This is a genomic window from Streptomyces sp. NPDC041784, assembly GCF_055591025.1.
This window is the reverse complement of sequence record NZ_JBVJAB010000003.1, coordinates 358,303-413,870: the sequence shown is the minus strand read 5'-3', so window position 1 is coordinate 413,870 and position 55,568 is coordinate 358,303. Positions and strand designations below refer to the sequence as shown.

At 72.6% G+C, this 55,568-nt stretch carries 49 protein-coding genes, 3 tRNA genes and 1 pseudogene; 28 read left to right on the top strand and 25 right to left on the bottom strand.

All coding sequences use genetic code 11. The features are described from left to right. Positions 1 to 42: 42 nt before the first annotated feature. Positions 43 to 207 (top strand): hypothetical protein, encoded by a 165-nt coding sequence (locus ACZ6D7_RS08560; RefSeq protein ID WP_469485535.1) that lies wholly within the window; start codon positions 43 to 45, stop codon positions 205 to 207. Between the two features lie 13 nt (positions 208 to 220). Here the strand turns inward: ACZ6D7_RS08560 and ACZ6D7_RS08555 are convergent, their stop codons facing one another. From ACZ6D7_RS08555 to ACZ6D7_RS08545, 3 genes are read right to left on the bottom strand one after another with little or no spacing between them, the layout of a single operon-like run. Beyond that, positions 221 to 1,135: a PfkB family carbohydrate kinase gene (locus tag ACZ6D7_RS08555; protein ID WP_469485532.1), complete on the bottom strand. Its 915-nt coding sequence runs from the start codon at positions 1,133 to 1,135 to the stop codon at positions 221 to 223. A 3-nt stretch (positions 1,136 to 1,138) separates the two neighbouring features. Further along, the gene (locus tag ACZ6D7_RS08550) at positions 1,139 to 1,621 is read right to left on the bottom strand and encodes a macro domain-containing protein (protein ID WP_469485529.1); all 483 of its coding nucleotides are present in this window, start codon (positions 1,619 to 1,621) and stop codon (positions 1,139 to 1,141) included. Between the two features lie 41 nt (positions 1,622 to 1,662). Next, positions 1,663 to 3,129 carry an amino acid permease gene (locus ACZ6D7_RS08545; protein ID WP_469485526.1) on the bottom strand — a complete coding sequence of 489 codons (1,467 nt, stop codon included), beginning with the start codon at positions 3,127 to 3,129 and terminating at the stop codon, positions 1,663 to 1,665. A 219-nt stretch (positions 3,130 to 3,348) separates the two neighbouring features. On the opposite strand from ACZ6D7_RS08545, the gene ACZ6D7_RS08540 reads away from it, so the two are divergent. After that, positions 3,349 to 4,059: a MerR family transcriptional regulator gene (locus tag ACZ6D7_RS08540; protein WP_469485521.1), complete on the top strand. Its 711-nt coding sequence runs from the start codon at positions 3,349 to 3,351 to the stop codon at positions 4,057 to 4,059. Positions 4,060 to 4,111: 52 nt separating this feature from the next. On the opposite strand, the gene ACZ6D7_RS08535 is transcribed toward ACZ6D7_RS08540, so the two are convergent. The 4 genes from ACZ6D7_RS08535 to ACZ6D7_RS08520 all read right to left on the bottom strand — a co-directional run bounded on the left by ACZ6D7_RS08535 (position 4,112) and on the right by ACZ6D7_RS08520 (position 9,273). Further along, positions 4,112 to 6,289: a 3-hydroxyacyl-CoA dehydrogenase NAD-binding domain-containing protein gene (locus ACZ6D7_RS08535; protein WP_469485514.1), complete on the bottom strand. Its 2,178-nt coding sequence runs from the start codon at positions 6,287 to 6,289 to the stop codon at positions 4,112 to 4,114. Positions 6,290 to 6,329: 40 nt separating this feature from the next. Further along, positions 6,330 to 7,544 (bottom strand): acetyl-CoA C-acetyltransferase, encoded by a 1,215-nt coding sequence (locus ACZ6D7_RS08530; RefSeq protein WP_469485509.1) that lies wholly within the window; start codon positions 7,542 to 7,544, stop codon positions 6,330 to 6,332. 10 nt (positions 7,545 to 7,554) lie between these two features. Further along, positions 7,555 to 8,724, bottom strand: coding sequence for a CaiB/BaiF CoA transferase family protein (locus ACZ6D7_RS08525; protein WP_469485507.1), 1,170 nt, complete (start codon positions 8,722 to 8,724; stop codon positions 7,555 to 7,557). 168 nt (positions 8,725 to 8,892) lie between these two features. Beyond that, positions 8,893 to 9,273 carry an MmcQ/YjbR family DNA-binding protein gene (locus ACZ6D7_RS08520; RefSeq protein WP_469485504.1) on the bottom strand — a complete coding sequence of 127 codons (381 nt, stop codon included), beginning with the start codon at positions 9,271 to 9,273 and terminating at the stop codon, positions 8,893 to 8,895. Positions 9,274 to 9,385: 112 nt separating this feature from the next. On the opposite strand from ACZ6D7_RS08520, the gene ACZ6D7_RS08515 reads away from it, so the two are divergent. Next, positions 9,386 to 10,558, top strand: a complete 1,173-nt coding sequence (locus ACZ6D7_RS08515) for a saccharopine dehydrogenase family protein (protein WP_469485501.1) — start codon at positions 9,386 to 9,388, stop codon at positions 10,556 to 10,558. Between the two features lie 24 nt (positions 10,559 to 10,582). Here the strand turns inward: ACZ6D7_RS08515 and mmpA are convergent, their stop codons facing one another. Beyond that, positions 10,583 to 10,729, bottom strand: a complete 147-nt coding sequence (gene mmpA / locus ACZ6D7_RS08510) for a morphogenic membrane protein MmpA (RefSeq protein WP_469485499.1) — start codon at positions 10,727 to 10,729, stop codon at positions 10,583 to 10,585. Between the two features lie 268 nt (positions 10,730 to 10,997). Between mmpA and ACZ6D7_RS08505 the strand changes: the two genes are divergently transcribed. Continuing rightward, entirely contained in the window at positions 10,998 to 11,186 is a 189-nt protein-coding gene (locus ACZ6D7_RS08505; protein WP_469485496.1) for a hypothetical protein, read from the top strand. Here the strand turns inward: ACZ6D7_RS08505 and ACZ6D7_RS08500 are convergent. From ACZ6D7_RS08500 to ACZ6D7_RS08490, 3 genes are read right to left on the bottom strand one after another with little or no spacing between them, the layout of a single operon-like run. Then, positions 11,162 to 11,860: an endonuclease V gene (locus ACZ6D7_RS08500; protein WP_469485493.1), complete on the bottom strand. Its 699-nt coding sequence runs from the start codon at positions 11,858 to 11,860 to the stop codon at positions 11,162 to 11,164. The genes ACZ6D7_RS08505 and ACZ6D7_RS08500 overlap by 25 nt on opposite strands. A 59-nt stretch (positions 11,861 to 11,919) precedes the next feature. Beyond that, positions 11,920 to 12,252, bottom strand: coding sequence for a plasmid stabilization protein (locus ACZ6D7_RS08495; RefSeq protein ID WP_469485490.1), 333 nt, complete (start codon positions 12,250 to 12,252; stop codon positions 11,920 to 11,922). Between the two features lie 47 nt (positions 12,253 to 12,299). Next, the gene (locus ACZ6D7_RS08490; RefSeq protein ID WP_469485486.1) at positions 12,300 to 13,406 is read right to left on the bottom strand and encodes a WD40/YVTN/BNR-like repeat-containing protein; all 1,107 of its coding nucleotides are present in this window, start codon (positions 13,404 to 13,406) and stop codon (positions 12,300 to 12,302) included. A 227-nt stretch (positions 13,407 to 13,633) separates the two neighbouring features. On the opposite strand from ACZ6D7_RS08490, the gene ssgD reads away from it, so the two are divergent. The 5 genes from ssgD (at position 13,634) to ACZ6D7_RS08465 (ending at position 19,028) form a co-directional block, all read left to right on the top strand. Further along, positions 13,634 to 14,050, top strand: coding sequence for a spore wall synthesis regulator SsgD (gene ssgD, locus ACZ6D7_RS08485; RefSeq protein ID WP_469485481.1), 417 nt, complete (start codon positions 13,634 to 13,636; stop codon positions 14,048 to 14,050). A 288-nt stretch (positions 14,051 to 14,338) separates the two neighbouring features. Beyond that, positions 14,339 to 15,961 (top strand): ABC-F family ATP-binding cassette domain-containing protein, encoded by a 1,623-nt coding sequence (locus ACZ6D7_RS08480; protein ID WP_469485478.1) that lies wholly within the window; start codon positions 14,339 to 14,341, stop codon positions 15,959 to 15,961. Positions 15,962 to 16,123: 162 nt separating this feature from the next. After that, positions 16,124 to 16,900, top strand: a complete 777-nt coding sequence (gene ddaH / locus ACZ6D7_RS08475) for a dimethylargininase (protein WP_469485476.1) — start codon at positions 16,124 to 16,126, stop codon at positions 16,898 to 16,900. 229 nt (positions 16,901 to 17,129) lie between these two features. Then, the gene (locus ACZ6D7_RS08470) at positions 17,130 to 18,104 is read left to right on the top strand and encodes an acyl-ACP desaturase (RefSeq protein WP_469485473.1); all 975 of its coding nucleotides are present in this window, start codon (positions 17,130 to 17,132) and stop codon (positions 18,102 to 18,104) included. An 84-nt stretch (positions 18,105 to 18,188) separates the two neighbouring features. Continuing rightward, a complete protein-coding gene (locus ACZ6D7_RS08465; protein ID WP_469485471.1) occupies positions 18,189 to 19,028 on the top strand; it encodes a hypothetical protein in 840 nt (279 codons plus the stop codon). A 552-nt stretch (positions 19,029 to 19,580) separates the two neighbouring features. Here ACZ6D7_RS08465 and ACZ6D7_RS08460 read toward each other — a convergent pair. Continuing rightward, positions 19,581 to 19,656: transfer RNA gene (locus tag ACZ6D7_RS08460), tRNA-Trp, on the bottom strand. Between the two features lie 99 nt (positions 19,657 to 19,755). Between ACZ6D7_RS08460 and ACZ6D7_RS08455 the strand changes: the two genes are divergently transcribed. From ACZ6D7_RS08455 to ACZ6D7_RS08440, 4 genes are all read left to right on the top strand, one after another. Beyond that, the gene (locus ACZ6D7_RS08455; protein ID WP_469485468.1) at positions 19,756 to 21,162 is read left to right on the top strand and encodes a vWA domain-containing protein; all 1,407 of its coding nucleotides are present in this window, start codon (positions 19,756 to 19,758) and stop codon (positions 21,160 to 21,162) included. Positions 21,163 to 21,183: 21 nt separating this feature from the next. After that, a complete protein-coding gene (locus ACZ6D7_RS08450; protein ID WP_469485460.1) occupies positions 21,184 to 22,986 on the top strand; it encodes an AAA family ATPase in 1,803 nt (600 codons plus the stop codon). A 117-nt stretch (positions 22,987 to 23,103) separates the two neighbouring features. Continuing rightward, positions 23,104 to 23,511 (top strand): YciI family protein, encoded by a 408-nt coding sequence (locus ACZ6D7_RS08445; protein ID WP_469485456.1) that lies wholly within the window; start codon positions 23,104 to 23,106, stop codon positions 23,509 to 23,511. A gap of 8 nt (positions 23,512 to 23,519) precedes the next feature. Further along, entirely contained in the window at positions 23,520 to 24,665 is a 1,146-nt protein-coding gene (locus ACZ6D7_RS08440; RefSeq protein WP_469486031.1) for an RNA polymerase sigma factor, read from the top strand. A gap of 156 nt (positions 24,666 to 24,821) precedes the next feature. On the opposite strand, the gene ACZ6D7_RS08435 is transcribed toward ACZ6D7_RS08440, so the two are convergent. From ACZ6D7_RS08435 to ACZ6D7_RS08415, 5 genes are all read right to left on the bottom strand, one after another. After that, complete coding sequence (locus ACZ6D7_RS08435; RefSeq protein ID WP_469485453.1) at positions 24,822 to 25,961, bottom strand: leucine-rich repeat domain-containing protein; 1,140 nt, start codon at positions 25,959 to 25,961, stop codon at positions 24,822 to 24,824. Positions 25,962 to 26,062: 101 nt separating this feature from the next. Next, positions 26,063 to 27,457 (bottom strand): SDR family oxidoreductase, encoded by a 1,395-nt coding sequence (locus ACZ6D7_RS08430; RefSeq protein ID WP_469485451.1) that lies wholly within the window; start codon positions 27,455 to 27,457, stop codon positions 26,063 to 26,065. Positions 27,458 to 27,486: 29 nt separating this feature from the next. Continuing rightward, positions 27,487 to 27,558, bottom strand: a tRNA-Asp gene (locus ACZ6D7_RS08425). 8 nt (positions 27,559 to 27,566) lie between these two features. Further along, positions 27,567 to 27,638, bottom strand: a tRNA-Gly gene (locus tag ACZ6D7_RS08420). A gap of 74 nt (positions 27,639 to 27,712) precedes the next feature. Continuing rightward, positions 27,713 to 27,955, bottom strand: coding sequence for a WhiB family transcriptional regulator (locus ACZ6D7_RS08415; protein WP_469485448.1), 243 nt, complete (start codon positions 27,953 to 27,955; stop codon positions 27,713 to 27,715). Positions 27,956 to 28,225: 270 nt separating this feature from the next. On the opposite strand from ACZ6D7_RS08415, the gene ACZ6D7_RS08410 reads away from it, so the two are divergent. Continuing rightward, entirely contained in the window at positions 28,226 to 29,020 is a 795-nt protein-coding gene (locus tag ACZ6D7_RS08410) for a VOC family protein (protein ID WP_469485445.1), read from the top strand. A 26-nt stretch (positions 29,021 to 29,046) separates the two neighbouring features. Here the strand turns inward: ACZ6D7_RS08410 and ACZ6D7_RS08405 are convergent, their stop codons facing one another. Next, positions 29,047 to 30,072 (bottom strand): LacI family DNA-binding transcriptional regulator, encoded by a 1,026-nt coding sequence (locus ACZ6D7_RS08405; RefSeq protein WP_469485442.1) that lies wholly within the window; start codon positions 30,070 to 30,072, stop codon positions 29,047 to 29,049. A 252-nt stretch (positions 30,073 to 30,324) separates the two neighbouring features. Here ACZ6D7_RS08405 and ACZ6D7_RS08400 point away from each other — a divergent pair, with 252 nt between their 5' ends. Continuing rightward, a complete protein-coding gene (locus ACZ6D7_RS08400; RefSeq protein WP_469485440.1) occupies positions 30,325 to 30,654 on the top strand; it encodes a hypothetical protein in 330 nt (109 codons plus the stop codon). A gap of 45 nt (positions 30,655 to 30,699) precedes the next feature. On the opposite strand, the gene ligD is transcribed toward ACZ6D7_RS08400, so the two are convergent. Further along, positions 30,700 to 31,719, bottom strand: coding sequence for a non-homologous end-joining DNA ligase (ligD, locus tag ACZ6D7_RS08395; RefSeq protein WP_469485437.1), 1,020 nt, complete (start codon positions 31,717 to 31,719; stop codon positions 30,700 to 30,702). A gap of 74 nt (positions 31,720 to 31,793) precedes the next feature. Between ligD and ACZ6D7_RS08390 the strand changes: the two genes are divergently transcribed. After that, positions 31,794 to 32,870 carry an ATP-dependent DNA ligase gene (locus ACZ6D7_RS08390; protein ID WP_469485434.1) on the top strand — a complete coding sequence of 359 codons (1,077 nt, stop codon included), beginning with the start codon at positions 31,794 to 31,796 and terminating at the stop codon, positions 32,868 to 32,870. A gap of 42 nt (positions 32,871 to 32,912) precedes the next feature. Here the strand turns inward: ACZ6D7_RS08390 and ACZ6D7_RS08385 are convergent, their stop codons facing one another. Further along, positions 32,913 to 34,103 carry an alcohol dehydrogenase catalytic domain-containing protein gene (locus ACZ6D7_RS08385; RefSeq protein ID WP_469485428.1) on the bottom strand — a complete coding sequence of 397 codons (1,191 nt, stop codon included), beginning with the start codon at positions 34,101 to 34,103 and terminating at the stop codon, positions 32,913 to 32,915. A gap of 165 nt (positions 34,104 to 34,268) precedes the next feature. Then, complete coding sequence (locus tag ACZ6D7_RS08380) at positions 34,269 to 35,186, bottom strand: recombinase family protein (RefSeq protein WP_469485424.1); 918 nt, start codon at positions 35,184 to 35,186, stop codon at positions 34,269 to 34,271. A gap of 295 nt (positions 35,187 to 35,481) precedes the next feature. Between ACZ6D7_RS08380 and ACZ6D7_RS08375 the strand changes: the two genes are divergently transcribed. Then, a complete protein-coding gene (locus ACZ6D7_RS08375) occupies positions 35,482 to 36,552 on the top strand; it encodes an NAD(P)/FAD-dependent oxidoreductase (protein WP_469485418.1) in 1,071 nt (356 codons plus the stop codon). Positions 36,553 to 36,581: 29 nt separating this feature from the next. Here ACZ6D7_RS08375 and ACZ6D7_RS08370 read toward each other — a convergent pair whose 3' ends face one another. After that, complete coding sequence (locus ACZ6D7_RS08370; RefSeq protein WP_469485415.1) at positions 36,582 to 37,166, bottom strand: helix-turn-helix domain-containing protein; 585 nt, start codon at positions 37,164 to 37,166, stop codon at positions 36,582 to 36,584. A 142-nt stretch (positions 37,167 to 37,308) separates the two neighbouring features. Here ACZ6D7_RS08370 and ACZ6D7_RS08365 point away from each other — a divergent pair, with 142 nt between their 5' ends. After that, positions 37,309 to 38,772, top strand: coding sequence for an MFS transporter (locus ACZ6D7_RS08365; RefSeq protein ID WP_469485413.1), 1,464 nt, complete (start codon positions 37,309 to 37,311; stop codon positions 38,770 to 38,772). A 25-nt stretch (positions 38,773 to 38,797) separates the two neighbouring features. Beyond that, a complete protein-coding gene (locus ACZ6D7_RS08360; RefSeq protein WP_469485410.1) occupies positions 38,798 to 39,430 on the top strand; it encodes a class I SAM-dependent methyltransferase in 633 nt (210 codons plus the stop codon). A gap of 84 nt (positions 39,431 to 39,514) precedes the next feature. Here the strand turns inward: ACZ6D7_RS08360 and ACZ6D7_RS08355 are convergent. After that, a pseudogene (locus ACZ6D7_RS08355) lies at positions 39,515 to 42,645 on the bottom strand (Tn3 family transposase). Between the two features lie 312 nt (positions 42,646 to 42,957). Here ACZ6D7_RS08355 and ACZ6D7_RS08350 point away from each other — a divergent pair. Next, positions 42,958 to 43,953 (top strand): DUF3048 domain-containing protein, encoded by a 996-nt coding sequence (locus ACZ6D7_RS08350; RefSeq protein ID WP_469485405.1) that lies wholly within the window; start codon positions 42,958 to 42,960, stop codon positions 43,951 to 43,953. Between the two features lie 122 nt (positions 43,954 to 44,075). Here the strand turns inward: ACZ6D7_RS08350 and ACZ6D7_RS08345 are convergent, their stop codons facing one another. Beyond that, entirely contained in the window at positions 44,076 to 44,540 is a 465-nt protein-coding gene (locus ACZ6D7_RS08345; protein WP_469485402.1) for a MarR family winged helix-turn-helix transcriptional regulator, read from the bottom strand. 250 nt (positions 44,541 to 44,790) lie between these two features. Between ACZ6D7_RS08345 and ACZ6D7_RS08340 the strand changes: the two genes are divergently transcribed. From ACZ6D7_RS08340 to pcaDC, 7 genes are read left to right on the top strand one after another with little or no spacing between them, the layout of a single operon-like run. Further along, positions 44,791 to 45,573 (top strand): CoA transferase subunit A, encoded by a 783-nt coding sequence (locus ACZ6D7_RS08340; protein ID WP_469485397.1) that lies wholly within the window; start codon positions 44,791 to 44,793, stop codon positions 45,571 to 45,573. Then, on the top strand, positions 45,573 to 46,217 hold the full coding sequence (locus ACZ6D7_RS08335) for a CoA transferase subunit B (RefSeq protein ID WP_469485390.1): 645 nt from the start codon (positions 45,573 to 45,575) through the stop codon (positions 46,215 to 46,217). Before ACZ6D7_RS08340 ends, ACZ6D7_RS08335 begins: the two co-directional genes overlap by 1 nt. Before the next feature lie 14 nt (positions 46,218 to 46,231). Next, positions 46,232 to 47,434 carry a thiolase family protein gene (locus ACZ6D7_RS08330; RefSeq protein ID WP_469486028.1) on the top strand — a complete coding sequence of 401 codons (1,203 nt, stop codon included), beginning with the start codon at positions 46,232 to 46,234 and terminating at the stop codon, positions 47,432 to 47,434. Between the two features lie 15 nt (positions 47,435 to 47,449). After that, on the top strand, positions 47,450 to 48,223 hold the full coding sequence (gene pcaH, locus ACZ6D7_RS08325) for a protocatechuate 3,4-dioxygenase subunit beta (RefSeq protein WP_469485387.1): 774 nt from the start codon (positions 47,450 to 47,452) through the stop codon (positions 48,221 to 48,223). A gap of 6 nt (positions 48,224 to 48,229) precedes the next feature. After that, on the top strand, positions 48,230 to 48,835 hold the full coding sequence (pcaG, locus tag ACZ6D7_RS08320) for a protocatechuate 3,4-dioxygenase subunit alpha (RefSeq protein ID WP_469485384.1): 606 nt from the start codon (positions 48,230 to 48,232) through the stop codon (positions 48,833 to 48,835). Continuing rightward, a complete protein-coding gene (gene pcaB, locus ACZ6D7_RS08315) occupies positions 48,832 to 50,220 on the top strand; it encodes a 3-carboxy-cis,cis-muconate cycloisomerase (protein ID WP_469485381.1) in 1,389 nt (462 codons plus the stop codon). Before pcaG ends, pcaB begins: the two co-directional genes overlap by 4 nt. Continuing rightward, entirely contained in the window at positions 50,217 to 51,329 is a 1,113-nt protein-coding gene (gene pcaDC / locus ACZ6D7_RS08310; protein ID WP_469485378.1) for a bifunctional 3-oxoadipate enol-lactonase/4-carboxymuconolactone decarboxylase PcaDC, read from the top strand. The genes pcaB and pcaDC overlap by 4 nt, the downstream gene beginning before the upstream one ends. Positions 51,330 to 51,409: 80 nt before the next feature. Here pcaDC and ACZ6D7_RS08305 read toward each other — a convergent pair whose 3' ends face one another. Continuing rightward, on the bottom strand, positions 51,410 to 54,100 hold the full coding sequence (locus ACZ6D7_RS08305; RefSeq protein ID WP_469485375.1) for an ATP-binding protein: 2,691 nt from the start codon (positions 54,098 to 54,100) through the stop codon (positions 51,410 to 51,412). A 309-nt stretch (positions 54,101 to 54,409) separates the two neighbouring features. Here ACZ6D7_RS08305 and ACZ6D7_RS08300 point away from each other — a divergent pair, with 309 nt between their 5' ends. Beyond that, the gene (locus ACZ6D7_RS08300; RefSeq protein WP_469485372.1) at positions 54,410 to 55,429 is read left to right on the top strand and encodes a DUF2510 domain-containing protein; all 1,020 of its coding nucleotides are present in this window, start codon (positions 54,410 to 54,412) and stop codon (positions 55,427 to 55,429) included. Positions 55,430 to 55,568 lie beyond the last annotated feature (139 nt).

Sequence of the window (55,568 nt, the reverse complement as noted above, 5' to 3'; positions counted from 1 at the left end):
TAACACGGGGTGAAGGAATCGCGGAGAGAAGGGGGAGAGGTCATGGCGGGCGCACAGAGCAACGAGGGGCTGTGGCGGGTGCTGACCGGCGTCGGGGCACTGGGGGTCGGCATCGGCCTGATCGCCGGCGTGCCGATCCTGAGCCTGCTGGGCGCGCCATTGGCCATCGTCGGCGCGATCGGACTGACCGCCGCCCGGCGGAAGTAGCGCGGCCGGTCCGCTACCGGCGAGACGACCGGTCGGGCACCGCCGCGAGGAGGGCGTCGTGGGACAGGGCGGCGCTTTCCGTGGCCGGCACCGTGCACGCGTAGGCCCCAGCCGCCGCGCCGAACTCGGCACATCTGCGCGGTGGCTCGCCGCGGAGGAGGCCGTAGAGGAAGGCGGCGGCGAAGGCGTCGCCCGCGCCGTTGGAGTCCACCACCGGTGCGGGCGGTACGGCGGCCGGTACGTGGGTCAGTTCACCGTCGGCCAGGAGGTGGGCGCCCGCCGCCCCGGCCGTGGCGACGACGATCCCGGCGCGGCCGCGTGCGGCGACGCGGCGCATGGTCGCCGCGGGGTCGGGGAGGGCGGCGGCGGAGACGAAGACGACGTCCGCGGCGTACGCGAAGGGCTCGTGGTAGGGGTTCTCGCCGTCCCAGTCGTGCAGGTCGGTGGAGAGCGTGATGCCCGTGCCGCGCAGCACGGGCAGGGCGTCGGCGCAGGGCTGGGTCAGGGACACGTGCGCGTGGCGGCTCGCGCCGGCCAGCAGGCGCAGGGTGTCCTCGGGGAAGCGGTCACCGGGGTGGGCGCGGCTGGTGTCGTACAGGGACAGCCGGCGGCCGTCCGGGCCGACCAGGTTGACCGCGCGTTTGGTGCCGAGGGGCTGCGGTACGGCGGTGAGGGCGATGCCGTGCTTCTCGTGCAGGGCGCGGACCAGGTCGCCCTCCGGGTCGTCGCCCAGGAAGTCCAGGTGGTGGGTGCGCAGGCCGAGGGCGGCGAGGCCCAGGGCGACGAAGTCGCCGGTCTGCCCGGCGCGGCTGCGGATGCCGCTGTCGATCATGTAGCTGTCGGCGTACGGGAGCGGCAACTCCGGTACGTACACGATGGTGTCCACGCCGGCCCCGCCCAGGACCAGGACGTCGATGTCCTCCCGCATGCGCTACCCCTCCCCGTGGTCGTACACCGTCACCGCGACGCCCCGGCGCACCAGCCGCTCGGTGACGAGCGGTTCGACGCGGGACCACTTGCCGCCGGCCAGACCGCAGCCTATCCGTGGCATGTGCACGGAGGCGCCGAGTTCGAGCGCCCGGTCGGCGAGGCGGGCCAGGGCGGTGTCGATCGCGTCGTAGCGTACGGGGACGCCCTTGCTGCCCGTCCGGATGCCGCGCTGGCCGACCATGTTGGCGACCCAGACGTCGGGCTTCACCTGGACGAGCTGGAGCGCGCCCAGGCCGAAGTCGTTGGAGGCACGCTCGCGGTGCCAGGCGCGGTAGGCCTGCTCCGGCTGCGGCCAGCGCCGGGAGAGGGCCAGGACGAAGCCCTTCCCCCAGCCCCCGATGTCGTTGCAGACATGGGCGATCACCTTGACGCCCTTCACCGACGGAACGGTGGCGTCACCCCGGACGTACGTGATCTCCGACATGACGCCACCGTAGGCGATGCCACTGACAGTGGCTCCGGCTGCTACTTCACGAGCTGGGACAGCTCGCGGTCCGCGGTCCGGGAGACCCGGCGGCGGACCGCGAACCAGCCGCCGACCAGGGCGAGTCCGATGACCGGGATGAGCAGGAGGGTCTTGCGGCCGACCTCGGGGTCGTTCCACATCAGGCCGAGGACGGCGAGCAGGAAGGCGATCGTGACGATCTCCGTGACCGGGCTGCCGGGCAGCCGGAACGAGGGCCGCTCGACCAGGCCCGCCCTGGCGCGGCGGACGAAGACGAGGTGGCAGATCATGATGATCACCCAGGTGCTGATGATGCCGAGGGAGGCGATGTTCAGCACGATCTCGAACGCCTGGCCCGGCATGAGGAAGTTCAGTCCGACGCCCAGCACGCAGACGGCGCAGGTCAGCAGGATGCCGCCGTAGGGGACCTGGCTGCGGTTCATGCGCGCGGTGAACTTCGGGGCCGAGCCCGACATGGCCATGGAGCGCAGGATGCGGCCGGTGGAGTACAGGCCGGAGTTCAGCGAGGACATGGCGGCGGTGAGGACCACGAGGTTCATCACGTCACCGGCGCCCGAGACGCCGATCTTCGACAGGACGGTGACGAAGGGGCTCTCGTCGGCCGAGTAGACCGAGCCCGGCAGCAGCAGCGCGAGCAGCACGACGGAGCCGACGTAGAAGAGGCCCACGCGCCACATGATGGAGTTCACCGCGCGCGGAACGACCTTCTCCGGCTCGGCGGTCTCGCCGGCCGCGACGCCGACCAGCTCCAGCGCGGCGTACGCGAAGATCACGCCCTGCATGACGAGGACGACCGGCATCAGACCGTGCGGCAGGACGCCGCCGTTGTCGGTGACCACGTGCAGGCCGGGGGTCTGGCCGCCGACCTCGTGCTGGGTGGCCAGCAGGAAGATGCCGACGCACATGAAGGCGACGAGGGTGGCGACCTTGACGATCGCGAACCAGAACTCCAGCTCGCCGAAGATCTTCACCGAGATCAGGTTCACCGCCAGGACCACGGCGAGCGCGATGAGGGCCAGCACCCACTGGGGGATGCTCGTGAACATGCTCCAGTAGTGCGTGTAGAGCGCGATCGCGGTGATGTCGGCGATCCCGGTGGTCGACCAGTTCAGGAAGTACATCCAGCCGGCGACGTAGGCGCCCTTCTCGCCGAGGAACTCGCGCGCGTACGACACGAACGAGCCGGATGAGGGCCGGTAGAGGACCAGCTCGCCGAGGGCGCGCACCACGAAGAAGGCGAAGACGCCGCAGATCAGGTAGGCGATGGCCAGCGCGGGGCCGGCGTTGTGGAGGCGTCCTCCGGCGCCCAGGAAGAGGCCGGTGCCGATGGCGCCACCGATGGCGATCATGTTGACGTGGCGGTGCTTGAGGTCCTTGCTGTAGCCGGCGTCGCCCGCGTCCGCGGGCGTCGCGGTCGCCTGGGGGTGGGCGGCGACTTCGGCCGTGCGCACGGTGTCCTTGCTCACGGGTGGTTCCACTCTCTGGTGCGCCCGGCCGTCGTGCGGCCGGGTGTCCGTACTCTCAGGGCCCGCGGCTCCCTGTAGGGGCGCGGACCAAGGGGGCAGCTTTCCAGGACATTCCGCGATCATGCGGTGGCCCATGTCACAGAGCGTTGCTTCTCACACGGCTCGCGTCCTGATCGTCGCGGGTGTCACAGCACCGGTGGGACAGCGATACTGCTGCACATGACGATCGAGACCGAGGAGCCGGACCTCACGGTCGACGAGCTGGCCGCGCGGGCCGGGGTCACGGTGCGGACGGTCCGCTTCTACAGCACCAGGGGTCTGCTGCCGCCGCCGGTGATCGGTCCGCGCCGGGTGGGGCACTACGGTCCGCAGCACCTCGCGCGGCTCGCGCTGATCGAGGAGCTCCAGCAACAGGGGATGACGCTGGCGGCGATCGAGCGCTACCTGGGCGGGCTGCCGCCGGACGTGGACGCGCACGGTCTCGCCCTGCACCGCGCGGTCGTGGCGTCCTGGGCGCCGGACACCGTGGAGACGGTCACCCCGCAGGAGCTGCGGCGCCGGGCGGGCCGGCCGCTGTCCGAGCGGGACCTCGACCAGCTCGCGGCGATGGACGTCGTCGAGGCGACCCCCGACGGTTCCTACCGTGTCGACTCCGGGCTGCTCCCGCTCGGGGTGCGGCTGCTCGACGTACCGCTGTCGCCGGAGGTGATCCTGGCGGCCCGTGCGACGCTGATCGAGCACTCGCGGGCGGCGGCGCACGAGTTGTCGCGGCTGCTGCGGGAGGCGGTGGCCGAGCGGGACGCCCGGGACGTGAAGTCGCTGACCGCCCATGTGCATCCACTCGTGGTGCAGGCCCTGCTGACGACCTTCCAGCGGTCCCTGCGCGACGAGCTGCGGCAGTGGCTCACGGAGCCCCCGGCGGAGGGCTGACCGAACCCCGTGGGCCCTCGACGGGTCACGGGGTCCGGTGCGGTGCGGTGGGTCAGCGGGCGTCCGTGAAGGTCTCCCCCCGCTCCGCCTTCTCGACCAGCAGCGCGGGCGGGGTGAAGCGGTCGCCGTAGCGCTCGGCGAGGTCACGCGCGCGTGCCACGAACCCGGCGAGGCCGCCCTCGTAGCCGTTGATGTACTGGAGCACGCCGCCGGTCCAGCCGGGGAAGCCGATGCCGAAGAGGGAGCCGATGTTGGCGTCGGCGACGGACGTCAGGACGCCCTCCTCGACGAGCCGGACGGTGTCGAGGGCCTCCGCGAAGAGCATGCGTTCCTGCATGTCCCGGAAGGGGATCTCGGCGCCCGCGCGCGTGAATTGCTCGCGCAGCCCCGGCCAGAGGGCGCCGCGCCCGCCGTCCTCGCCGTACTCGTAGAAGCCCGCTCCCCCGCTGCGGCCGGGGCGGTCGAACTCGTCGACCATGCGGTCGATGACGGCCTCGGCGGGGTGCGGCGTCCAGGTGCCGCCGGCCTCCTCGACGGCCTGCTTCGACTCGCGGCGGATCTTCCGCGGGAGGGTGAGGGTCAGCTCGTCCATCAGGGACAGCACCTTGGCGGGGTAGCCCGCCTGGGCCGCCGCCTGTTCGATCGATGCGGGCTCGATGCCCTCGCCGACCATGGCGACGCCCTCGTTGATGAACTGGCCGATCACCCGGGAGGTGAAGAAGCCGCGCGAGTCGTTGACGACGATCGGGGTCTTCTTGATCTGCCGGACCAGGTCGAAGGCGCGCGCGAGCGCCTCGTCGCCGGTGCGCTCGCCCTTGATGATCTCGACGAGCGGCATCTTGTCGACCGGTGAGAAGAAGTGCAGGCCGATGAAGTCCTCCTGGCGCTCCACGCCCTCGGCGAGGGCGGTGATGGGGAGCGTGGAGGTGTTGGAGCAGAGCAGGGCGTCGGGGTCGACGATGTGCTCGATCTCCTGGAAGACCTTGTGCTTGAGGGAGGTGTCCTCGAACACGGCCTCGATGACGGCGTCGCAGCCGGCCAGGTCGGCGGGGTCGGCGGTGGGCGTGATGCGGGCGAGCAGCGCGTCCGCCTTCTCCTGGGTCGTACGGCCCCGGGCGACGGCCTTGGCGCAGAGCTTCTCGGAGTAGCCCTTGCCCTTGGCGGCGGCCTCGGCCGAGACGTCCTTGAGGACGACGTCGATGCCCGCGCGGGCGCACGAGTAGGCGATGCCGGCGCCCATCATCCCGGCGCCCAGGACGGCTACCTTGCGCACCTGCCGGGGCTCGACGCCCTTCGGGCGGCTGACGCCGGAGTTGACGGCCTGGAGGTCGAAGAAGAACGCCTGGATCATGTTCTTCGATGTCTGGCCGGCCGCGAGTTCGACGAAGTAGCGGGCCTCGATGACCTGCGCGGTCTCGAAGTCGACCTGGGCGCCCTCGACGGCGGCGGCCAGGATGTTGCGCGGGGCCGGGTAGGGGGCGCCGTTGGTCTGCTTGCGCAGGGTGGCCGGGAAGGCGGGCAGGTTGGCGGCGAACTTCGGGTTGGCGGGGGTGCCGCCGGGGATGCGGTAGCCGGGCCGGTCCCAGGGCTGCTGCGACTCGGGGTGCGCGTCGACGAAGGCGCGGGCCTTGGCGAGCAGTTCCTCGGGGGTGGCGGCCACGTCGTCGATCAGGCCGTTCTCCAGCGCCTTGCGGGGGCTGTACTGGGTGCCCTGGAGGAGGACCTTCAGGAGGGCGTCGGCGATGCCCAGCAGCCGGACGGTGCGCGCGACGCCGCCGCCTCCGGGGAGCAGGCCGAGGGTGACCTCGGGGCAGCCGATCTTCGATCCGGGGGCGTCGAGGGCGATGCGGTGGTGGCAGGCGAGGGCGAGTTCGTAGCCGCCGCCGAGGGCGGCGCCGTTGAGGGCGGCGACGACGGGCTTGCCGAGGGTCTCGATACGGCGCAGGTTGCGCTTGATCTCCAGGCCGCCGTCGAGCAGCTCCTGGGCGGTCTCGGGGGTGACACGGATCAGGTCGCGCAGGTCGCCGCCGGCGAAGAAGGTCTTCTTGGCGGAGGTGACGATGATGCCGCGGATGGAGTCCTTCTCGGCCTCCAGGCGGTCGGTGACCGCGGCGAGGGAGGCGCGGAACGCCGCGTTCATGGTGTTCGCGGACTGGTCCGGGTCGTCGAGGACGAGGGTGACGAGGCCGGTGCGGTCCTGTTCCCAGCGGATGGTGGTGCTCTCGGTCATGACGGGGTCTCCGTAGAAGTCTCTGAGTTCCGCTGGGTGGTCAGACGCGCTCGACGATCGTGGCGATGCCCATGCCGCCGCCCACGCAGAGGGTGGCCAGGCCGTAGCGCTTGTCCTGGCGCTCCAGTTCGTCGACGAGCGAGCCGAGGATCATCGCGCCGGTGGCGCCGAGCGGGTGGCCGAGGGCGATGGCGCCGCCGTTGACGTTGACCTTGTCGAGGGACAGGCCCATGTCCCGCGCGAAGCGCAGCACGACCGCCGCGAACGCCTCGTTGATCTCGACGAGGTCGATGTCGTCGATGGTCAGGCCCGCCCTCTTCAGGGCCTTGCGGGTGGCCGGCGCGGGGCCGGTGAGCATGATGGTCGGCTCGGAGCCGGAGACGGCGGCGGAGACGATCCGCGCGCGCGGGGTGAGCCCGTACCGCTCGCCGACCTCCTTGGAGCCGATCGCGACCAGGGAGGCGCCGTCGACGATGCCGGAGGAGTTACCCGCGTGGTGCACGTGGTCGATCCGCTCCACCCAGTGGTACGTCTGGAGCGCCACGGCGTCGAAGCCGCCCAGTTCGCCGATGTCGGCGAAGGAGGGCTTCAGCTTGGCGAGGGAGTCGGCGGTGGTGCCGGGGCGCAGGTGCTCGTCGTGGTCGAGGACGACCAGGCCGCTGCGGTCGCGCACCGGGACGACGGAGCGGTCGAAGCGGCCGTCCTTCCAGGCCGTCGCCGCCCGTTCCTGGGACAGGGCCGCGTACTCGTCGACGTCGCGCCGGGAGAAGCCCTCGATGGTGGCGATGAGGTCGGCGCCGATGCCCTGCGGCACGAAGTTGACGTTCAGGTTGGTCATCGGGTCGTTGAACCAGGCGCCGCCGTCGGAGGCCATCGGCACCCGGGACATCGACTCCACGCCGCCCGCGAGGACCAGGTCCTCCCAGCCGGAACGGACCTTCATGGCCGCCATGTTGACGGCCTCCAGGCCCGAGGCACAGAAGCGGTTCTCCTGGACGCCGGCGACGGTGTCCGGCAGTCCGGCGGCGATCGCCGCGATACGCGCGATGTCGGAGCCCTGGTCGCCCACGGGACCGACGACACCCAGCACGATGTCGTCGATCGCGGCCGGGTCGAGGCCCGGGAAGCGGTCGCGGAGTTCGTGGATGAGGCCGACGACGAGGTCGATGGGCTTCGTGCCGTGCAGGGCGCCGTTCGCCTTGCCGCGCCCGCGCGGGGTGCGGATCGCGTCGTACACGTACGCTTCGGTGCTCACGGGAGGCCTTTCAGTGAGGGTCGGGGAGAGGGGTCTCGGGGGTGGGCCGGGCCTGGTCGAGGAGTCGGGGGACGCCCCAGTCGCGGGCCACGGCGGCGGTGTCGGCACCCGGTTGCGCCGGGCCGCCGCGGACGGTCGTGGGGGTCGCGGAGAAGCGGGGCGCGGGCGCGGGCTGGGTGATGCCGCCGTGGTCGGTGAAGGTGCCGCGGGCGGCGAGGTGCGGGTGGTGCGGGGCCTCGCGCAGCGACAGCACGGGCGCCACGCAGGCGTCGGAGCCCTCGAAGACGGCCGTCCACTCCTGACGCGTGCGGGCCTTGAAGCGGGCGGCGACGGCCTCGCGCAGCTCTCCCCAGCGCGTCCAGTCCTTGCGTGCCGCGCGGAAGTCGCCCAGGCCGAGGAGGTCCACGAACTCGTCGTAGAACTGCGGTTCCAGCGCGCCGACCGCCATGTGGCCGCCGTCGGCGGTCTCGTAGGTGCCGTAGTACGGGCAGCCGCCGTCGAGGAGGTTGGCGGCGCGCCGGTCCTGCCAGCCGCCCGCGGCGAGCATGCCGTGGATCATCGCGGAGAGGTGGGCGGTGCCGTCGACGATGGCCGCGTCGACGACCTGGCCGGTGCCCGTCGCGCACGCGTGGTGCAGGGCGGCGAGGACGCCGACGACGAGGTAGAGGGAGCCGCCCGCGTAGTCGCCGAGCAGGTTGGCCGGGGCCGGCGGGGGCGTGTCCGCCGGGCCGATCATGCCGAGGGTGCCGGTGAGGGCGATGTAGGCGATGTCGTGGCCCGCGCGGTGGGCGAGCGGGCCCTCCTGGCCCCAGCCGGTCATCCGGCCGTAGACGAGCCGGGCGTTGCGGGCGTGGCAGGCCTCGGGGCCGACGCCGAGGCGCTCGGCGACACCGGGCCGGTAGCCCTCGATCAGCACGTCGGCGCGGGCGGCGAGGTCGAGGACGCGCGCGGGGCCGTCCGGTGCCTTGAGGTCGACGACCACGGACCGCTTGTTGCGGTTGGTGATGTCGTAGTCGGGGTCGATCGCGAGGGAGGAGCCGCCGGGGCGGTCCACCCGGACGACGTCGGCGCCGAGGTCGGCGAGGAGCATGGCGGCGAACGGGCCGGGCCCGATGCCCGCCAGTTCGACCACGCGCACCCCGGTGAGCGGGCCGTGCCCTGGCGTGTCTGCCGTTGTCATCCAGCCCCCTTGCTGTGACACAACCGATGTAACACCAGTGATGCTAAGAACACGTTCCAGTGGAGACAAGAGGTGGCGAGCAAGCGCTTAGCCAGTTTAGCCGGGGGCTCCGCGGGTGCACCGGTGGCGCCACGGGGCAGCGAGGGCGCCGCAGGGGCGCGGCCCTCGTCAGCGGGCGTCCAGCTCCGTTATGAACCGCTTGGGCGCGATGGTGCGGTAGCTGTCCTCCACCCAGTCGCACAGCAGGTCGGCCGGCGGGGCGTCCGGCTCCTCCAGCGGGACGCGCACCCAGCCCGACTTCCCCAGACCGTATCCGGCGGGCTCGGCGCCCGGGGAGGCCAGCGCGTGGGCGTGGGCCGTCTCGTCGCGGAGTTTGAGGGTGACGCCCAGGGGGTAGCTGCCGTCGGCCACACCGAGGAAGACGAACACCTTCCCGTTGACCTTGGCGACCGACTCGCTCCACGGGAACTCCTCGGCCGCACCGGGCAGGCCGAGCGCGAAGGCGCGTACTTTCTCCCACTTCCTCAGGGCGTTCCTGGACACGGTCACCTGCTGCCTCCGGGCTCGTCGTCGGGCTCCGCACTCCTCACGCTAGCCTCAGCCACCGACAGCGGCGCGGGCTGCACGCACCGAGGGGTGCCATGAGCGAACAAGGGGTGTCATGCGCAAGACAAACCGGACGGATCGTCCGTACGACATCGTGCTCTTCGGGGCGACCGGCTTCGTCGGGACACTGACCGCGGAGTACCTGGCCGCCCACGCGCCCGAGGGGCTGCGCTGGGCGATCGCCGGCCGCAGCGAGGAGAAACTGCGGGATCTGCGCGAGCGGCTCGGCACGGACGCCGGGGTGCTGCGGGCGGACGTGTCGGACCCGGCGTCGGTGCGCGCCCTCGCGGAGCAGGCGCGCGTGGTCGCGACGACCGTCGGGCCCTATGTCCGTCACGGCGAGGACCTCGTGGCCGCCTGCGCGGACCTCGGCACCGACTGTCTGGACCTCTGCGGCGAGCCGGAGTTCGTGGACCTGACGTACGTCCGGCACGACGCCCGCGCGCGGGAGACGGGCGCGCGGCTGGTGCACGCCGTCGGCTTCGACTCCGTCCCGCACGACCTGGGCGCGTACTTCACCGTGCGGCAGCTGCCGGAGGGCGTGCCGCTGACCGTGGACGGCTTCGTGACCGCCGACGCCACCTTCTCGGGCGGGACGTTCGCCTCCGCGCTGGGCCAGTTCGCGCGCGGCCGGCAGATGGCGGCCGCCGCCCGGGAGCGGGGACGGCACGAGCCCCGCCTGATGGGACGGCGGGTGACGGCGCCCGTGGGCGCGCCCCGGTTCGCGCCGGAGGTCGGCGCGTGGGCGCTGCCGCTGCCCACCATCGACCCGCAGATCGTGCGCCGGTCGGCGAAGGCCCTGGAGCGCTACGGCCCCGACTTCCGCTACCGGCACTACGCGGCCGTACGGCATCTGCCGATGGCCGTGGGCGGGGTCGCGGCCGTCGGCACGCTCGCCGCCGCCGCGCAGCTGCCGCCCGCCCGGCGCTGGCTGTCGGACCGGCTCAAGCCGGGCGAGGGGCCGAGCGCCGAGAAGCGGGCGCGGAGCTGGTTCTCCGTCAGGTTCGTCGGCGAGGGCGGCGGCCGGCGGGTGTTCACGGAGGTCTCGGGCGGCGACCCCGGCTACGGCGAGACGGCGAAGATGTTCGCCGAGGGGGCGCTGGCACTGGCCTTCGACGACCTCCCGCCGACGGCAGGACAGGTCACGACGGCGGTGGCGATGGGCGACGCGCTGACCGAGCGGCTGATCCGCGCGGGCATCCGCTTCCGGGTGGCCGCGAGCCGCTGAGGTGGGCGGGCCGCCGGAGGGGCGCTACACGGGCCACTGCGCCAGCGTGTAGATCATCCCGACGATCCAGCCCAGCCCGGCCAGGACGGCGAGGATCAGGGCGGCGTTCACGGCGCGCTCGACGGGCCGGTCGGGGTCGGCGAGGGGCTTCGGGGCATGGTGCGTGGTCATGGGCACAGCCTGCCGAGCGGGGGCCGGGGCGCACATCCGTACGAGTACTCAGTCGCCGTACTCAGTCGCCGTACTCAGAAGCCCTGCGGGGCGTACGCGTCGGCGTCGGCGTCGGCGTCGGCGTCGCACGGCCCGTGCGCCCCACCGGCCCCCTCCTTGCCCCCGATTTGAGACTTTTTCCCTGCCTCCCCCGCTCCCTCGGGCCCCAAGTGCCAACAAGCACTTCAATGAAACGATTGAAGTGCTGGAGCGGAGGGAGGTGATCAGCATGAAGTTCGTTCTCGAAGTCACCGTGGAGGAGGGCGCGCCGGCCGAGGACACGGTGCGCGAGCTGGGGCGCATCCTGCGGTACTGGGGCGGGAACCTCGGCCACTACGCCATGGAGCCCGGAGACGGTTCGCCGGTCCACGACTCGGCGTACCGCGAGGTGGGTCAGTGGCGGATCGTCGCCTCCTGAAGCGCCCGCCGGCACAGGGAGTCGGCCCTGCGGGTGGTCTCCGGAAGCCGGAACTCCGGGGTGAGGGCGAGGGTGTGGGCGCAGGCGCGCTCCAGGGTCACCCGGTGGCCGACGGACACGAAGACCGGCTTGACGCCCGCCCGGGTCCGCAGGGCGCGCCCGACCTCCTCGCCGCCCGCCGCCAGCAGCGGTGAGGAGGATCCGCGCGCGACGCCGGGATCGTCGTACGTGAAGGTGAAGGGGTTCTTGGCGACACCGATCGTGGGCAGGCCGGTGAGGACGCCGAGGTGGCTGGCGAGGCCGAAGCGGCGGGGGTGGGCCAGGCCGTAGCCGTCGCAGACGACCAGGCCGGGGTCGCCGGGCAGGGCGTCGAGGGCGGCGAGCACGGTGGGGATCTCGCGGAAGGCGAGCAGTCCGGGCACGTACGGGAAGGAGATCCGTCCGACGGCGGTGGCCTCGGCGACCACGTCGAGGCTCGCGGCGTCCAGCACGACGGCGGCGGCCGCGACGACGTCCCGTTCGTCGTCGTAGGCGACATCGACCCCCGTCACCCGTCCCGTCCCGGGCGGCGGCCCGGACTCGTCGAGCACCACCCGCGCCCGCAGCTCGTCCTGGACGGCGCGGGCCTCTTCCTCTGTCGCGGGCCAGCCCGCGGGAACGCTGACGGTCGTCATAGTGGGGACGAGCGTACGGCTCCCGCGCGCGGGTCCGCGAAAACGTTTCCCGGCGACCGTCAGCCTTTCTTCGCGTCCAGGGCGCGCTGCAACTGGCTCTTGTCCATGTTCGAACGACCCTTGACGCCTCGCCGCCTCGCCTCCTCGTAGAGCTGGTCGTACGTGGGCCCCTGGGAGCCCTTGCCGGACCGCAGCCCGCCCCTCCTGCCGGACGACATGTCCTGGAGGGACGTGCGGCTCGCGGTCTTCGACTCCCCCGACCGGGCGCGTTCCTTGTTGACCGTCCGGGCGGCGATCTCCTCGGCCCGCTCGGTGCTCTCGCCCCGGTCCTTCACGCTCTCCTTGATGTGCTCGTACTGGCGCTCCCGCTTGGGGCTGGAACCGCGTGGCATGGCGCTCTCCTCTCGTGTGCGCGTCCACCGGGTACCCCGGATGCGGCTCAGCTCTCCAGGCGGGCCACCCGCCCCTGCTCACCGGCGGCCCAGCAGCCACCGTGGGGCGCGCAGTCCACGGTGTCGTACGAGCCGGTGTCCACGGTGCGCCAGGTGCGGCCGGCGTCGGTGGTCAGGTCGGTGCCGGTGGGGCCGACCGCGAGGGCGGCGGTGCGGCTGTGCGGGAGCCAGGTCACGCCGGAGCGGTAGGCGGGCGGCGGGGTGTCCGCGGGGCGCCAGGCGCGGCCGCCGTCCCCGGTCGTCGCGGCGGCCCGTGGGGAGGGCTGGTCGGCGCGGTAGTCGCCGCCGACGGCGAGGCCGTGCGCGCGGTCCCGGAAGGCGAGGGCGAACACCCCGCGCGCGGGGTCGCCCGCCGGGACGGGCGTGTCGGTGGCCGTCCAGGTCCGGCCGCGGTCGGCGGAGTGCAGCACACGCGCGCGTGCCGCTCCGCCAGTGGCGAGCCACACGTCCCTCGGCCCGGAGGAGACCAGGCACTGGCCGCTCGCCGCGAAGCCGGCCTCGCCCTCCAGGGCGGCCGGCATGCCCCGGTCGGGGAGCACCGACCAGGAGCCGCCGCCGTCGCTGGTGGACAGGATGCGGAACCTGCCGTCCACCGGGTCGCTCATGGCGAGGCCGTGGCGACGGTCGAAGAAGGTCAGGCAGTCGTAGAAGGCGCGGGCGTCGGTGTTGCGGAATGACTCCGTCCAGGTCGCCCCGCCGTCGTCGGTGCGGTACACGCGTGAGGCCTCGCCCTCACCGATGGCCAGCACCACCGCGCGGCGCGCGTCGAACGCCTCGACGTCGCGGAACTGGAGGTCGGCGGCGCCGGGCGGGGAGACGTTCCGCCAGCTCGCCCCGCCGTCGGTCGTGCGCAGGACGGTCCCCCGGGTCCCGGCGACCCACGCGGTGTCCCGGTCGACCGCCGCCAGACCGCGCAGCCGTACGCCGGTGGCGCCGGTGTCCTTGAGGTCCCAGTGCGGTGCCGTCCGGGCCTGCGCCGGTACGGCGGTGAGGGCCGCCAGCACCACCGCGCAGGCCGCTCCGGCCGCCACGGCCCTCTTCCGCGCCCGCCCTGCCGCCCGTACCGTGCGTCGCGTCTTCCCCAAGCGCCTCATGGCGGGGGAAGCTAGCCGACGGTTCCGGTGGCGTCCAGAGGACCTCGTTCGCCCCAACCGTCCTACCGGGCACGGGAGATGAGACACGTCACTCGTGTGCATGAAACGCGGTGACCGAGGTCACTCGGAATCCGTGTGCACGGATCGGCCGGTTCCAGCGTCTCTATCCAGTGTCCGGCCCCATCCGACCGGCACCTGTCACGTCGTCGTCGCAAGGGAGCAAGGCGTTGTCCACCGTCATCGAGCAGCCCGTAGAGGCCCGCCTGGTCGCCGCCGCGCCTCGGATGCCGAGCATCCCCGCCACGCTGCACTACGACCGGAGCGACCCGTTCGCCGTCCGTATGACCTTCCCGGCCCCGGCCACCCTGGAGGGCGTGGAGGTCTGCTGGACCTTCGCCCGCGACCTCCTCGCGGCGGGCCTGCACGACGCCGAGGGCCACGGCGACGTCCGCGTCCGCCCGTACGGGTACGACCGCACGGTGCTGGAGTTCCACGCCCCCGAGGGCACCGCCGTGGTGCATGTGCACTCATCGGAGATCCGGCGCTTCCTGCGGGCCACGAGCGAGCTGGTCCCCGTCGGCCTGGAGCACCTCCAGCTCGACCTCGACCACGACCTGGCGGAGCTGATGCGGGACGCCTGCTGATCCACCGAGGGGGCGCCCGTTAATCCTTTGACAGCGCCACCGGCCCCTTCTACCGTCTAGAACGGTCCTGTTGCCGCCGATTGGAGAAGGACGTTGCTCGTCTGAGGTCCTGAGACACCGCGCCACACGTACACCGTGTGAGCGCCGCGTGCGACCTCGGCGTTCGAGCCGTCCCTGCGCAACAGGGCTTTCCGTATGCCCTCGCGCTCCCCGCTCCCGCGGTGGTCGCCGCCTTCCGGTGTCTCGACACGCGTTGCCCTGACCGCATACGCAACCGCGAGGCCCACCTTGACTCATTCCATCACCTGTTCCTCCCTCGCCTTCTCCTGGCCCGACGGCACGCCCGTCTTCGAGGGACTCGACGTCGCCTTCGGCCCCGGCCGCACCGGACTGGTCGGCGTCAACGGCTCCGGCAAGTCGACCCTGCTCCAGCTGATCGCCGGGCGGCTCGCCCCGTCCGACGGCGCGGTGCGGGTCGCCGGCGAGGTCGGCCACCTGCCGCAGAACGTCACGCTCGACACGGCCCTGCGGGTCGACGAGACCCTCGGCATCGCCGCCCGGCGGGCCGCCCTGCACGCCATCGAGGCGGGCGACGTCTCCGAGGAGCACTTCGAGACCCTGGGCGACGACTGGGACGTCGAGGAGCGCGCCCTGGCCACCCTCGGCGAGCTGGGGCTCGGCCACATCGGCCTCGACCGCACCATCGGCGAGGTGTCGGGCGGCGAGTCGGTCCTGCTGCGGCTGGCCGCGCTGCTGCTGCGCCGCCCGGACGTCCTGCTGCTCGACGAACCCACCAACAACCTCGACCTGTACGCCCGCCGGCGGCTCCACGCGGCCGTCGCGTCCTGGCCGGGCGTACTGATCGTGGTCAGCCACGACCGGGAACTGCTCGACCTCGTCGACCAGATCGCCGACCTGCGCTCCGGGGAGATCACCTGGTACGGCGGGAACTTCTCCGCCTACGAGGAGGCCCTCGCCGCCGAGCAGGAGGCCGCCGAGCGCATGGTGCGGGTCGCCGAGGCCGACCTGCGCAAACAGAAACGCGAACTGGCCGACGCCCAGGTCAAACTGGCCCGCCGCAAGCGGTACGGGCAGAAGATGTGGGACCAGAAACGCGAGCCGAAGATCGTCATGGGGGCGCGCAAGCGCGCGGCGCAGGAGTCCGCGGGCAAGCACCGCATCCTGCACGAGGAGCGCCTCGCCGAGGCCAGGGAGCGGCTCGACGACGCGGTGGAGGCCGTCCGGGACGACGACGAGATCCGCGTCGACCTGCCGTACACGGCCGTCCCACCGGGGCGGGGCGTCCTGACCCTGATGGACCTGGAACTGGCGCACGGCGCGCGCGTGGCGGGCGGTTTCGAGCTGCGCGGTCCGGAGCGGGTGGCGCTGATCGGGCGCAACGGCGCGGGCAAGACGACGCTGCTGCGCACGATCGCCGGGGAGCTGGCACCGGTGTCCGGCGAGGCGCACACGCATGTGCCACTGCGTTTCCTGCCGCAGCGGCTCGACGTCCTCGACGGGGAGCTGACGGTGGCCGAGAACGTGGCGCGGTTCGCGCCGGACGCCACCCCGAACCGGATCCGGGCCAGGCTGGCCCGCTTCCTGTTCCGGGGCGCCCGCGCGGACCAGAAGGCGGACACCCTGTCCGGCGGCGAGCGCTTCCGGGCCACCCTGGCGGCGCTGATGCTGGCCGAGCCGGCCCCGCAGCTGCTGATGCTGGACGAGCCGACGAACAACCTCGACACGGCGAGCGTGCGCCAGCTCACCACGGCTCTGGAGTCCTACGAGGGGGCGCTGGTCGTGGCCAGTCACGACCTGCCGTTCCTGGAGTCCATCGGCGTCACCCGCTGGCTGCTGCTGGACGGGGAGCTGCGCGAGACGACGGCACAGGAGGCGGCGGAGCCGGCTTAAGGGCCTGTCTCAGGAGGGGCACAGCCCGGCGACAGGGGTTTTGTCCTGGTGGACCGGGGCTGCATGATGGCTGACCGGCGCCGCGACCGGCGGCGCCGGCAGGGCGTCCGTGGTGTCAGCCGCCGGGCAGCCCTGCGCCCCCGCCGATTCGGAGACCTGGACGTGCCCAGCCAGAAGGCCCTGATCCGCCGCCCCAGCCCGCGCCTCGCCGAAGGCCTGGTGACGCACGTCGAGCGGGAGAAGGTCGACGTGGAGCTGGCCCAGCAGCAGTGGGAGGCGTACGCCGAGGCGCTGCGGGCGCACGGCTGGGAGACCGTCGAGGTGGACCCGGCCGACGACTGCCCGGACTCCGTGTTCGTCGAGGACACGGTGGTGATGTACAAGAACGTCGCGCTGATCGCGCGCTCCGGCGCGGAGTCCCGGCGCGACGAGGTCGCGGGGGTCGAGGAGGCCGTGGCGCGCCTGGGCTGCTCGGTGAACTGGATCTGGGAGCCGGGCACGCTGGACGGCGGCGATGTGCTGAAGATCGGCGACACGATCTACGTCGGCCGGGGCGGGCGGACCAACGCGGCCGGCGTGCAGCAGGTGCGGGCCGCCTTCGAGCCGCTGGGCGCGCGGGTGGTCGCCGTACCGGTGACCAAGGTGCTGCACCTGAAGTCGGCGGTCACGGCGCTGCCCGACGGCACCGTGATCGGGCACATCCCGAAGGTGGACCGGCCGTCGCTGTTCCCGCGCTTCCTGTCGGTGCCCGAGGAGGCCGGGGCGCACGTCGTGCTGCTCGGCGGCGCGAAGCTGCTGATCGCGGCGAGCGCGCCGAAGACCGCGGAGTTGCTCGCCGACCTCGGTCACGACCCCGTCGTGGTCGACATCAGCGAGTTCGAGAAGCTCGAGGGCTGTGTGACATGTCTCTCGGTACGGCTGCGGGAGCTGTACGCCTGAAGGGGTGAACCGATCACCTTTTCGGCCCCGGGACCTGCGGTTCCCGGGGCCGTTTTGGGATACCCGGACGATACCCGGACACCCCCGCGAAGCCTGGTTGATCAGCGGTCTTTACGACGAACTTAACCTACGGCTTCGTAACCTACGGGTTCGTAGCCTACGATCCCGTAAGTTCCGGCGTCCGCCCGCCGGAGTGTTCGGCTCCGTTTCACGTCCCCTGGAGTACCCCGTGACGATCACTTCCCCGCACCTCGGCAGCCCCGCCGTCTGGACCGACGCCAAGCTGCTGTACGCACTCGAGGAAGTGGTCGAGACCGAACTCAACCGGCACCTGAAGGTCGCCAAGGACTGGATGCCGCACGAGTACGTGCCGTGGAGCGACGGCCGCAACTTCCCGGGCATCTTCGAGGACGGCGAGGCCTGGGACAAGGAGCAGTCGAAGGTCACCGAGATCGGTCGGATCGCGCTGGTGGTGAACCTGCTCACCGAGGACAACCTGCCCAGCTACCACCACGAGATCGCCTCGCTCTTCGGCCGCGACGGCGCCTGGGGCACCTGGGTGCACCGCTGGACCGCGGAGGAGGGCCGGCACGGCATCGTGATGCGCGACTACCTGCTCGCCTCGCGCGCGGTGGACCCGGACAAGCTGGAAGCGTTCCGCATGGCCCACATGAGCGAGGGCTTCGAGTCGGACAACCGCCACTCCATGCTGCACTCGGTCGCCTACGTCGCGTTCCAGGAGCTGGCCACCCGCATCTCGCACCGCAACACCGGCCACCAGTCCGGCGACCCCGTCTGCGACCGCATGCTGGCCCGCATCGCGACCGACGAGAACCTGCACATGGTCTTCTACCGCAACCTCCTGAAGGCCGCCTTCGAGCTGGCCCCCGACCTCACCATGCAGGCCGTGCGGGACGTCGTCGTGAACTTCCGGATGCCCGGCCACGGCATGCCCGGCTTCGAGCGGTTCGCCGCGCAGATGGCGATCGGCGAGGTCTACAACATGCGCATCCACCACGACGACGTGCTCCAGCCCGTGCTGCGCCACCTGAAGGTCATGGAGATCGACGGCCTCGGCCCCGAGGGACAGCAGGCCCAGGACGAACTGGGTCTCTTCATGGGCGGCCTGGACGCGGAGGCCCTGAAGTTCGACGAGAAGCTGGCCGCGCGCAAGGCGCGGATGGCGGCGCGCGCCGCCGGCTGATCCGCCGCTCCACGCCACGAACGGCTCGCACAAGGGACCGAATTCCCGGTGCGGGCCGTTCGCCGTCTGCGGCATCATGCCGCCATGCGCCACAGCGACACGGTCCAGCAGGCCCTCGGCTTCCTGCTCGGCCTGACCGACGAGGACACCGCCGCCCGGATCCGGGCACGCGTCGGCCTGCCCGCGCCCGACAGCCCCGAGGTGGCCCGCCGGCGGCTCGACCGCGTCTGGGCCCTTCCCCGTGTCCCGGCCTCCGTGGTGCTGTGGGTCCTGGAGCAGGACGACCCCGCGCTCAACGCCGTGGTCTGGCGCCACCTCGGCACGGACGCCGGCCTGCGGCGCGCCGTCGCCCGGGGCGTGCCGTTCGGCCCCGGACGGACGGCCCCCGTGCCGGTGGACCCCCGGCGGCTGCCGGGCGAGGAACCCGAGATCCCGGAGAGCTACGTCCGCCTCGGCCTCGTCGGCGCCCTGCGCACGGCCGCCTCCATGCCCGCCGCCCGCGCGGCCGGCTCCATGGTCCTCACCCGGGACGACTGGACGACGGTCACCGCGGCGGACGCCGAGCACCCGCTGCCCGGCTACACCCGCTGGGTGCTGTCCGTCCGCCCGGACTGCCCGCCCGCGCTGCGCGCCCAGTTCGGCTCACACCCCAAGTTCACGCACCGGGTGCGGCAGGCGGGCGTGCTCGACGGCCCCGCCGTCTACGCCACCGCCCACGGCCCGGCCGCCCGGGTGCTGGAGGTCCTGGCCCTGGGCCACCTGATGTTCCCGACCCGTGTCACCGACGCCGAGCACGCCCTGCGCCCCCTGGTCCACGACCACCTGAGCGACCGCGAGGAGGCCTGGGCGGTACTGGCCCAGCTCGCCGGGACGTTCCACGGGACGGCCCCGCAACTCGTGCGGACGGCGGGCGCGATCGCCTGAACGTCCGGCGTTGCGCAAGAGGGCGGGGCGTCCGGCCGGGCGAAGCAGGCAGGGGGCCGTCAGAGGAAGACCTTCCGCACCTTCGCCATGCGGACCTCCGGACTTCCCGCGCCAAGGGATATCGGCACGAGCCAGGGGCCGTCACCGTCCTCCCGAACCGCGGCGGCATTGAACCCACTGTCACCGGTGGGCTTTTCACCCATCCAGCAGAGACTGCGCGTGGACTCTCCCCCTACAGGCCCCGCGGCTCCTTCGAAAGAGCGGCAGTGAAAGAACCGCTCAGGATCACGCGGGTCCTGCACCTCCATACCGAACGGGCCCACACCATCGGCGTCACGACTGCTCGTGTCCACCGGAGAGTTCTCCCACTCGGCCCGTGACATGGTGACCCGTACGGCTTTACCACTCATGGAATTCGCCCTCCCCTCGTATTTCTTCCCTGGAACGGCGGGAGAAATATGCGGTTCCCACGACACCCATGTCACCGAGTCGCTACGTCCGCATGCCGGATCCACCGGCCGCACGGACGTCGGCCGCGTACCGAAGGAGGGGGGCGGGGCGGCTGGATTCGAACCAGCGTGTTCTGGTTTTGGAGACCGGTGCGCCTGCCTCTGCGCTACGGCCCCGCCCTTGCCGCAGAGCGTAATGCCTTGGCCCGTTGTCAGTGGGGCCTGGTACCAATGAGGCACGGGGAAAGCACGGCAAATGGGGTACGGGGGGGCGGGACATGGCGTACGGGGAGCCTGAGCGGCGGCGTCTGCCGGTGGTGGACCTCGCCGACCGCAGAGCGCTGGAGGCGTACCGTCCGGCGGTTCCGGAGGTCGTGGAGGAGGCGCGCCGGCTGAAGGAGGCCGCGCTGCTGGACTTCGGGCTGACGGAGTCGGCGGTGGCGTCCTGGCTGTACGCCAAGTGCCACCACCAGATCCCGACGACGGCGGTCGACACGGCGGCGGTCGTGGCCTCGGGCGACGGCACCTGCCTGCTGCTCTACAACCCGGACTTCTTCGTCGGCCTCGGCCTGGACGGCGTGAAGTTCGTCCTGTTCCACGAGGCCCGGCATCTCGTGCACCGGCATCTGCTGGCCGCTCCGGAGCTGCGCGAGGACCCGGTGTTCGAGCTGGCCGCCGAGGTGTCGATCAACCACGTGGCGCTGGTCCGGCTCGCCCGCGAGGAGCTGCCCCTGCTGGACGGACGGCCGACGGGCGTCGACCCCCGGCAGGTGTACGACGCCTACGTCGAGGATCTGACGACTCATGGGCTGGAGCCGGTGGCGTACCCGGCGTTCACCGAGACCGACCTGCGGGTGTACGGCGAGCTGAAGCGGATGCGGCACCCGCCGGTCCCGGAGCGGCGGCTGTGCGTGCACCTGGCGGAGGGCGGCATCCCCGCCGACCAGGAGACCGTCGACTCGGTGACGTCGTCGGCGCTGCTCAACTCCCTGCTGGCGGCGCGCCGCGGGCACACCGGGGCGGAGCGTGAGCTGCTCGACCTGATGGGCCGCACCGAGGGCGACTCGCCGCGGGCCGCCCGCCTGTGGGGCCGGCTGGGCGCCGGCATGCTGCGCGGTGAGACCCCGCGCACCCGCACGGTCGACTGGTGGCAGCGCTGGCTGGTCGACGTGCTCGGCTCGAAGCTCCGCGACGGCGAGCGGCTGGTGTACCCCAAGAAGCGGGGCGCGCTGCTCGCGGCGCTCGGCCAGGACCCGGTGCTGGCCCGCCGCGGTCCGGTGCGGGAGAAGGTGCTGGTGATCGCCTACGACACCTCGGGGTCCATGCCGGACCACGTGATCGGCTGGCTCACCGACCTGGTCGGCCGGATCGAGGGGGTGGAGGCGCACTGGCTGTCCTTCGACGCCGTGGTGATGCCCTTCAGGCCGGGCGAGCGCGTGTACGGCGGTGGCGGCACGAGCTTCCAGGTGGTCGCGGACTACGTGGAGGGGCGTACGGAGATCGGCGGCCGCCGTTTCGACGTCCGTCCGGACGCGGTGATCGTCCTCACCGACGGATACGCCCCGCCGATCACACCCCAGGAGCCGGACAGATGGATCTGGCTGATCACCGAGCGCGGCCGTGAGTGGCCCGAGACGCACACCCCGGCGATGGCCTGCCATCGCGTGACCACAGGATCGCGGTAGATGACCACAGGATCACGGCCCATGCCCACGGAAACGGCCGAGACACGGCAGTCGACCACCTCACGACTGGAGTCCTTCATCGACGCGATGATCGACATGGGGCAGACCGGCCAGGTCTTCGGCGAACACGGCATCGGCAAGACGGCGACGTTCTTCTCGCACATCGCGCGCGCCCACCCGGACGCGACCCTGGTGTACGTCCCCGCGGCCAATCTGACGCCGGACGACCTGCTGGTCAACGCGCCGGTGCGGGATCCGCGCTCCGGTGAGCTGGTGCTGCGGCAGCTGGTGATGAGCCAGCTGAAGCCGGGCCGGCCGTTCGTGCTGCTCATCGACGACTCGCTCCAGGCGGGTGACACGATCCAGTCGCAGCTGATGCAGATCGCCTGCAACTGGACGCTCGGCGAGCACGATCTGCGCGCCCTGGGCTGCGTCGGCGTCTTCCTCACCGACAACGAGTCGCTGGCGGAGACGTCGGCCCGGCGCGGTGACCTCGCGCTGCTGGACCGCATGGTCACGCTGCGGATCACGGCGAACGACACGTCGTGGCGGCGCCACCTCGCGGCCAAGTACCGGCCGTGGGACCTGCGTCCGGTGCTCTCCCTGTGGGCGTCGCTCCCTTCGGCGGTGCGCGAGCTGCTGTCCCCGCGCACCCTCGACCATGTGCTGGCCAACGCCCGGGAGGGGTTCCCGCTGCGCTGGGGCCTGCCGCTGATCGACGGCGAGCGGCTGCGGCTGGCCGAGCCGGGCGCGGACGGCAGACCGGGGCCGGACCGCACAGCGGAGATCCTCGACCGGATCGCCGCGGCGGTGGGCGCGGCCAATCCGTCGTCCGTCCCGGACCCGGTGCGGCAGGTGGTGCGGGCGGCGCTGCGCAACCGCTGGACGGTGCTGCTCCAGGGGCCGCCCGGCTGCGGCAAGACGGAGCTGGTGCGGGAGACGGTCCGGGAGGGCCTCGGCCGGGACGCCCTGTACTTCTCCCTGCCGGTGACCAATGTCGAGGACCTGTGCGCGCCGGTGCCCTCGCCGGACGGCACGCTGGACAACCTTCTCGCCGTGCGGTTCACCGGCCCGGAGCCCAAGGCGATCGTGTGGGACGAGTACAACCGGCCGAAGGACCGGGCCGCGTTCGCCAAGCTGATGGAGATCACCCAGGAGTGGTCGCTGGCCGGGCGGCGGATCGAGAACCTGCGCGCCCAGATCGCCGTCCAGAACCCGCCGTACCACCTGGGCCGCAAGCTGCTGGTGTCCCGGAACAACATCGCGCAGGCGACCCGGTTCACGGCCTCGCTGGAGGTGGCGCCGGAGGACATCCCGGCCAACGAGTGGCTGCTGGCGCGGTACGGGTCGGACGCCGAGACGGTACTGGAGTGGTGGAAGCACGACATCGACGAGGAGGGCCGGGCCTGGATCACCAAGCGGACGATGGAGCGGCTGATCAAGCTGCACCGGCGGGGGCTGCCGCTGGAGATGGGCACGGTCTACCTCGGCGAGGGCGAGTACGCGCCCGTGCCGCTCGGTGCACTGATCGACCGGCTCCGGGGCCGCCCGGTGACGGGCCTGCGGGAGCTGGCCCGGGACGCCGACCGGTGGGAGGCGCGGCTGCGGCGGGCGGCCGAGCACTCCGACGAGGGCGGCGACGACAGCGACGTCGTCCACCAGATCCTCGCCAACGCCGAACTGTCCCAGCTGCGGAAACACCGAGCGGTGGTGGCGCGTCTGGTGACCTTGCTGCCGGCGAAACTGCGGGCGACGTACCTGGTGGGGGCGTCGGAGCAGCAGGAGCGGTTCTGGATGGAGGTGTTCACCGGGATACGACGCTGAGAGGCCGGGCAACCCACCGGAAAAAAAATCGGTCGGCGATGTCGAGAACCCGTGGCTCGCTCCGTCCCCGTGGTGAACGCGACCAGAATGGGTCGCACAGCACCGAGGAGAACCACGATGGCCAAGTACTTGCTGCTCAAGCACTACCGCGGCGCCCCGGCGGCGGTCAACGACGTGCCCATGGACCAGTGGACACCGGAGGAGATCTCGGCCCACGTGCAGTACATGAACGACTTCGCGGCCCGGCTCGAGAAGACCGGTGAGTTCGTCGACGGTCAGGCCCTCGCCCCCGAGGGGACGTTCGTCCGGTACGACGGCGAGGGCCGCCCGCCGGTCACCGACGGCCCGTTCGCCGAGACCAAGGACCTCATCGCCGGCTGGATGGTGATCGACGTCGACAGCTACGAGCGCGCCGTCGAGCTGGCCGGGGAGCTGTCGGCCGCGCCCGGAGCGGGCGGGAAGCCGATCCACGAGTGGCTCGAGCTGCGCCCCTTCCTGACCGCGCCGCCCACCATCACGGAGTGACGTCCGAGATGACCGAGGCCCTGCTCCGGAGCCTCACACCGAGCGTGCTCGGGATCCTCGTCCGCCGCGGAGCCGACTTCGCGGCGGCCGAGGACGCCGTACAGGACGCGCTGGTCGAGGCGGTCCGCGTCTGGCCGGCCGACCCGCCACGGGACGCGAAGGGCTGGCTGGTCACCGTGGCCTGGCGCCGGTTCCTCGACGCGAGGCGGGCGGACGCCGCCCGGCGCCGGCGTGAGGACCTCGTCGACGAGGAGCCGGCGCCCGGGCCCGCGCCCGCGGTGGACGACACGCTCCAGCTCTACTTCCTGTGCGCCCACCCGTCGCTGACGCCGTCGTCCGCCGTCGCGCTCACCCTGCGCGCCGTCGGCGGGCTCACCACCCGCCAGATCGCCCAGGCCTACCTGGTGCCCGAGGCGACCATGGCGCAGCGCATCAGCCGGGCCAAGCGCACCGTCTCCGGCGTGCGGTTCGACCGGCCCGGCGATGTCGCCACCGTGCTGCGCGTCCTCTACCTGGTCTTCAACGAGGGCTACTCCGGCGACATCGACCTGGCCGCCGAGGCCATCCGGCTCACCCGGCAGCTCGCGGCCGCGATCGACCACCCCGAGGTGGCGGGGCTGCTCGCCCTCATGCTGCTCCACCACGCCCGGCGCGCGGCCCGCACCGCGCCCGACGGCAGCCTGGTGCCGCTCGCCGAGCAGGACCGCGGCCGGTGGGACACCGCCTCGATCGCCGAGGGCGTCGAGATCCTGCAGGCGGCCCTCGCCCGCGACCGGCTGGGCGAGTTCCAGGCCCAGGCCGCCATCGCCGCCCTCCACGCCGACGCGCCCACCGCCGAGGAGACCGACTGGGTGCAGATCGTCGAGTGGTACGACGAGCTCGCGCGCCTGACCGACAGCCCGGTCGTCCGGCTCAACCGCGCGGTGGCGGTCGGCGAAGCCGACGGACCGCGGGCCGGCCTGGCGGCGCTCGCGGCGCTGGACGACACCCTGCCCCGCCACACCGCGGTGGCGGCCTACCTCCACGAACGCGACGGCGACCTGGCGACGGCGGCACGGCTGTACGCCGAGGCGGCCCGCAAGGCACCCGACCTCGCCGAGCGCGACCACCTGACACGCCAGGCCGCCCGGCTCAACGCCCGCCGGCGTCGCTGACAGCCGCGCTCGAGATTCCCCGCAGCACCTGGCGCCGGGGGGCGGAGTGCGGGGTGCGGGGTGCGGGGTGCGGGTCAGGGGGTGACAGCTGTGACGCGTACGAGCCGTGGGCGCGGGCGGGCAGTTTTTCGAGGTTCCCGGAAGGGCGACAGTCGCTCAGTCCGCGTCCTGCGCCGGTGCCGTGCGGTGCACGCTGCGGACGGCCGCGACATCGGCCGGTACCGCCGGGGGCGGCAGGTGGGCGCTGAGGGCCGTCAGCCGGCGTTTGATGCTGGTGGCGACGCCCTGGCCGAGGACGAAGCGGGTGGCCGTGGTGGCGTGCGGGGCGTGGTCGAGGAGGCGGTGGGCCTCGCGGCTGCGCAGGCCCGTGTCGCGCAGGACGAGATGGGAGAGGCGGTGGCCGGTGGCCGACAGGGTCCGTCCGATGGTCTCGGCGGCGGCCAGGTCGAGCCGGTTGTCGGCGGCGCCGAGCACGGCCGCCGCCCGGACCCGGCCGAGGTCCAGCACGGTGACACCGGCCGTGGTGGCCGCGCCGACCAGCCGGGCGGCGGCCCGCGGTCCGATGCCGTTGCTGGCGACGGACAGCCGGGTGAGCCGTCCGTACGGGGCCCGCTCCAGCGCCTCGGTGAGGCGGAGGGCGCCGGCGTCGCCCAGCCGGGCGGCGGACACGTACAGTTCGTCGACCGCGCCCGCCTCGACGACCGCGGCGAGGGCCCTGGCGCCCGGCTCCCCCAGCGGGTTGCCGCCGACGAACAGCCGTTCCACACGCCGGCCCTGGCCGGTGGCGGCCAGCAGCGCGTCGGCGAGGACGGTGGCTCCGGCCGCGTCCAGGCCGGTCTGGACGAGGTCGAGGGTGCGCAGCGTCCGTACGGACTCCACCAGGTCGGCCGCCGCACGGCCTCCGCCGCCGCCCAACGGGTTGCGCTTGAGCCAGACACCGGTGACGACCTGGGGCGAGGCGCGCAGCTGGTCGGCGATCCGGCAGGCGCCGCCCGCGGTGATGCCGTTGCAGCCTAGGTAGAGCGTCTCCACCGGCGCGTCCGTGCCGGCCACCGCGGCGGCGCCGTCGTCGCCGAGCGCGTCGGTGCCGAGCAGCAGATGGCGTACGGGCGAGGGGCCGTCGGCCAGGGCCTCGGCGACCAGCGCGGCGCCCCGGGCGCCGAGGCCCTGCTTGCACAGGTCCAGACGGCCGTCGGGCAGTGCCGTACCGGCCGCGAAGTCCAGCCGCTCCCCCGCCGGGCGCCCGGCGCGCAGCCAGTCCAGCAACGGTGCGAGGTCGGCGAGCGGGCGGGGCACGACGTGGGGCACCCCGGCGAAACCCGAAGGCCCGGACCCGGGTCCGGGTCCGGGCGCGGCCCCGGCCGCCGCCTGCTCCGTCCTCCCCGCGTTCTCCCCGCTCACCACTGCGCCTCCCGGTAGTCCTTGAGGAACACGCCGGACACCGGGTCGCCCGCCTCGCCGCGCACGATCGGGTCGTAGACGCGGGCCGCGCCGTCGACGATGTCGAGCGGGGTGCGGAAGCCCGCGCCCGCCATGCGGGCCTTCTTGGGCGCCGGGTTCTCGTCGGTGATCCAGCCGGTGTCGACGGCGCACATGTGGACGCCCTGCTCGGCGAGGTCGGCGGCGCTGGTGCGGGTGAGCATGTTCAGGGCGGCCTTGGCCATGTTGGTGTGCGGGTGTCCCGGCATCTTGTTGCGCACGGCGAACCGGCCCTCCACGGCGGTCACGTTCACGACATAGCGGCGTGGACGCGGGGCGGCCAGCAGCAGCGGCAGCAGCCGGTCGCAGAGCAGCGCGGGCGCGAGGGCGTTGACGAGCTGGGTCTCCAGGACCTCCGCCGGATCGAGCGCGCCGAGCCGGGCCGACCAGGAGTTCTCCGGGGCGGGGTCGGGCAGCAGTCCGGCCTCGTCGGCCTCGCGGAGGGCCGCGGGCAGGGCGCCGGCTCCGCTCGGCAGCATCCGCATCGGGGCGAAGCCCGGCGCCGCGCGCGCCCCTTCGGGCAGGGCGTCGTACTCGCCGGCGGCCAGCAGGGCGTACGACTCCGGTGGGCGGCGCACGGTCTGGGCGGCGTTGTTGACGAGGATGTCGAGCGGCTCGCCCTCCGCGCGCAGCTCCTCGCACAGGCCGAGCACCTGGCGCGGGTCACGCAGATCGACGGCGAGCACGGTGAGCCGGTCCAGCCACTTCTCGCTGCCCGGCTCCGCGCGGAAGCGGCGCACGGTGTCGTGCGGGAACCGGGAGGTGACGAGCAGTTCCGCACCGTCGCGCAGCATCATCAGCGCCAGCTGGAAGCCGATCTTCACCCGGCCGCCGGTGAGCAGGGCCCGGCGGCCGCTCAGATCGGTGGTCAGGGCGCGGCGGGCGGTGTTGTCGGCGGCGCAGTCCGGGCAGAGCCGGTGGTAGAAGGTGTCGACCTGTCGGTAGGGCGACTTGCAGACGTAGCAGGTGCGCGGCCGGCGGAAGACGCCGCCGCGGCCGGCGTCCGCCAGGGGCGCGTCCTCCCGGCGGTCCACGGCACCGGTCGCGGTCGAGGCCATCGCGGCGGCGTCGGCGGCCGTCGTCTCGGCGCCGCGCGCCTTGCGCCGCCGGAGCCGTCCGTCGCGTGCGAAGGACGCGGCGACCTGCTCGGCGCGCAGCCGTGCGGGATCGTCGACGGGCAGGGCCCGCAGCTTGCCCACGATCCGGTGGAAGGCGGCCAGTTCCGCCTCGCCGACCGGTTCCGCCCCGCCGACCGGTCCGGTCACCGCTCCGGTGACCGCCGCTCCGGTGTCGTCCTCGTTGTCCTCGCCCATCCGTCCCCGCCCCGCACTCGCCGTTCCGGCGGTCCCGGCCGGATTCGAACCGGCGTATCCGCCCTGACAAGGCGGCGAGTCTGCCTCTGCTCTACGGGACCCCTTCGCGCCCGGACGACCGGATTCGAACCGGCGTATCCGGCTGGGCAAGCCGGCGCGACTGCCTCTGCGCTACGTCCGGAGGCGCCCCCGGATCCTAACCGCACCCCCGCGACGCGGTCGCCCGGATTTCCCGGGCCGGATCGGCGCCGGGAATCAGCGCGCGCGTCGTATCTGCAACCGTTCCTTCTCGGAGAGGCCGCCCCAGACGCCGAAGCGCTCGTCGTTGGCCAGGGCGTAGTCGAGGCAGGCCGTGCGCATCTCGCACATACCGCAGATGAGCTTGGCCTCCCGCACCGAACTGCCGGGCTCGGGGAAGAAGAAGTCCGCCCCGGTCTGCGCGCACAGCGCCTCCCGCTGCCAGGCGAGATCGGGAGTGGGGATCGTGTCCGTGTACATGGCGAGGATCGTGCCGCGCGGCGAAAAACGTTCGATCAACGCGGCATATACGCCGCGCCGCGTGGCCCGCGGCCACCCTGATGGTGACCCCGCGAGGTGGCGGGGCGCACGGCGGCGCGCGGAACGCGCCGGAACCCGGAGGACATCGGCCGTGACCCACGGTGACGGTCGGGGCCCGGGAAGCCGGTGGCCCCATTCCGGCGGCGGTTGTCAGTGGGCGGTGCGAGACTCGGCAGTGCAGGCAACGGGACCCTTGTGAGGAGGGCGAAGATGCTCACCACCCGTTTCGTCGACGGCGCTCCGAACTGGATCGACGTCGGCTCGTCCGACATCGACGGCGCCACCTCCTTCTACGGTGCCCTCTTCGGCTGGCGGTTCGAGTCGGCGGGCCCCGAGGCCGGCGGCTACGGCTTCTTCCGACTGGACGGGAAGACCGTGGCGGGCGGCATGCAGATCGCACCCGAGCAGGGCCCGCCGTCATGGACGGTGTACTTCCGCACGCCGGACGCGGACGCGACGGCCAAGGCAGCCGAGCGGACGCACGGCAGGGTGCTGTTCGCGCCGATGGACGTGATGGGCCAGGGCACGATGGCGATCCTCGCCGACGAGGCCGGGGTGCCGTTCGGCCTCTGGCAGCCGGGGCTGACCAAGGGCGTGGACCTCGTGGGCGATCCCGGTTCACTGTGCTGGGTCGAGCTGTACACCCCGGACATCGCGGCGGCGGCCGCGTTCTATCACGCGACGCTCGGACTGGAGACGTTCGCCGTGCCCTTCCCCGGCGGCACGTACACGTGCGTCAACCCCGCCGGTCTGGGTGAGGACGCCATGTTCGGCGGGATCGTCCCGCTGGCCGACGATCCGGTGGAGGCGCGCTCGGGGGCGTACTGGCTGCCGTACTTCGAGGTCATGGACGTGGACGGGCTGGTCGCCCGGGCGCAGGAGCTGGGCGGCACGGTGCGGATGCCCGCCATGGACGTGGAGAGCGTCGGCCGGATCGCCAAGCTGGCCGACCCGTACGGGGCACGCTTCGCGGTGATCAAGAGCGCGGCCCCGCAGGAGACGTGAGGCAGTCGTGAAAGTCGGCTGCCCGGTCAGGCCGAGGCGCGGCGCACCAGGGTGGTCGGCAGGACGACGCCGGCCGCGGGGTCGTCGGTGCCGCTCGGGTCGAGGCGGCGCAGCAGCATGCGGGCCATGATCCGGCCCATCTCCTCGATGTCCTGACGGACCGTCGTCAGTGGCGGGTCGGTGCCCTCGGCCACGGGCAGCATGTCGTCGAAGCCGACCACGGCGACGTCCTCGGGCACGCGCCGCCCCTGCTCGCGCAGCACCCGCAGGGCGCCCGAGGCGGCGAGGTCGTTGGCGGCGAACACGGCGTCCACGTCCGGGCAGCGGTCGAGGAGTTCCCGCATCGCGCGCTCACCGCCGCCGGGTGTGAAGTCGCTCTCCACGACGAGGCGCGGGTCGGCGTCGCCGCGCACGTCCCGGAACCCCTGGAGCCGGTCCGCGGCGGAGGTCTGGTCGAGGGGGCCGGTGATGTGCGCGATCCGGGTGCGGCCGAGGCCGACGAGATGGCGGACGGCCTCGCGGGCGCCGCCACGGTTGTCGCTGTCGACGTAGACCACGCCCTCGTCGCCGTCGTTCCAGCCCGGACGGCCGCCGAACACCGTGGGGATCCCGGCGCCCCTGATGAGGCCGGGCAGCGGGTCGTCGAGATGCAGGGAGAAGACCAGCGCGCCGTCGACATGGCCGCCGGCGAGGTAGCGGGCGACCCGGGCGTGGTCGTCGCGGCCCTCGGTGAGCAGGAGCACCAGTTGGTTGTCGTGGGCCGTCAGTTCCTTGCTGATGCCACGGAGCTGGAGGGCGAAGAAGGGGTCGGCGAAGACCCGCGTCTCCGGCTCGGCGATGACGACCGCGACGGCGTCGTGACGTCGCGTCACCAGACTGCGCGCGGCCTGGTTGGGCACGTAGCCGAGTTCCTCCACGGCCCGCCGCACCCGCTTGACGAGCGGCTCCCGGACACCGTCCCCGCCGTTGACGACGCGTGACACGGTGGCCCGGGAGACCCCGGCCCGCGCGGCCACGGCCTCCAGGGTGGGGCGCGGCGCGGTCTCGGTCACGTCGGGGCTCCTCCTCGATGGATGCGGATCAGGATAGCTCCGGGAGTCGCGGGAGGTGAGAGCGCTCTCGGCGAGCGTTCCCGGCAGCGTGGCAGGCAGGCGCTCGGGGCGTCGGGCGGGAGCGGGCGGGGGGCGGGCGCGGGGCGGGCGCGGGGCGGGCGCGGGGCGGGCGCGGGGCGGGCGCGGGGCGGGCGCGGGGCGGGCGCGGGGCGGGCGCGGGGCGGGCGCGGGGCGTTGTCAGTGGCGTCCGGCATGCGCAGCTCCGACTGGGGGCAGCGGATGGCGGCCGTCGAGATGAGCGGGCTGCTGATGACGGGGTGGCGGGTTCCGGACGAGTGGCCGGTGATCGAGCTGACCCGGCAGCTCGGCTGGCCCGAACTGCGCCTGCACAAGCGGGCGTTGACCGAACTCGGCCACTTGGCGCCGATCGCCGGGGTCGTCGGGGACGTCCTGGCGGACTGCATCGACGAGTGGACGGGCAGCGACCTGGAGGAGGGCATGCCCCGGCGTACTCATGACCTGCGAGGACCGACCGGGCCGGGGGTGACGGCCGCCGTCGGCGGCGGTGCCGTCGCCCCCTGACCTCCGTCCAGGGCTCCTTACGTCCCTCTACGTCAAGTACGTCTCCTACGCCTCCTTCTCCCGCCTCGCCCGGCTCGGCTGTACCCGTTTCGGCTCGCCCGGCATCTTCGGGTACTCCGGCGGATACGGCAGGTCGCCCAGGCCGTGCTCGTGTTCGTCGCGGCGGGCCAGGTCCAGGAGGGCGTCGAGGGAGAAGGCGTGGTCGTCCATGTCGGCGTGGACGTCGCCGAGTTCGGCGAACCGGGCCGGCATGGTCGCGATGTCGAAGTCGCGGGGGTGCGCCTCGCCGACCTCCTCCCAGCGCAGGGGTGCCGAGACGGGGGCGTGCGGGCGGGGGCGTACGGAGTAGGCGGAGGCGATGGTGCGGTCGCGGGCGGTCTGGTTGTAGTCCACGAAGATCCGTTCGCCCCGTTCCTCCTTCCACCACTTGATCGTGACCTGGTCCGGCATCCGCCGCTCCATCTCACGGCCGACGGCGATGGCGGCGCGCCGCACCTGGGTGAAGGTCCAGCGGGGCTCGATCGGAACGAAGACGTGCAGGCCGCGGCCCCCGGAGGTCTTGGGCCAGCCGCGCAGTCCGCCGAACTCGTCGAGGACGGCGCGCAGTTCGTGCGCCGCGCGGACGGCGTCGTCGTAGTCGGTGCCGGGCTGCGGGTCGAGGTCGATGCGGAGTTCGTCGGGGCGGTCGACGTCGTCGCGGCGCACCGGCCACGGGTGGAAGGTGAGCGTGCCGAACTGGGCGGCCCACAGCACGGCCGCCTCCTCGGTGGGGCACATCTCGTCGGCGCTGCGCCCGCTGGGGAAGGTGATGTGGGCGGTCGGGATCCAGTCGGGCATGTTCTTCGGCGCCCGCTTCTGGAAGAAGGACTCGCCGGTCACCCCGTCCGGGTAGCGCTCCAGGGTGGTGGGACGGTTGCGCAGCGCGCGCAGGATGCCGGGGGCGACCACCTGGTAGTAGCGGGCGACGTCCAGCTTGGTGAAGCCGCGCTCCGGGAAGAAGACCTTGTCGGGACTGGACAGCCGTACGCTCCGGCCGCCCGCCTCCAGTTCCACCGCGTCACCCATGCGAGCCACGGTAGGCGCAACCCCGAAAGCGCGCATACCGGGCGATCCGCTCGGGAGGGGCGCAGAATCGGACCATGGATCTGCCGGTGATGCCGCCCGTGAAGCCGATGCTCGCCAAGGCGGTGGCGGCGATTCCGCCGGGCATGCAGTACGAGGCGAAGTGGGACGGCTTCCGGGCGATCGTGTTCCGCGACGGGGACGAGGTCGAGCTGGGCAGCCGTACCGGGAAGCCGCTGACCAGGTACTTTCCCGAGCTGGTGGAGGCGCTGCGGGAGCGGGTTCCCGAGCGGTGCGTGCTGGACGGGGAGATCGTGATCGCGCGCGAGGGGCGGCTTGACTTCGACGCGCTCACGGAGCGGATCCACCCGGCGGCCTCCCGGGTGCGCACGCTCGCCGAGCGGACCCCGGCGTCGTTCGTGGCGTTCGACGTGCTGGCGCTCGCCGACACCTCGCTCCTCGACGTACCGCTGACCGACCGGCGGGAGCTGCTCGGCAGGGCGCTCCAGGGGGTGACCCCGCCCGTGCACCTGGCTCCGGCGACCACGGACGTCGAGGTCGCGCAGCGTTGGTTCGAGCAGTACGAGGGCGCGGGCCTGGACGGGGTGATCGCCAAGCCGCTCACCCTGCGCTACCTCCAGGACGAGCGCGCCATGTTCAAGGTCAAGCACGAGCGCACCGCGGACGTGGTCGTCGCGGGCTACCGGTTCCACAAGAGCGGACCGGTGGTCGGCTCGCTGCTGCTCGGCCTGTACGACGACCGGGGCGCCCTCCAGCACGTCGGGGTGTCGGCGGCCTTCGCGATGAAGCGGCGGGCCGAGCTGGTGGAGGAGCTGGAGCCGCTGCGGATGGCGGACGCCGAGGGCCATCCGTGGGCGGCCTGGTCGGACGAGTCGGCGCACGAGACGGCCCGGCTGCCGGGCGCACCGAGCCGCTGGTCGGGCAAGAAGGACCTGTCGTGGGTGCCGCTGCGGCCGGAGCGGGTGGCCGAGGTGGCCTACGACCACATGGAGAACGGGGCCCGGTTCCGGCACACGGCCCGTTTCCGCCGCTGGCGCCCGGACCGCATGCCGGAGAGCTGCACGTACGCGCAGTTGGAGGAGCCGGTGCGCTACGACCTCGCGGAGATCCTCGGGAACCCGTCCGGGTCGTGATCCACCTGATCCGAGTCCGCGGCGTTCGTGTTCAGGACGTCATCACGGCACCATCAGGATCTTCACCGCCCCGTCCTGCTTGCGCTGGAACATCTCGTAGGCGTGCGGCGCATCGGTCAGCGGCAGCCGGTGGGTGGCGAAGTCGTCGACGCCGAGCGGGTCCTCGTCGGTGAGGTAGGGCAAGATGTCGTCGCTCCAGCGGCGCACGTTGGCCTGGCCCATGCGGATCTGGAGCTGCTTGTCGAAGAGGGTGAGCATCGGTAGCGGGTCGGCCATGCCGCCGTAGACACCGACGAGCGAGAGGGTGCCGCCGCGGCGCACCAGGTCGATGGCGGTGAGCAGGGCGGCGAGGCGGTCGACACTGAAGCGTTCCGCGAAGGGCACGCCGATCCGGCGCGGCAGCAGGGCGGAGGCCTGCTGGGCGAGGCGCGCGACCGCGCTGCCGTGGGCCTCGGTGCCGACGGCGTCGATCACGGCGTCGGGGCCACGGCCGGCGGTCTCGTCGCGGATCGCGGTGACCAGCTCCTTCTCGCTGTCGAAGCCGCGCAGGTCGTAGGTCTCCACGCCCCGCGCGCGGGCCCGGCGCAGCCGGTCGGCGACCAGGTCCACGCCGAAGACCCGGTCGGCGCCGCGCAGCCGGGCGATCCGGCAGGCCATGTCGCCGACGGGGCCGAGGCCGAGCACGGCGACGGTGCCGCCCTCGGGTATGTCGGCGTAGGCGACGGCCTGCCAGGCGGTGGGCAGCACGTCGGAGAGGTAGACGAACCGGTCGTCGGGCGGGCCCTCGGGGACCTTGATCGGGCCGAACTGGGCCTGCGGGACGCGCAGGTACTCGGCCTGGGCGCCGGGCACCGAACCGTAGAGCCGGGTGTAGCCGAACAGGGCGGCGCCCATGCCCTCGCCGGTGACCTGGGTGGTCTCGCACTGGGTGGGCAGGGAGTTGAGGCACATCCAGCAGTTGCCGCAGGCGATCTGGAAGGGCACCACGACCCGGTCGCCCGCCATCAGGTCGGGGACGCCGGCGCCGACCTCCTCGACGATGCCGATGGGTTCGTGGCCGAGGATGTCGCCCGGGGTCATGAAGGGGGTGAGCACCTCGTAGAGGTGCAGGTCGGAGCCGCATAGCCCGGTGGACGTGACGCGGATGACGGCGTCCGTCGGTTCCTGGACCACCGGGTCGGGCACGGTGTCAACCCGGACGTCCCGCTTCCCCTGCCAGGTCACTGCCTTCATCGCGCCGCGCTCCCTCCGCGGGGACCCGGTCCGCCCGGCGGGCAGGGGATCCCAGGCCCCGGATGTGGCCCGGGTACCCGGGCGACACACCCCGAACCGCCACGACCGGCCCGATCCGGCCTCGGGGAACATCGGTACAGCGGTTGGCGCTGAGAACGATCATGGTCAGGGTGTGAGCGTGCTGACACGGTTCTCGTACTCGCGGCGTGCCTTGCGCTGGGCGGGAATCGCGGAGCAGCCGTGGCTGCCGTCGAGCGGCCGGCAGCGGGCGAGGAACTGGCGGTGCATGGCGGGGACGGCGGTGACGCGCAGGGTGTAGCCCTGGCCGCGCCGTACGGTCACGCCCTGGTTGAGCGCGGCGCGCTCGGTGGGGTCCAGGTCGGCGGAGCGGAGGAAGTCTGCGACCTTGCCCGGCATGTCGAGGGTGACCGGCAGCTCCGGTGCCGGAACGTCTTCGACGGCGGCGGTGGGGTCGGGCAGGAGGTCGGCGACGGCTGTGCGGATCGCGCCGCGGCTGACGCCGTGGTCGCGGGCGAGGGCGGCGATGGAGCGGCCCTCCAGGTACGCGGCACGCACGGTGCCGGTCAGGTCGGCCGCCACGGCGGGGCGGCGTCCGCCTTTGTTGCCCTTGGCCTCGGCGGCGCGCAGTCCGTCGTAGGTCAGCTCCCGCTGGAGGTCGCGTTGGAGTTCGCCGGCGGCGGCGAGGGTCTGCACCATGAACTTCACGGTGGACAGCAGCTCGCCGGTGCGGGGGTGGCGGGCGGTGAGGTCCATCGCGGAGAACGCGCCGTCGTGGATGCGCAGGGCGACCTGATCGCGGTGCAGGACTTCGAGGACGTCGAGGATGTGCTGGTTGCCGCGCACGAGGCGGAACATCTCGGAGATGTGCACGGTGTCGCCCGGCCGCGCGTACGTGAGCAGTTCGCCGAACTTCGGCCGCTGAAGCGGGTGGAGGCGGCTGGAGGTCCCCGGGTCCTCCTCGAAGACGATCGGGTCCTCGATCCCCGCCTCGGCCAGGACGAGGTCTTGGCGGGCGGTGGACTGCTGGCCGGTCGACACCCTCTTGTAGACGAGATTGGCCACGCTGTTTCCCCGCTTCTGTCGGCGCATCGGACCTCGGGTGTCATCTAACCCTGTCGTCAGCCTTCATCGGATGTCATTGGATTGGAGCCGCCGTCAGGCCCCGGAATCACTGGGTTCATTGGACGCTCGCCGCGCCTGTCGTCATTCGATCGTTTGACGACAGGGACCCGTAGAGAGTCACTCGGCGCTCCGCTGTGGCTCCGTGGGGCCAGGACCCGGACGGCGACATCAGGTCCGCTTGCCGAAACGGCATGCGACTTTGCCGTACTGCGTTGGCGGATCGCAAGGTGGGGTCATGAACGAGCGAGAGATGACGCGAGTGGACGGTACGGCCTGGGACGTGGTCGTGATCGGCGGAGGGGGAGCCGGACTTTCGGCCGCGCTGACCCTGGGCCGGGTGCGCCGGTCGGTGCTGGTGATCGATGCGGGGGAACCGCGCAACGCCCCGGCTGTCGGGGTCGGCGCGCACGGCATTCTGGGCCGGGAAGGCATGTCGCCGCTGGAACTGCTGCGGCTGGGCCGGGAGGAGGTCACCTCGTACGGTGGCCGGGTGGTCTCCGGCCGGGTGGCGCAGGTGCACCGGGACGGCGAGGAGTTCTCGGTGGTCACCGAGGACTGGCAGCGGGTGCGGGCACGGCGGGTGCTGGTGACGACAGGGCTGGTCGATGAGCTACCGGATGTGCCCGGGCTGGCCGAGCGGTGGGGGCGCGATGTTCTGCACTGCGTGTACTGCCACGGCTGGGAGGTCCGCGATCGGGCGATTGGTGTGCTGGGTAGTTTCCACCAGGCTCTGCTGTTCAGGCAGCTGTCGAAGGGCGTCACCTTGTTCCTGCACGAGGGCGCGGAGCTGACCGAGGAGCAGTGGGAGCAGCTGGCCGGTCTGGGCGTCGGTGTGGTCGAGGGCAGGGTCGGCGGTCTGGTCGTGGACGAGGAGCGGGACCAGCTGGCGGGGGTGCGTCTGGCGTCGGGGGCGGTGGTGCCGGTGGAGGAGCTGGTGGTGGCGCCGCGATTCGTGGCGCGCGCCGCTTTCCTCGACGGTCTTGGCCTTCAGGTGCGGGAGCATCCGATGGGGATCGGTGAGCAGGTGGTGGTGGATGGTTCCGGTTTCACCGGGGTCTCGGGGGTGTGGGCGGCGGGCAATGTCAGCGACGTGATGGCGGGCGTTCCCCAGGCCATGGCGGCCGGGGTCGGCGCGGCAGCGGCGATCAACATGAGCCTGCTGATGACCGACGCCGCCCGCGCGGCCGCTTCCCGCGCCGCGGTCTCGGGCGCCGACGTGTTCGACGGGGCGATGGAGGCCGAAGTGTCGCGGCGGGTGCTGGGCCCGGGCGTGCACGGCCTGGACGGCCTCCTCGACGATCACTGAGCGGCGTCGGCGTCTTCGGCAGGCGCGACTCAGATGGTGCGGGCCTTGAGATGGGCCCGCTCTCCCTGGGTGCCGAAGAGGATCAGAAGTTCCACGGTGCGCTCGTCGTCGGGGCCGAGCCAGTGCGGCACGTGGGTGTCGAACTCGGCGGCTTCGCCGGGCTTGAGGATCACGGTGTTGTCGCCGAGCAGCAGGCGCAGGCGGCCGGCGAGGACGTAGACCCATTCGAATCCCTCATGCGTGTTGAGCTGTGGTTCGGTGTCGGGCCGGGGCGGAATGAGGAGCTTGTGGGCCTGAACGCCGCCGGGCCGGCTCAGCGGCACGAAGGTCATGCCGTTGCGGGTGACAGGTTTGAGGTGGATGCGCGGATCCCCGGTGCGCGGTGCGCCGACGAGCTCGTCCAGGGGCACCGCGTAGACCTCGGCGAGCGGCAGGAGCATCTCCAGGGTCGGTTTGCGGGTCCCGCCTTCGAGGCGGGAGAGCGTGCTCTCGTTGATCCCGGTCTGCTCGGCCAGGGCGGCCAGTGTCAGGCCATGACCTCGGCGTAGGTTCCGCAGGCGTGGCCCGACCGCGGCCAGCCGGTCCTTCTTCTCGGTGTGATGTGAGGCGCTCATATCCACCAGCATGCTGAAACGGCATGAGACTTTGCAACTCTGGCAGCAGGTGGAGCAGTGTCCTTCCATCGGCCCGGGCCAGGCCCGGTGATCCGCCCATGACCTTCTCCCTTCCCTGAACTCTTTGAGGATCGGCCCTGCGATGACGACGGAATCCGACGCTGTGAACCGCAGCGAAGATGCTCTTGACCCGCGGCGCTGGTGGGCGCTGACAGTGATCTCGGTGGCGACGCTGATGGTGGTGCTGGACGCCTCCATCATCAACATCGCCCTCCCGCACGCCCAGGCGGACTTGGACATCAGCGACGCGAACCGGCAGTGGGCGGTGACCGCCTACGCCCTCACCTTCGGCGGTCTGCTGCTGCTCGGCGGGCGCGTCGTCGACTTCGTCGGCCGTAAGCGCGTGTTCCTCATCGGGCTGGTCGGCTTCGCCGCTGCCTCCATGGTCGCTGGCGTCGCTCCGAACGGGGCGACGCTGTTCGCCGGACGCGCCCTGCAGGGCGCATTCGCTGCCCTGCTGGCCCCGGCCGCCCTGTCCTTGATCGCGGTCACCTTCACCGACGCACGCGAGCGGGCCAAGGCGTTCGGCGTCTACGGCGCCCTGCAGGGCGCGGGCGGCGCGGTCGGACTGATCGCGGGCGGCCTGTTGACCGAATACACCAGCTGGCGCTGGTGCCTGTTCGTCAACACCCCCATCGCACTCGCCGTTGCCCTGGCCGCCCTGCCCACGCTCAAGGAGAGCCGCGCCGAGGGCACCCGCCGCTACGACGTCCCCGGCGCGCTGCTCGTCACCACCGGCCTGGTCGCCGTCGTATGGGGCTTCGCCCACGCCGCGGAAGCGGGCTGGAACACCCCGGCGACCTGGCTCCTGCTTACCGCCGGACTCCTTCTGCTGGCCGCCTTTGTCCTGGTCGAGCAGCGCACCGCCCACCCGCTGCTGCCGCTGCGCGTCGTCTTGGACCGAGACCGCGGCGGCGCATTCCTCGCCTCCCTGCTGATCGGGGCGGGCATGTTCGGCCTGATGCTGTTCCTGACCTATTACCTCCAGGTCAACCTCGGCTACCAGCCGCTGCGCGCAGGGCTGGCGTTCCTGCCCTTCAGTGCCGGCATCATCGCCGCGGCCACCCTCGGCGCCCCCCTGGTCACCCGACTCGGCCCGAAGACACTGATGACGGCGGGCACGGCCGTCACCCTGGCCGGCGCCCTGGTGCTGACGCTACTCAAGCCCACCGAGGGCTACCTGACCATCGTGCTGCCCGCCATGATCCTGACCGGTCTCGGTCTGGGCGCGTTCTTCGTCGCGCTGCCCAACACCGCCCTCGCTGGCATCGCGCCGTCCGACACCGGTGTCGCCAGCGCGATGATCAGCACCACCCAGCAGGTCGGCGGCGCAGTCGGCCCCGCCCTCCTCAACACCCTGTACGTCTCCGCCCTCACCGGATTCCTCGCCGACCGCACCGGCGCCGCGACACAGGCAGTCCGGCTGGACGGATACGTGCACGGCTACCGGGTCGCTTTCCTCGCCAGCGCCGCCCTGTTCGCCCTCGCCCTCGCCGCCACCGGCCTCCTCATCCGAAGCCGCCGCACCCACACCACCGCCTCCTGACCACCCTCACTGAAAGGCCCCGCACATGAACAGCGCCAACGAGTCCGCCGCGTTCTGGGACAAGCACTACGCCGGCATGGACGCGCAGTGGGGCACCAAGCCCAACACCGTCCTGACCGCCCTGCTCGCCAACCTTGCCCCTGCCCCGGGTAAAGCCCTGGACCTGGGCTGCGGCCACGGCGGCGACGCACTCTGGCTCGCCACCCAGGGCTGGGACGTCACACCCGTCGACGTCTCCCAGACCGCCCTCGACCGCGTCGCGGCAGGCGCCGCAACCACCGGCCTCACCGACCGGATCCACCCCCAGCAGCACGACCTCTCCGAGACGTTCCCCGACGGCGCCTGGGACCTGGTCACCGCAACCTACTTCCACACCCCCATCACCATCGCCCGCGAGACCGTCCTGCGACGAGCCGCCCAGGCCGTAGCACCTGGCGGGCGGCTGATCGTGATCGAACACGCCTCCACCGCCCCCTGGTCCTGGCAGGCCGGCCAGGACATCCACTACCCCTCCCCCGACGACGTCATCGCCTCGCTCCGGCTCGACAACACCTGGACGGTCGAACGAGGCGACGCACCCCAGCGCACCGCCACCGGCCCCGAAGGACAAACCGCGACCGTCACCGACAACGTCATCGCCGTCCGACGCACCGGCTGACACGCACAAAGGACTGATCCTCAGCCGCCCCCTGACCCCGCACCACCCTGGCGTCACCGGAGCACACATGAAACCGCCACCGCTTCAGCCCACTCCGTCGTCGTCCTCCTCCAGCTCCGGAGCCTCCGGGTCGCGCAGCGGACGCAGGGCACCGGCCGCCGGAATAAAGGCGGTGAAGCTGTAACGGCCGAGCAGGTTCAGATTGCGGTGCTTGAGCGGGGAGAGCCGGGCGATGTCCTCCTCCCGGAGCTCGTGGCTCTCGGCGCGAAGCTGGGTGACGGCAGCGTCGATGTAGCGGGTGGTCCAGAGCACGATGGCGTTGAGGACCAGGCCGAGCGCGCCGAGCTGGTCCTCCATTCCCTCCCGGTACGCCTGGTGGATGGTGCCGCGCTTGCCGTGGCACACATCCCGGGCCAGCTTGTGGCGGGACTCCTGCACGGTGAGCTGCCGGTTCATCTGACGACGGTAGGTGTCATCCACCGGGTCGACCACGCGCAGCAGGTGCTCGGTCTTGGCGATCCGCCCGTATTCTGCGAACGCCGCACCCAGCGGGGTGGGGCGCCCGTCGCGGCCGAACATCCGCAGCAGGTCGTAGGCGCGGACCTGGTTGGTGACCAGGGAACCGGCGACCTTCAGCATGTCCGGCCAGTGCGTGATCACCTTGTTCAGGTTGACCCAGTTGCGGGCCAAATCCTCCACCGCGCCGTAGGTGCCCGTCTCGACACCGGGCAGCGTGGCCCGCCAGAACCGCTGATCGTCCAGGTCGCGGAACCGTGGGCTGAAGCTGTAGCCGAGGATCTTGAACAGGCCGAACACCATGTCGGAGTACGAGGCGTTGTCGGTCGCCACCATCTCCGGCTTGACTCCGCCATCCAGGTTCAGCAAGGCGTCCAGAATGTGCAGGGAGTCGCGCGGGGTCCCGGGGACGACCATGTGCCCGATGCCCGCGACCTGGTCGTTGACGGCGTTGAGCCAAGTGATGCCCCGCTTGAACCCGAAGTACTTCGGCGACGGGGCAGCGTTGATGGTGCGCACCGGCACCTGGAAGCGCAGCCCGTCCACGGAGGCGAGCAGCCCGTCACCCCAGAACTGCACGATCGGGATGTCGGCCTGGGCAACGATGAGAGCGGCGTTTGCCGCGGTGATGGTGTCGCGCCCGCAGGTAGTACTGGTCGACGTGCACGAGCCGGGCCCGGGTCAGGGCCTCGTAGCCGGGGTTCACGACCGGGGTCAGGCCGATGTTGCACGCCTCGGACACCAGCAGCGCGACCATGGAGGTGGGCAGGTCCTTCATCCGTGTGGTGCCGTCGCCGAGGTGGACAAAGGCGTCGAGGAACCCGGTCCAGGCGTTCACCTCAAACAGCAGATCCGGCAAGTCGATCTTCGGGAACATCTTCTCGACCCGCTGACGCAGCCAGGTCAGGGACTTCGGCTCGCCGAGCGCGCCGAGCTTGTCGACGTTCAGCTTCACCCGCCCGTCGTCCTGCACCTCGATGGACACCTTCGCCGCCGGCCCTGCCTCCGCGAGGCGTTCGGCGAGCTGCTTCCATCCGGCGTCCAGGCCCCGCACCAGCTCCACCAGGTGCTCCTCCACGGGCATGTCCAGGCTCAGGGCCGCCAGAACATCCTCCTCGACCGCGTCCCAGTCCGGGCCGTCCAGCAGGCGGGCTCGCGGGTTGGACCAGCGGTGCGAGGGCGAGGCGAACACGTCGCGGTTGTTCAACGCTCGGTGCAGCTGCTCCAGCACGCACACCACGTACGCGTCCCGGTCCACCGACCCCTGCGGCAGATCCGGGTTGGCGTACACCGCCTTGCGCCACACCGGCGGCACCAGCTTGTCGTCCACCTCACGCGGCAGCAACGGCTTGACCCCCACCTTGCGCCGCGCCAGCGCCGGAAGACCCCGCACCCCGGCCAGGACCCGCTTGCCCGCGCTCGCCGCGTCCAGGGCCTTCGACTCGCCCAGCAGCGCGAGGAACGGGCGGACCGTGGCGTACCGGGTCGCCAGCGCGGCCCGCATCGCGACGTCGGCTGTGTTCTCGTCCTCGGGCACCAGCGTCACCACCGTCGCCGCGGCCGTGGTCACTGCCGCCCGCGGACCGACTTCCTCCAACGCCGCCCACAGCGCGCCCACGTCCAGGTCCGCGCCGTGCTCCTCGACCAGCTCCAGCTCCTCGACCAGCACCTCCCACGCACGGGCGACGAGCCGGGACGCTTTCTCCAACTGCGGCAGCGTCGACAGCCGCTCCTTCTCCGTCTTGCGCTTCGCGGTGTTCAGCAGCCGGGCGGCCATCAGGACCTGGAACAGGTCCAGGGCCTCGTCGATCGCCTTCGCCTCCAGGTGCCGCATCACCGCGGTCAGCATCGCCGTGCGCTTCGGCTCCGAGGCCCGCTCCAACAACGGCGCCTTCGACCCCAGCGCATACCGCGCCAGCGCGGCCATCCGGTTCGGCGGGATCTGCGACAGCCGCAACCGGCCCAGTCGGTACGCGCCGATCTCGTCCACCCTCTCCAACGCTCGGGCGAACGCCGTCCCCGTCGTCCGCGTCGGCGGCCGGCGCAGCCGCTCCAGCTCTGAGAACCGCGCCCCCTCCGGCGTCTTCAACGTCGCCACCAGCTCACCGGGCAACGCTGGATCGGCGCGGCGGGCCGCGCCCGCGACCGTGGCGTGCAGCCGCTTCTCCGCGACCTTCCGAGCCTCCGACACCTGCCGCGCCAGCACACTCACCCCGGGCAGCAGCACCCGGTGCCGACGCAGCCAGCCCACCGCCTGGTTGAACAGCGCCACCGGCCCCTCGGCGTGCGTCCACGCCCGCCCGTGCAGGAACGTCCGGAACCGCCGCGACCACTCTGCGTCCTCGTACTCGCGGTACTCGTAAGCGTCCCGGATCTCCCACGCGTGCTCGTACGCCGTCTTCGGCCGCTCGGTGTACCGCTTCACCACCGACGCGTCCTCGATGCCGAGCTGCGCGGCCAGATGCTCGACCACCTGCCACGGCGCATCGAGCGGATCGTCCGGGAGGAACCGGCCGATGTAGCGCACCGTGCACATCTGAAGGGCGAAGCCGAGCTGGGTGCGCTGAGCGGCGCCGCGCGATCAGATCGCGGTCGACGTCGTCCAGGAAGAAGAACCGCTCCAGCTCGGGGCGGGTCGGCTCCTCGGCGAACTTCCCGTACGCCTCGGCCTGCTCATCAGTCAGAAACTCCACCGGCACAGCCGGACCGGAGCCAGCGCCGCTACCCGTCCGGTGGCCTTTCCAGGAAGCCAGCGGCACCACCGACCGGTGTGCTAGCGACCATGATCGTTCTCAGCGCCAACCGCTGTACCGATGTTCCCCGAGGCCGCGATCGCACGCCAAAGCCACGCCAAAGCCACGCCGAAGCCACGCCGAAGCCACGCCGAAACCGTGCCAAAGCCGCGCCAGAGTCACGCCCAAGCCCCCTCCCCCTCCACGGAGACCTCCCCGCCCGCAATGGCGCACACCAGTCCGACAAGCGCACAATCAAGACACGGAACGGGGGTGCCGATGGCGGCGTACACGCGATGCGCGAGACGGACCGTGGCGGTGGCACTGCTGGCCGCCGTCACGGCGCTCTCCCTGGCAGTGGGCTGTACGACGTCCTCCGACCCCCCGTCGGCCGACGACAGCCGGAGCGCGGACCAGTGGCCGAGCCCCACCGGTCCCACTCCCCCCACGGCCCCCGCCGTCGGCCCGGTGCTCGCCGTGAAGATCGACAACGCCCCCGCGGCCCGGCCGCAGACCGGACTGGACTCCGCGGACATCGTCTACGTCGAGCAGGTCGAGGGCGGGCTGAGCCGGCTGATGGCGGTGTACGCGACGAGCGTGCCGCGGGCCGTCGGGCCGGTGCGCAGCGCCCGTGAGTCCGATCTGGAACTGCTCGGCCAGTTCCGGGAGCCGGTGCTGGCCTTCTCGGGAGCGCAGGGCAAGCTGCTCCCGCTGATCGACCGCGCACCCCTGGACGCCGTGACGCCCACGGACGTGTCCGGCGCCTACTACCGCGGCACGAGCCGGCCCGCCCCGCACAACCTCTATCTGCGCCCGGCGCAGCTGCTCCCCGCCCTGCCGGGCCCGGCCGGGCTGACCACCGGCTTCCGCTTCGGTCCCGCGCCCGACGGCGGCACGCCGGAGACCTCACGCACCGTGCGCTACCCGGCCGCCCGCTTCACCTTCACCTGGTCCGAGCGGCGGGAGCGGTGGCTGGTCGCCATGGACGGCACGCCGACCGTGACGGCCGACGGCGAGCGGGTGGCCCCGGCCACGGTGGTCGTGCAGTACGTGACCGTGCGCAGGTCCGGCTTCCAGGACTTCCTCGGCAACAACACGCCGTACACCGAGACGGTCGGCTCCGGGCGGGCGGAGGTGCTGCGCGGCGGCAGGTCCTACGACGTGACCTGGACGCGTCCGACGGCCTTGGACGGCACCCGGTTCACCACCGCTGACGGCACGCCGGTCGACTTCGCCGAGGGACAGGTGTGGGTGGTGTTCGCGAAGGCGCCGTAGTACGCGCCGCACCACACACACCGCAGCACACACACCGCAGCACACACCCCGCACCACACGACCGCACCGCACGACACAACCGCCACCGCACGGCACGACCGGCACCGCTCACCACACGACCGTCAGGACTGCGCCACCAGCGGCTCCCCCGGATTGCGCAGCCCCTCGGCCGCGTCCGAGACCCGGCGGATGAGTTCGAGGAACAGGGTCTGCTCCTCGGCCGAGAGCGGGGAGAGGAAGACCTGGTTCATCCGGGCGGTGCGCACGGTCAGCCTGCGGTGCGTGCGCACGCCCTCCTCGGTGAGCGCGAGCAGGAAGCGGCGCCCGTCCTGCGGGTCGCGGACCTTGTCCAGCAGCCCGCGCCGGCCGAGCCGGCTGATCACCTCGGCGACGGTGGAACGGTCGAGCCCCACCCGCTCGCCCACCGTGCGCTGGTCGAGGCCCGGCTCGGCGACGAGCGCGTTGAGGACCGCGAACTGCGGCGAGGTGATCTCCTCGGAGACCATCGCGTTCCACAGCAGGTAGTGCGCCTGCTGGAGCCGCCGGGCCAGGTGTCCGGGGTGGCTGGTGAGGTCCACGGCGGCCATGTGCGCTCCTCGGCGTGAGTCGGCCGGCCCTGCTGGACCAGCGGCGAATATTCGTCGGTGCACTGAACGATACCCTCTGCGCCCGCCACAGTCTCGCCGCTCGACCACCTCCTCAATGGCCTCCTTCCTCCTCCGGCCTGGGGTCTTGACTGCCCCTGACTCCGGTGGCAGCGTGTGAGCAACCTCGGAGAAATAATCAGTGCCCTGATTAAATGCGCACTGGACGCTCGGGAGAGATGGGGCTTCACGGATGGACAAAGTGGTCGCCACGGCCCTGGAGGCAGTGGCCGATGTGCCGGACGGCGCGACACTCGCCGTCGGCGGGTTCGGACTGAGCGGCGTGCCGAACGTCCTCATCCAGGCCCTGTACGAGCGCGGGGTGAACGGTCTCGGCGTCGTTTCCAACAACTGCGGGGCGATGGAGTCGGGCCTGGCGGTCCTGCTCGCGGCCGGGCGGATCGCGCGGGTGACCGGTTCCTACATCGGCGGGAACAAGGAGTTCGCCCGCCAGTACCTGGCCGGGGAGCTGGAGGTGGAGATGATCCCGCAGGGCACGCTGGCCGAACGGCTGCGGGCCGGCGGCGCCGGCATCCCCGCCTTCTACACCCCCGCCGGGGTGGGCACGCAGGTCGCCGAGGGCGGACTGCCCTGGCGCTACGACGGTGAGGGCGGCGTCGCGCTGGCCTCGCCGCCGAAGGAGGTGCGGGAGTTCGACGGCGTCCCGTACGTGCTGGAGCGCGGCATCCGTACCGACTTCGCGCTGGTGCGGGCCGCCAAGGGCGACCGGCACGGCAACCTGGTCTTCAACAAGTCCTCCCGCAACTTCAACCCGCTGGCCGCGATGGCGGGCCGGGTGACGGTCGCCGAGGTCGAGGAGCTGGTGGAGCCCGGCGAGATCGACCCGGACGCCGTGCACGTGCCCGGCATCTTCGTGCAGCGCGTGATCGCGCTGTCCCCGCGGCAGGCGGCCGACAAGAAAATCGAGCAGCGGACGGTCTCCGCCCCCGCGGCAGAGGGAACGGTGAGCGGCTGATGGCCTGGACACGCGAGGAGATGGCGGCCCGCGCCGCGCGCGAGCTGCGCGACGGGCAGTACGTCAATCTCGGCATCGGACTGCCGACCCTGATCCCCAACTATCTCCCGCCGGGCGTCGAGGTGATCCTGGAGTCCGAGAACGGCATCCTAGGCACCGGCCCCTACCCCACCGAGGACCAGGTCGACCCGGACCTGATCAACGCCGGCAAGGAGACCGTGACGGTCCTGCCCGGGGCGTCCTTCTTCGACTCGTCGCTCTCCTTCGGCATGATCCGCGGCGGTCACATCGATGTCGCCGTGCTCGGCGCGATGCAGGTCTCGGCGAAGGGCGACCTGGCCAACTGGGCCGTCCCCGGCAAGCTGATCACCGGGATCGGCGGCGCGATGGACCTCGTGCACGGCGCCCGTACGGTCCTCGTCGTCATGACCCACACCGCCAAGGACGGCAGCCCCAAGATCCTCGAGGAGTGCGCGCTGCCCCTGACCGGGAAGGCATGCGTGAACCGGATCATCACCGACCTCGGCGTCCTCGACGTCACCGACGGCGGCCTGGTGCTGGTGGAGACCGCGCCGGGCGTCACCGCCGAGGAGATCGTCGCCAGGACCGACGCCGAGCTGACCGTCGCGGAGGACGTGTCGTGAGCACCGTGAACCCTGTGAACACCGTGTACATCGTGGACGCCGTCCGCACCCCGATCGGCCGCTACAACGGCGCCCTCGCCGGCGTCCGCCCGGACGACCTCGCCGCCCACGCGATCCGTGAACTCCTCGCCCGTACACCCGCGCTGGACCCGGCCCGGATCGAGGACGTGTACCTCGGCAACGCCAACGGCGCCGGCGAGGAGAACCGCAACGTCGGCAGGATGGCCGCGCTCCTCGCGGGCCTGCCCACCTCCGTGCCGGGCGTGACCGTCAACCGGCTGTGCGCCTCCGGCCTGGAGGCGGTGATCCAGGCCGCCCGCGCCATCGCGGTCGGCGACGCCTCCATCGCCGTGGCGGGCGGTGTGGAGTCGATGACCCGGGCGCCGTACGTGCTGCCCAAGTCGGACCGGCCGTTCCCCGCCGGGCACGCCGAGCTGTACTCGACGACCCTCGGCTGGCGCATGGTCAACCCGCGGATGGACCCGCAGTGGACCATCCCGCTGGGCGAGTCGGCCGAGCTGATCGCCGACAAGCACAAGATCAGCCGCGAACAGCAGGACGAGTTCGCCCTCGCCGGCCATCGCAAGGCCGCGAAGGCCCAGGCCGAGGGCCTGTTCGACGCCGAGCTGGCGCCCCTCACGCTGCCGCGGCGCAAGGGCGGCCCGGTCGTCTTCGCCGCCGACGAGAGCGTACGGCCCGACGCCTCCCTCGAAGCGATGGCGAAGCTCGAGCCGTCCTTCAGGACCGAGCACGGCACGGTCACCGCGGGCAACGCCTCGCCGCTGAACGACGGCGCCGCCGCCCTGCTCCTCGTCGACGAGGACGGTCTGAAGGCCACCGGCCGCGAGCCCCTCGCCCGGATCTCCGCCACCGGTGTCTCCGCGATCGACCCGCAGTACTTCGGCCTCGCCCCCGTCGAGGCGGTGAACCGCGCGCTCGCCAAGGCCGGCAAGGGATTCGACGACCTCTCGGTGCTCGAACTCAACGAGGCCTTCGCCGCCCAGGTACTGGGATGTGTCGCCGAGTGGCCCGAGTTCGATCCGGCGGTCCTCAACCCGCAGGGTGGTGCCATCGCCCTCGGCCATCCGCTCGGCGCCTCCGGCGCCCGCCTCGCCGGCACGGTCGCCCACCAGCTCGCCCGCAAGGGCGCCGGAACCGGCGTCGCCACCCTCTGCATCGGCGTGGGCCAGGGCCTCGCCCTCGTACTCGAACGCTAGGACCCGGGAACCTCCATGACGCTCACCCAGCACGACATCGACCAGGAGATCGCGGCCGAGCGGGCCGCGTACGAGAAGCGGATCGCCGACGGCGCCCCCGTCGAGCACCAGCCGCGCCGGGACTACGCGCCCTACCGCTCGTCGGTGCTGCGGCATCCCCAGCAGCCGCCGGTGACCATCGACGTGACGAAGGACCCGGAGCTGGTGGAGCTGCACTCCCCCGCCTTCGGCGAGCGGGACATCACCGAGATCGACAACGACCTGACCCGGCAGCACCACGGCGAGCCGATCGGTGAGCGCATCACGGTGTCCGGCCGGCTGCTGGACCGCGGCGGCCGTCCGATCCGGGGCCAGCTGATCGAGATCTGGCAGGCCAACTCGGCGGGCCGCTACGCGCACCAGCGCGAGCAGCACGACGCCCCGCTGGACCCGAACTTCACCGGCGTCGGCCGGACCCTGACGGACGACGACGGCCGGTACCACTTCACGACCGTCCAGCCGGGCCCGTACCCGTGGCGTCAGCACCTCAACGCCTGGCGGCCCGCCCACATCCACTTCTCGCTCTTCGGCACGGCGTTCACCCAGCGGCTCGTGACGCAGATGTACTTCCCGAGCGACCCGCTGTTCCCCTACGACCCGATCATCCAGTCGGTGACGGACGACGCGGCCCGCCAGCGGCTGGTCGCGACATACGACCACGGTCTGTCGGTGCCGGAGTTCTCGATGGGCTACCACTGGGACATCGTGCTCGACGGGCCGCACGCCACCTGGATCGAAGAAGGGCGCTGACCTGCCATGACGAAGATCGACCCGAGCCGCCCGGAGACCGTGCTGCCCACCCCGTCCCACACGGTCGGCCCCTTCTACGGCCACGCCCTGCCGTTCCCCGGCGGCGGCGACATCGCCCCGGTCGGCCATCCGGCCGCCCTCGCCCTCCAGGGGTACGTGTACGACGGTGAGGGCAATCCGCTGCCGGACGCGTTCGTGGAGCTGTGGGGCGCCGACCCCGACGGCAACGTCCCGCGGACCGACGGATCGATGCGGCGCGACCCGGCCACCGGCGGCTTCCTGGGCCGCAACGGCGTGGAGTTCACCGGCTGGGGCCGGATCCAGACGGACGCGGGCGGGCACTGGACGGCCCGGACGCTGCGGCCCGGCGCGCGCGGGAACAGCGCCCCCTATCTGAGCGTGTGCGTGTTCGCGCGCGGACTGCTGGTGCACCTCTACACCCGGATCTACCTGCCCGGCGACGAGGCCGCGCTCGCCGCCGACCCGCTGCTCTCCCAGCTGCCCCCGGCGCGGCGCGACACGCTGATCGCCACGAAGGACGGCACGGGCGCCTACCGTTTCGACATCCGCCTTCAGGGCGAAGGCGAGACGGTCTTCCTGGAGTTCCAGTGACACCAGCTCCCCCCGACGGTCCCTCCGGCACTCCCTGCGACGCCGGGCTGCTCTCCCCCGGGTGGACCGGCTCCCCCGCCGCCTCGGCGACCGGTGACGAGGCCTTTCTGCGGGCGCTGCTGGACGCGGAGGCCGCGCTGACCCGTGCCCAGGAGTACCTGGGGCTGGCCCCGGAGGGGGCCGGGGCGGCGGTCACCCGGGCGGCCAGCTCCGCGTACGACGTCCGTTCGCTGGCCGAGCGGGCCCGCTCGGGCGGCAACCCCGTGATCCCGCTGGTCGCCGACCTCACCAGGGCGGCCGGCGCCGAGTTCGGGCCGTACGTCCACCGGGGCGCGACCAGCCAGGACATCATGGACACGGCGTCGATGCTGGTGGCGGTGCGCACCCTGGACCTGGTCCTGGCCGACCTCGACCGCACCGGGCGGGCGCTGGCCGCACTGGCGGCCGCGCACCGGGACACGCCGATGGCGGGCCGGACGCTCACCCAGCACGCCGTACCGACGACCTTCGGGCTGAAGGCCGCCGGATGGCGGTCGCTGGTGCTGGACGCCCGGGACCGGGTGACGGCGGTGCGGGACGCGCTGCCCGCCCAACTCGGCGGCGCGGCAGGGACATTGGCGGCCTTCACGGCGTACGGCGCGCTCCCGGCCACCGAGGACGCCGCGGCGCTGCCCGTCGTGGACGCCACCGCGCTGCTCACCGCGTACGCGCGGGAACTCGGGCTGCGGGCACCGCTGCTGCCGTGGCACACCCTGCGCACGCCGATCGCCGACCTGGCCGGGTGTCTGGCGTTCACGGCGGGGGCGCTCGGGAAGGTCGCGGTGGACGTCCTCACGCTCGCCCGTACCGAGATCGCCGAGCTGGCGGAGGGCAGCGGGGGCGGTTCCTCGGCCATGCCGCACAAGGCGAACCCGGTCCGCGCCACGCTGATCGCGGCCGCCGCGCGGCGTGCCCCGCAGCTCGCGGCCGTCCTGTTCGGGTCGCTGCCGGCCGAGGACGAACGGCCGGCCGGGGCCTGGCACGCCGAGTGGGAGCCGCTGCGGGATCTGCTGCGGCTGGTCGGCGGGGCGGCACGGGACGCCGCCGAGCTGACCGAGGGGCTGCGGGTGTGTCCGGACGCGATGCGGGCGAACCTCGGCCTCACCCATGGGCTGATCGTCTCCGAGCGGCTCTCCGTCGAGCTGTCGGCCCTGCTGGGCCGGGCCCGCGCCAAGGAGCTGCTCACCGAACTGGCCCCGCGCACCTACGCCGAGGGCCGCTCGCTCGCCGAACTCCTCGCCGAGGAACCGGACTTGAAGGGCGTCGACCTCGCCGACCGGACCGACCCCGCCCGCTACACCGGTTCCGCCGGGACCCTCACCGACCGTGCCCTGGAGCGACGTTGACCGAGAAGCTGCTCAACCACCGTGCCGAGGGCCCGGCTTCCGCGCCCGCACTGCTGCTCGGCCCCTCGCTGGGCACCTCGTACGCCCTGTGGGACAAGGTGGCGCCCGAGTTGTCCGTCACGCACCGGGTGGTGCGCTGGGACCTGCCGGGGCACGGCGGCTCCCCCGCCGGTCTGATCGGCCCCGGCGCCACCGTCGGCGACCTGGCCGGCCTGGTACTGGCACTCGCCGACTCGCTGGGCCTGGAGCGGTTCGCGTACGCGGGGGTGTCGCTGGGCGGCGCGGTGGGGCTGCACCTCGCGCTGCACCACCCCGAGCGGCTGTCCTGCCTGGCCGTGATCTGCTCGTCGGCCCACTTCAACGGGTCGAAGCCGTGGGAGGAGCGGGCGGCGCTGGTGCGGCGCGAGGGGCTGGCCCAGCTCGCCGAGAACGCGAACGCCCGCTGGTTCACGCCCGGCTTCACCGTGCCGGAGCTGATCGCCGACCATCGCGACGCCGACCCCGGGGCGTATGCCGCGTGCTGTGACGCGCTGGGCGCGTTCGACCTGCGGGAGCGGCTGGCGGAGATCACCGTGCCCACGCTGCTGATCGCCGGACGCCAGGATCCGGCGACGCCGCCCGCCCATCTGCGGGAGATCGCGGACGCGGTACCGAACGCCGCGCTCGTCGAACTCCCCGGCGCCTCGCACCTGGCGCCGGCGGAGCGGCCGGAGGCGGTGCTGACCGCGCTGCGGACCCACTTCGACGGCCCCGCCGGGCGGGGCATGGAGGTGCGGCGCGAGGTGCTCGGCGACGCGCACGTGGACCGGGCGCAGGCCCGCCAGTCGCCGTTCACGGCCCGGTACCAGGACTTCATCTCGCGCTACGCGTGGGGCGAGATCTGGACCGACCCGACGCTCAGCCGCCGTGAGCGCAGCATGATCACACTGACCGCGCTGGTCGCTCACGGCCACTACGACGAGCTGGCCATGCACGTCCGCGCGGCCCGGCGCAACGGGCTCACCCCGGAGGAGATCGGCGCCGTCCTGCTCCAGACGGCCGTGTACTGCGGGGTCCCCGCGGCGAACTCGGCGTTCGCGACGGCCCAGCGGGTGCTGGAGGAGGAGTGACCCCATAGGAGTGACCCCAAAGGAGTGACCCCGGAGGACCGACCCCGGCCGCCCGGGGGGCCGCAGCCGGGGTGTCCCTCCTAGCGTGGGTCCAGCGCCCCCAGGCCCGCCAGTGCCCGTTCCGCCGTGCTCACCAGACGGTCCGCGCCGCAGGTGCGTGCCAGTGCCAGACCCCGGTTGAGTTCGGACACCGAGCGGGAGAGGACGCCGTACTCGACCCGGGCGGCGGCGTGTTCGTACTGGCAGGGCGAGGACTCCAGGTAGGCCGCCGCCCGCTGGGCCAGCCGGACCGCGCGCTGCCCGGTCTCCAGGGCGGCGGCGCAGCGCAGGGCCTCGCCGATCGCCGTGTCGGTGCCGAGCCGCTCGGCCTGGCGCCGGGCCTCGGAGGCGAGCCGGGCCGCGCGGGCCGGGTCCTCCGTGGCGAGCGCCCGGGCGAGGTCGACGGCCCAGGGGACCATCACGGGGTTGAGGTGACCGCGCGAGGCGGCCGCTTTCTCGGCCTCCTCCAGTTCGTTGACGCCGTCCTTGAACCGGCCGACGGCGAGCAGGAGCCGGCCGCGCACGGAACGCGGGTCGGGCAGCACGATCGTGGACGGGTAGGGCGGGCCGAAGCCGTACTCCTCGGCGATCCGCCAGGCCTCGTCGACATGGCCGCGGGCCAGCAGGACGTCGACGAGGTTGCAGGTGGCCGACCAGTACAGGGGCAGTCCGCGGCCGACGCGTTCGGCGAGGCCCAGTGAGGTCCGCAGGGACTCCTCGGCCTCCTTGAGCCGGCCCCGGCGGCGCAGGCCCAGTCCGAGGTAGGCGTGGGCCAGGGCGGTGTGCCCGCCGCTCCAGCCGGCCGACTCGTAGGCGCGGACGGCCTCGTTGAAGAGGGTGTCGGCGCGGTCGAGCCGGTCGGTGTAGGCGTAGGAGCTGGCCAGCATCATCAGCAGCTCGATGCCCCACTCCTGGTCGGTCCAGCCCAGGCCCGGGGCGAGGCGGCCGTTGACGAGGGCGCGGTCGCAGAACTCGACGACCTCCTCGGCGTTCTCCCCGTGGGTCACGGCGTCGAAGCCGCGCAGGATGAGCAGGGCACGCTCGGAGTTGTCCCGGCCGGTGCAGGTCCCGGCGAGCGTGGCGAGACGCTCGGAGCGGGCCGGTGAGCCGGCCTCGCCCGCGTGGATGCCCTCCCACATGAACTGCACGGCCTGGAGCCGCATCTTCGCCGGGCCGGGGGCGTGCCGGGCGGCCTCGGACTCGACGGTGCGGACGGCCTCCTCCAGCTGGTCGTTGTGCAGCAGCGCCTGGGAGAGGCGGTAGACGGCGTCCACGCGCAGGTCGCCGTCGAGGCCGGGCAGGGCGAGCGCGGTGCGCAGGTGGTCGACGGTCTTCGCGGGCGCGGTGAGCAGGCTGGCGCAGCCGAGGTCGTAGAGCACGCGCGCGTGGACCTCGGGAGCGGGCGGTTCCTCCAGGGCGCGTTCCAGACAGCGGCGGGCCGCGTCGGGGGCGCCGACGGCCAGATGCTCGCCGGCCGCTCCGCGCAGCTGCTCGACGAGTTCCTGGTCGCCCTCGGGGTGGACCTGGATCAGGTGCCGGGAGGCGGCCGCGAGTCCCTTGCCGGCGTCGGTGACGACCTGGGCGGCGATGCCGTGCATCGCGGTGCGCAGGCTGCCGGGGATGGAGTCGTAGACGGCGGTGGCGATCAGCGGGTGGACGAACTCCAGCTCGCCGTCCACGACGGGCGCGGCCGCCGGGTCGGGTTCGGTGAGGATGCGGGCGGTGCGCAGCAGTTCGGCGCAGCGCACCGCGTCGTCGCGTTCCATGACGGCGAGCCGGGCGGCCTCGTCGATGGAGATGCCGACGCCGAGGATGGCGGCGGCCATGGCGAACCGGGTGGCGTCGACGCCCAGTTCCTCCAGCCGGGCGACGAGTCCGCCGCCGCGCGCCGACTTGCTCAGCGGGCGCAGCTCGTTGGCCGAGGCCTCGCTCGGTTCGAAGCCGCTGTCGCCGACCTTGGCGAGGAGTTCCACGGTGTCGTAGGGGTTGCCGTCGGTGACGGCCCACACCTCGCGGCAGAACGCGCCGTCGGCGTGAGGGCCGAGGGTGGCCCGGGTGAGCCCGGCGACGGCGGCCGGGGTCAGCTCGCTGAGGTTGGTGACCGAGCGGCCCGCGGCCGCGCCGATCGTGTCGAGGTGGCGGGCCGCGTCGCCCTTGACCCCGCCGGGCCTGCGGGCCACGACGACCAGCACGGACAGGTCGTCGAGACGTTCGACGAAGGCGGCGAGCCAGCGCAGGGTCTCCTGGTCGGCCCAGTGCGCGTCGTCGATCAGCAGCACCAGCGGGTAGTAGCGCTTGGCGAGCCGTCGTACGGCGGCGACCAGGCCGTCGCAGACGCCCTGCGGGTCGGCGGGCGCGTCGCCCGGTTCCGCTATACCGAGGGCCGGGCCCGCGATGTCGTACCAGTCGCCGAGGTACTCGCGGGCCTCCTCCGGCATCAGGGACATCAGTGCCGGCTGGAGCAGTTGGCGCACCACGTTGAAGGGGACGGACCGCAGCGTCTCGCCGCCGCGGGCCGACCACACCGTGCAGTTGCGGGCCTCGGCGATGCGACGGGTCTCGGCCAGCAGCGCCGTCTTGCCGAGTCCCGCCTCGCCCCGGAGCACCAGCAGGTGGCCCGAGGAGGACCGGTCGGCGCAGAGGGTGTCCACCGCCTGCGCCAGGGCGGCGACTTCCGCGTCGCGCTCCCACAGGGAAGCCGAGGCGGCCGCCGCCGGCCGCACCTCCGTCATCCCGCTACCTCCCCAAGTCGCCCGAACGACGTACCGACCACGAGCGTAGCCGTCCGGGGGCCCGCGCGGAGGCGGGTCCGCGCAGGTCTTGCCTACACGGGTGACGGGGGGACCCCGGGCGGGGCCCGACGGGCCTGCGGGGACGACCCCGGAACGTCAACGTCGGGCGACGCGCGCCGAATTGACGTCGATCGACGTCGATTTCACGCCAGCGGGGGCGGGCGGGACGCGGGGCGCCGCCGGATGAGCGTCGGCACGGAATCGGCTCCCTCTCATCCACCTTTCACCGATGCCTCATACGGTGGGGGCATGACGCAGGTGACTCCTCCCGGGTGGTACCCCGACCCGGGGCAGACGAATGACGGTCCCTCCACCGAACGCTGGTGGGACGGCACGGCTTGGACGGACCAGACCCGCCCCACGGGCTCGGCCGCCGCATGGGGTCCGCCCGCGCAGGCGCCGACCGACGGGGCCTATGGCGCGTACCCGACATATCCGGCATACCCCTCACCCCCGGCGGGCGCGGGTCCGCGGCGCGGGCTGCGCACGGGCATAGCCGTCGCGGCGGCGGTCGCCGTCCTCGCCAGCATCGGGGTCGGCGTGTGGGCGCTGGCCAAGGACGACGGCTCGGGCGGCGGCAGCGGCACGGCGCAGGGGCCCGGCGGCCAGGGCGGACCGGGCGGCCAGGACGGGCAGGACGGCGGCCAGGGCGGCCCGTTCGGCGACTCCGGCGGCTCGGGCGGTTCGGGCGGTTCGGGAGGGGCGTCGCCCTCTCCCGACGAGTCCGAGGCGCCGAAGATCAAGAGCGGTTCGGTGACGGACACGGTCAACGGGATCAGCATCCCGATCCCGGACGGCTGGACCGGGCAGCAGATGAGCGTCGGCGCGGCGGTGACGTCCGACTCCTCCTACGACTGCCCCGGCGACACCTCCAAGACCTGCACCAAGGGCGGTGTGTACTCGGTGCCGGCCGAGGCGCTGGGCACCGCAGGCGACACCGCCGAGGAGGTGGCCAAGGCGGACATCTCGAAGAACGCGGAGGAGTCCTACGGCGGCACCACCTACGGCAAGATCACCTCGCACCAGGTGCTGGCCTCGAAGGCCGTGACGGTGGCCGGACAGAAGGGCTATCTGGTGCGCTGGAAGGCGGTCACCAGCAAGGGCGCCGACGGATTCGTCGAGTCGCTGGCCTTCCCGGCGCCGGCCGACACCGGGCGGCTGGTGGTGCTGCGCTTCGGCGTCGACGCCGACCAGAGCGTGTCGGTCATCGACACGATCACCAAGGGCATCAAGGTGTCGACGGGCGGCGGCAGCGGCCAGGACGTCTGAGCCGCCGGAAAAGGGCCGGCTCCGAAAAAGGGGCCGGGCGGGGGGGGGGGGCCCCCCCCCCCCAGAGGAGAACCCCCCTGCCGGGGGGGGTGGCGCTCCCCCCCCCCCCCCCCTGCGGGGGGGGGTGTGCTCGCTTCAC

What these genes read in the sequence shown, in the direction of transcription:
- ACZ6D7_RS08535 (WP_469485514.1), bottom strand. Translation starts at nt 6,289, where the DNA reads ATGACCGAGAGCACCACCATCCGCTGGGAACAGGACCGCACCGGCCTC.
- ACZ6D7_RS08515 (WP_469485501.1), top strand. Translation starts at nt 9,386, where the DNA reads ATGCGCAAGACAAACCGGACGGATCGTCCGTACGACATCGTGCTCTTC.
- ACZ6D7_RS08415 (WP_469485448.1), bottom strand. Translation starts at nt 27,955, where the DNA reads ATGTACACGGACACGATCCCCACTCCCGATCTCGCCTGGCAGCGGGAG.
- ACZ6D7_RS08490 (WP_469485486.1), bottom strand. Translation starts at nt 13,406, where the DNA reads ATGAGGCGCTTGGGGAAGACGCGACGCACGGTACGGGCGGCAGGGCGG.
- ACZ6D7_RS08350 (WP_469485405.1), top strand. Translation starts at nt 42,958, where the DNA reads ATGGCGGCGTACACGCGATGCGCGAGACGGACCGTGGCGGTGGCACTG.
- ACZ6D7_RS08375 (WP_469485418.1), top strand. Translation starts at nt 35,482, where the DNA reads ATGAACGAGCGAGAGATGACGCGAGTGGACGGTACGGCCTGGGACGTG.
- ACZ6D7_RS08410 (WP_469485445.1), top strand. Translation starts at nt 28,226, where the DNA reads ATGCTCACCACCCGTTTCGTCGACGGCGCTCCGAACTGGATCGACGTC.
- ACZ6D7_RS08550 (WP_469485529.1), bottom strand. Translation starts at nt 1,621, where the DNA reads ATGTCGGAGATCACGTACGTCCGGGGTGACGCCACCGTTCCGTCGGTG.
- ACZ6D7_RS08430 (WP_469485451.1), bottom strand. Translation starts at nt 27,457, where the DNA reads ATGGGCGAGGACAACGAGGACGACACCGGAGCGGCGGTCACCGGAGCG.
- mmpA (WP_469485499.1), bottom strand. Translation starts at nt 10,729, where the DNA reads ATGACCACGCACCATGCCCCGAAGCCCCTCGCCGACCCCGACCGGCCC.
- ACZ6D7_RS08500 (WP_469485493.1), bottom strand. Translation starts at nt 11,860, where the DNA reads ATGACGACCGTCAGCGTTCCCGCGGGCTGGCCCGCGACAGAGGAAGAG.
- ACZ6D7_RS08370 (WP_469485415.1), bottom strand. Translation starts at nt 37,166, where the DNA reads ATGAGCGCCTCACATCACACCGAGAAGAAGGACCGGCTGGCCGCGGTC.
- ACZ6D7_RS08440 (WP_469486031.1), top strand. Translation starts at nt 23,520, where the DNA reads ATGACCGAGGCCCTGCTCCGGAGCCTCACACCGAGCGTGCTCGGGATC.
- ACZ6D7_RS08505 (WP_469485496.1), top strand. Translation starts at nt 10,998, where the DNA reads ATGAAGTTCGTTCTCGAAGTCACCGTGGAGGAGGGCGCGCCGGCCGAG.
- ACZ6D7_RS08555 (WP_469485532.1), bottom strand. Translation starts at nt 1,135, where the DNA reads ATGCGGGAGGACATCGACGTCCTGGTCCTGGGCGGGGCCGGCGTGGAC.
- pcaH (WP_469485387.1), top strand. Translation starts at nt 47,450, where the DNA reads ATGACGCTCACCCAGCACGACATCGACCAGGAGATCGCGGCCGAGCGG.
- ACZ6D7_RS08525 (WP_469485507.1), bottom strand. Translation starts at nt 8,724, where the DNA reads ATGACAACGGCAGACACGCCAGGGCACGGCCCGCTCACCGGGGTGCGC.
- ACZ6D7_RS08540 (WP_469485521.1), top strand. Translation starts at nt 3,349, where the DNA reads ATGACGATCGAGACCGAGGAGCCGGACCTCACGGTCGACGAGCTGGCC.
- ACZ6D7_RS08465 (WP_469485471.1), top strand. Translation starts at nt 18,189, where the DNA reads ATGCGCCACAGCGACACGGTCCAGCAGGCCCTCGGCTTCCTGCTCGGC.
- ACZ6D7_RS08445 (WP_469485456.1), top strand. Translation starts at nt 23,104, where the DNA reads ATGGCCAAGTACTTGCTGCTCAAGCACTACCGCGGCGCCCCGGCGGCG.
- ACZ6D7_RS08455 (WP_469485468.1), top strand. Translation starts at nt 19,756, where the DNA reads ATGGCGTACGGGGAGCCTGAGCGGCGGCGTCTGCCGGTGGTGGACCTC.
- ACZ6D7_RS08385 (WP_469485428.1), bottom strand. Translation starts at nt 34,103, where the DNA reads ATGAAGGCAGTGACCTGGCAGGGGAAGCGGGACGTCCGGGTTGACACC.
- ACZ6D7_RS08335 (WP_469485390.1), top strand. Translation starts at nt 45,573, where the DNA reads ATGGCCTGGACACGCGAGGAGATGGCGGCCCGCGCCGCGCGCGAGCTG.
- ACZ6D7_RS08495 (WP_469485490.1), bottom strand. Translation starts at nt 12,252, where the DNA reads ATGCCACGCGGTTCCAGCCCCAAGCGGGAGCGCCAGTACGAGCACATC.
- ACZ6D7_RS08300 (WP_469485372.1), top strand. Translation starts at nt 54,410, where the DNA reads ATGACGCAGGTGACTCCTCCCGGGTGGTACCCCGACCCGGGGCAGACG.
- ACZ6D7_RS08340 (WP_469485397.1), top strand. Translation starts at nt 44,791, where the DNA reads ATGGACAAAGTGGTCGCCACGGCCCTGGAGGCAGTGGCCGATGTGCCG.
- ACZ6D7_RS08400 (WP_469485440.1), top strand. Translation starts at nt 30,325, where the DNA reads ATGCGCAGCTCCGACTGGGGGCAGCGGATGGCGGCCGTCGAGATGAGC.
- ACZ6D7_RS08450 (WP_469485460.1), top strand. Translation starts at nt 21,184, where the DNA reads ATGCCCACGGAAACGGCCGAGACACGGCAGTCGACCACCTCACGACTG.
- ACZ6D7_RS08365 (WP_469485413.1), top strand. Translation starts at nt 37,309, where the DNA reads ATGACGACGGAATCCGACGCTGTGAACCGCAGCGAAGATGCTCTTGAC.
- ACZ6D7_RS08305 (WP_469485375.1), bottom strand. Translation starts at nt 54,100, where the DNA reads ATGACGGAGGTGCGGCCGGCGGCGGCCGCCTCGGCTTCCCTGTGGGAG.
- pcaG (WP_469485384.1), top strand. Translation starts at nt 48,230, where the DNA reads ATGACGAAGATCGACCCGAGCCGCCCGGAGACCGTGCTGCCCACCCCG.
- ACZ6D7_RS08390 (WP_469485434.1), top strand. Translation starts at nt 31,794, where the DNA reads ATGGATCTGCCGGTGATGCCGCCCGTGAAGCCGATGCTCGCCAAGGCG.
- ACZ6D7_RS08560 (WP_469485535.1), top strand. Translation starts at nt 43, where the DNA reads ATGGCGGGCGCACAGAGCAACGAGGGGCTGTGGCGGGTGCTGACCGGC.
- ligD (WP_469485437.1), bottom strand. Translation starts at nt 31,719, where the DNA reads ATGGGTGACGCGGTGGAACTGGAGGCGGGCGGCCGGAGCGTACGGCTG.
- ACZ6D7_RS08360 (WP_469485410.1), top strand. Translation starts at nt 38,798, where the DNA reads ATGAACAGCGCCAACGAGTCCGCCGCGTTCTGGGACAAGCACTACGCC.
- ACZ6D7_RS08345 (WP_469485402.1), bottom strand. Translation starts at nt 44,540, where the DNA reads ATGGCCGCCGTGGACCTCACCAGCCACCCCGGACACCTGGCCCGGCGG.